This window comes from Hyalangium gracile (genome assembly GCF_020103725.1).
GTDB lineage: Bacteria > Myxococcota > Myxococcia > Myxococcales > Myxococcaceae > Hyalangium > Hyalangium gracile.
In genome coordinates, this window is the sequence record NZ_JAHXBG010000041.1 from 1 (window position 1) to 57,671 (window position 57,671).

The 57,671-nt window shown below is 69.7% G+C and carries 46 protein-coding genes and 1 pseudogene; 31 read left to right on the forward strand and 16 right to left on the reverse strand.

The features are described 5' to 3' along the window. Window positions 1-713 (reverse strand): hypothetical protein (locus KY572_RS44430; protein ID WP_224249861.1); only part of this gene is annotated, 713 nt, incomplete at its 3' end. A 237-nt stretch (window positions 714-950) separates the two neighbouring features. Here KY572_RS44430 and KY572_RS44435 point away from each other — a divergent pair. Further along, window positions 951-2,357 (forward strand): serine/threonine-protein kinase, encoded by a 1,407-nt coding sequence (locus KY572_RS44435; protein ID WP_224249862.1) that lies wholly within the window; start codon window positions 951-953, stop codon window positions 2,355-2,357. A 62-nt stretch (window positions 2,358-2,419) separates the two neighbouring features. Continuing rightward, complete coding sequence (locus KY572_RS44440; protein ID WP_224249863.1) at window positions 2,420-3,085, forward strand: DUF4336 domain-containing protein; 666 nt, start codon at window positions 2,420-2,422, stop codon at window positions 3,083-3,085. 11 nt (window positions 3,086-3,096) lie between these two features. Here KY572_RS44440 and KY572_RS44445 read toward each other — a convergent pair whose 3' ends face one another. Beyond that, window positions 3,097-3,438 (reverse strand): metallophosphoesterase, encoded by a 342-nt coding sequence (locus KY572_RS44445; RefSeq protein ID WP_224249864.1) that lies wholly within the window; start codon window positions 3,436-3,438, stop codon window positions 3,097-3,099. A gap of 134 nt (window positions 3,439-3,572) precedes the next feature. Here KY572_RS44445 and KY572_RS44450 point away from each other — a divergent pair, with 134 nt between their 5' ends. Continuing rightward, window positions 3,573-3,920 carry a hypothetical protein gene (locus KY572_RS44450; protein WP_224249865.1) on the forward strand — a complete coding sequence of 116 codons (348 nt, stop codon included), beginning with the start codon at window positions 3,573-3,575 and terminating at the stop codon, window positions 3,918-3,920. A 114-nt stretch (window positions 3,921-4,034) separates the two neighbouring features. Then, a complete protein-coding gene (locus tag KY572_RS44455; RefSeq protein WP_224249866.1) occupies window positions 4,035-4,367 on the forward strand; it encodes a hypothetical protein in 333 nt (110 codons plus the stop codon). A gap of 2 nt (window positions 4,368-4,369) precedes the next feature. Here the strand turns inward: KY572_RS44455 and KY572_RS44460 are convergent, their stop codons facing one another. Next, window positions 4,370-5,068, reverse strand: coding sequence for a hypothetical protein (locus tag KY572_RS44460; RefSeq protein ID WP_224249867.1), 699 nt, complete (start codon window positions 5,066-5,068; stop codon window positions 4,370-4,372). Between the two features lie 135 nt (window positions 5,069-5,203). On the opposite strand from KY572_RS44460, the gene carB reads away from it, so the two are divergent. From carB to KY572_RS44475, 3 genes are all read left to right on the forward strand, one after another. Beyond that, on the forward strand, window positions 5,204-8,443 hold the full coding sequence (gene carB, locus KY572_RS44465) for a carbamoyl-phosphate synthase large subunit (protein ID WP_224249868.1): 3,240 nt from the start codon (window positions 5,204-5,206) through the stop codon (window positions 8,441-8,443). 75 nt (window positions 8,444-8,518) lie between these two features. Further along, on the forward strand, window positions 8,519-9,418 hold the full coding sequence (locus tag KY572_RS44470; RefSeq protein WP_224249869.1) for a hypothetical protein: 900 nt from the start codon (window positions 8,519-8,521) through the stop codon (window positions 9,416-9,418). Window positions 9,419-9,476: 58 nt separating this feature from the next. Further along, window positions 9,477-10,475 (forward strand): C39 family peptidase, encoded by a 999-nt coding sequence (locus KY572_RS44475; protein ID WP_224249870.1) that lies wholly within the window; start codon window positions 9,477-9,479, stop codon window positions 10,473-10,475. A gap of 15 nt (window positions 10,476-10,490) precedes the next feature. On the opposite strand, the gene KY572_RS44480 is transcribed toward KY572_RS44475, so the two are convergent. Next, on the reverse strand, window positions 10,491-11,663 hold the full coding sequence (locus KY572_RS44480; protein WP_224249871.1) for a glycosyltransferase family 39 protein: 1,173 nt from the start codon (window positions 11,661-11,663) through the stop codon (window positions 10,491-10,493). A 92-nt stretch (window positions 11,664-11,755) separates the two neighbouring features. Between KY572_RS44480 and KY572_RS44485 the strand changes: the two genes are divergently transcribed. Then, entirely contained in the window at window positions 11,756-12,925 is a 1,170-nt protein-coding gene (locus tag KY572_RS44485) for a dipeptidase (RefSeq protein ID WP_224249872.1), read from the forward strand. A gap of 9 nt (window positions 12,926-12,934) precedes the next feature. Here KY572_RS44485 and gspC read toward each other — a convergent pair whose 3' ends face one another. Further along, window positions 12,935-13,828 carry a type II secretion system protein GspC gene (gspC, locus tag KY572_RS44490; protein WP_224249873.1) on the reverse strand — a complete coding sequence of 298 codons (894 nt, stop codon included), beginning with the start codon at window positions 13,826-13,828 and terminating at the stop codon, window positions 12,935-12,937. Between the two features lie 348 nt (window positions 13,829-14,176). On the opposite strand from gspC, the gene KY572_RS44495 reads away from it, so the two are divergent. Next, window positions 14,177-15,097 (forward strand): Uma2 family endonuclease, encoded by a 921-nt coding sequence (locus tag KY572_RS44495; protein ID WP_224249914.1) that lies wholly within the window; start codon window positions 14,177-14,179, stop codon window positions 15,095-15,097. A 21-nt stretch (window positions 15,098-15,118) separates the two neighbouring features. Here KY572_RS44495 and KY572_RS44500 read toward each other — a convergent pair whose 3' ends face one another. Then, entirely contained in the window at window positions 15,119-16,582 is a 1,464-nt protein-coding gene (locus KY572_RS44500) for a glutamate synthase subunit beta (protein WP_224249874.1), read from the reverse strand. 3 nt (window positions 16,583-16,585) lie between these two features. Further along, window positions 16,586-21,142, reverse strand: a complete 4,557-nt coding sequence (gene gltB, locus KY572_RS44505) for a glutamate synthase large subunit (RefSeq protein ID WP_407660117.1) — start codon at window positions 21,140-21,142, stop codon at window positions 16,586-16,588. A gap of 250 nt (window positions 21,143-21,392) precedes the next feature. Here gltB and KY572_RS44510 point away from each other — a divergent pair, with 250 nt between their 5' ends. From KY572_RS44510 to KY572_RS44525, 4 genes and pseudogenes are all read left to right on the forward strand, one after another. After that, the gene (locus KY572_RS44510; RefSeq protein WP_224249875.1) at window positions 21,393-22,595 is read left to right on the forward strand and encodes an alanyl-tRNA editing protein; all 1,203 of its coding nucleotides are present in this window, start codon (window positions 21,393-21,395) and stop codon (window positions 22,593-22,595) included. Between the two features lie 16 nt (window positions 22,596-22,611). Further along, window positions 22,612-23,040, forward strand: a complete 429-nt coding sequence (locus KY572_RS44515) for a ribosomal maturation YjgA family protein (RefSeq protein WP_224249876.1) — start codon at window positions 22,612-22,614, stop codon at window positions 23,038-23,040. Window positions 23,041-23,120: 80 nt separating this feature from the next. Continuing rightward, on the forward strand, window positions 23,121-23,612 hold the full coding sequence (locus KY572_RS44520) for a hypothetical protein (RefSeq protein ID WP_224249877.1): 492 nt from the start codon (window positions 23,121-23,123) through the stop codon (window positions 23,610-23,612). 5 nt (window positions 23,613-23,617) lie between these two features. Next, window positions 23,618-23,809: pseudogene (locus KY572_RS44525) on the forward strand (HD domain-containing protein); the annotation flags it as partial. Between the two features lie 50 nt (window positions 23,810-23,859). Here the strand turns inward: KY572_RS44525 and KY572_RS44530 are convergent. Further along, window positions 23,860-24,714 carry an MBL fold metallo-hydrolase gene (locus KY572_RS44530; protein ID WP_224249916.1) on the reverse strand — a complete coding sequence of 285 codons (855 nt, stop codon included), beginning with the start codon at window positions 24,712-24,714 and terminating at the stop codon, window positions 23,860-23,862. Window positions 24,715-24,847: 133 nt separating this feature from the next. Here KY572_RS44530 and KY572_RS44535 point away from each other — a divergent pair, with 133 nt between their 5' ends. From KY572_RS44535 to KY572_RS44550, 4 genes are all read left to right on the forward strand, one after another. Beyond that, window positions 24,848-25,069: a hypothetical protein gene (locus KY572_RS44535; protein ID WP_224249878.1), complete on the forward strand. Its 222-nt coding sequence runs from the start codon at window positions 24,848-24,850 to the stop codon at window positions 25,067-25,069. An 88-nt stretch (window positions 25,070-25,157) separates the two neighbouring features. After that, window positions 25,158-26,459, forward strand: coding sequence for a phospholipase C/P1 nuclease family protein (locus tag KY572_RS44540; protein WP_224249879.1), 1,302 nt, complete (start codon window positions 25,158-25,160; stop codon window positions 26,457-26,459). Between the two features lie 103 nt (window positions 26,460-26,562). Beyond that, entirely contained in the window at window positions 26,563-28,302 is a 1,740-nt protein-coding gene (locus tag KY572_RS44545) for a bifunctional metallophosphatase/5'-nucleotidase (protein WP_224249880.1), read from the forward strand. A 50-nt stretch (window positions 28,303-28,352) separates the two neighbouring features. Next, a complete protein-coding gene (locus tag KY572_RS44550; protein WP_224249881.1) occupies window positions 28,353-29,888 on the forward strand; it encodes an MBL fold metallo-hydrolase in 1,536 nt (511 codons plus the stop codon). A gap of 3 nt (window positions 29,889-29,891) precedes the next feature. Here KY572_RS44550 and KY572_RS44555 read toward each other — a convergent pair whose 3' ends face one another. Continuing rightward, a complete protein-coding gene (locus KY572_RS44555; RefSeq protein ID WP_224249882.1) occupies window positions 29,892-30,896 on the reverse strand; it encodes a sulfotransferase in 1,005 nt (334 codons plus the stop codon). Continuing rightward, window positions 30,893-31,693, reverse strand: a complete 801-nt coding sequence (locus KY572_RS44560) for an aspartyl/asparaginyl beta-hydroxylase domain-containing protein (protein WP_224249883.1) — start codon at window positions 31,691-31,693, stop codon at window positions 30,893-30,895. The genes KY572_RS44555 and KY572_RS44560 overlap by 4 nt, the downstream gene beginning before the upstream one ends. Window positions 31,694-31,820: 127 nt before the next feature. Here KY572_RS44560 and msrB point away from each other — a divergent pair, with 127 nt between their 5' ends. Continuing rightward, window positions 31,821-32,243 (forward strand): peptide-methionine (R)-S-oxide reductase MsrB, encoded by a 423-nt coding sequence (gene msrB / locus KY572_RS44565; protein WP_224249884.1) that lies wholly within the window; start codon window positions 31,821-31,823, stop codon window positions 32,241-32,243. A gap of 54 nt (window positions 32,244-32,297) precedes the next feature. On the opposite strand, the gene KY572_RS44570 is transcribed toward msrB, so the two are convergent. Continuing rightward, window positions 32,298-34,211, reverse strand: coding sequence for an SH3 domain-containing protein (locus tag KY572_RS44570; RefSeq protein ID WP_224249885.1), 1,914 nt, complete (start codon window positions 34,209-34,211; stop codon window positions 32,298-32,300). A gap of 63 nt (window positions 34,212-34,274) precedes the next feature. Next, window positions 34,275-35,126, reverse strand: a complete 852-nt coding sequence (locus tag KY572_RS44575) for a metallophosphoesterase family protein (RefSeq protein WP_224249886.1) — start codon at window positions 35,124-35,126, stop codon at window positions 34,275-34,277. 75 nt (window positions 35,127-35,201) lie between these two features. Here KY572_RS44575 and KY572_RS44580 point away from each other — a divergent pair, with 75 nt between their 5' ends. Continuing rightward, window positions 35,202-36,353: an FAD-dependent monooxygenase gene (locus KY572_RS44580; protein WP_224249887.1), complete on the forward strand. Its 1,152-nt coding sequence runs from the start codon at window positions 35,202-35,204 to the stop codon at window positions 36,351-36,353. Between the two features lie 125 nt (window positions 36,354-36,478). Next, entirely contained in the window at window positions 36,479-37,072 is a 594-nt protein-coding gene (locus KY572_RS44585; protein WP_224249888.1) for a hypothetical protein, read from the forward strand. Window positions 37,073-37,084: 12 nt separating this feature from the next. Here the strand turns inward: KY572_RS44585 and KY572_RS44590 are convergent, their stop codons facing one another. Together KY572_RS44590 and KY572_RS44595 are read right to left on the reverse strand one after the other, a co-directional pair. Beyond that, window positions 37,085-37,612, reverse strand: coding sequence for an FHA domain-containing protein (locus KY572_RS44590; protein ID WP_224249889.1), 528 nt, complete (start codon window positions 37,610-37,612; stop codon window positions 37,085-37,087). Between the two features lie 7 nt (window positions 37,613-37,619). Further along, window positions 37,620-38,147 (reverse strand): FHA domain-containing protein, encoded by a 528-nt coding sequence (locus KY572_RS44595; RefSeq protein WP_224249890.1) that lies wholly within the window; start codon window positions 38,145-38,147, stop codon window positions 37,620-37,622. Between the two features lie 191 nt (window positions 38,148-38,338). Between KY572_RS44595 and greA the strand changes: the two genes are divergently transcribed. The 8 genes from greA (at window position 38,339) to KY572_RS44635 (ending at window position 46,159) form a co-directional block, all read left to right on the forward strand. Continuing rightward, window positions 38,339-38,848, forward strand: coding sequence for a transcription elongation factor GreA (greA, locus tag KY572_RS44600; RefSeq protein ID WP_224249891.1), 510 nt, complete (start codon window positions 38,339-38,341; stop codon window positions 38,846-38,848). 111 nt (window positions 38,849-38,959) lie between these two features. After that, window positions 38,960-41,650 (forward strand): ATP-dependent DNA helicase RecG, encoded by a 2,691-nt coding sequence (recG, locus tag KY572_RS44605; RefSeq protein WP_224249892.1) that lies wholly within the window; start codon window positions 38,960-38,962, stop codon window positions 41,648-41,650. A 65-nt stretch (window positions 41,651-41,715) separates the two neighbouring features. After that, complete coding sequence (locus KY572_RS44610) at window positions 41,716-42,351, forward strand: protein-L-isoaspartate(D-aspartate) O-methyltransferase (protein ID WP_224249893.1); 636 nt, start codon at window positions 41,716-41,718, stop codon at window positions 42,349-42,351. Window positions 42,352-42,399: 48 nt separating this feature from the next. After that, window positions 42,400-42,981, forward strand: a complete 582-nt coding sequence (locus KY572_RS44615) for a class I tRNA ligase family protein (RefSeq protein ID WP_224249917.1) — start codon at window positions 42,400-42,402, stop codon at window positions 42,979-42,981. Continuing rightward, window positions 42,978-44,315, forward strand: a complete 1,338-nt coding sequence (gene thrC / locus KY572_RS44620; protein ID WP_224249894.1) for a threonine synthase — start codon at window positions 42,978-42,980, stop codon at window positions 44,313-44,315. Before KY572_RS44615 ends, thrC begins: the two co-directional genes overlap by 4 nt. Before the next feature lie 64 nt (window positions 44,316-44,379). Beyond that, window positions 44,380-44,721 carry a hypothetical protein gene (locus tag KY572_RS44625; RefSeq protein ID WP_224249895.1) on the forward strand — a complete coding sequence of 114 codons (342 nt, stop codon included), beginning with the start codon at window positions 44,380-44,382 and terminating at the stop codon, window positions 44,719-44,721. Beyond that, complete coding sequence (tmk, locus tag KY572_RS44630) at window positions 44,718-45,380, forward strand: dTMP kinase (RefSeq protein ID WP_224249896.1); 663 nt, start codon at window positions 44,718-44,720, stop codon at window positions 45,378-45,380. The genes KY572_RS44625 and tmk overlap by 4 nt, the downstream gene beginning before the upstream one ends. A 47-nt stretch (window positions 45,381-45,427) precedes the next feature. Beyond that, window positions 45,428-46,159, forward strand: a complete 732-nt coding sequence (locus tag KY572_RS44635) for a competence/damage-inducible protein A (RefSeq protein WP_224249897.1) — start codon at window positions 45,428-45,430, stop codon at window positions 46,157-46,159. 4 nt (window positions 46,160-46,163) lie between these two features. On the opposite strand, the gene KY572_RS44640 is transcribed toward KY572_RS44635, so the two are convergent. After that, entirely contained in the window at window positions 46,164-51,224 is a 5,061-nt protein-coding gene (locus tag KY572_RS44640) for a tetratricopeptide repeat protein (RefSeq protein ID WP_224249898.1), read from the reverse strand. A 179-nt stretch (window positions 51,225-51,403) separates the two neighbouring features. On the opposite strand from KY572_RS44640, the gene KY572_RS44645 reads away from it, so the two are divergent. The 3 genes from KY572_RS44645 (at window position 51,404) to KY572_RS44655 (ending at window position 55,817) form a co-directional block, all read left to right on the forward strand. Next, complete coding sequence (locus KY572_RS44645; protein WP_224249918.1) at window positions 51,404-52,444, forward strand: oxidoreductase; 1,041 nt, start codon at window positions 51,404-51,406, stop codon at window positions 52,442-52,444. Between the two features lie 58 nt (window positions 52,445-52,502). After that, window positions 52,503-54,302, forward strand: a complete 1,800-nt coding sequence (locus tag KY572_RS44650; protein WP_224249899.1) for a serine hydrolase domain-containing protein — start codon at window positions 52,503-52,505, stop codon at window positions 54,300-54,302. Window positions 54,303-54,377: 75 nt separating this feature from the next. Then, window positions 54,378-55,817, forward strand: coding sequence for a serine hydrolase (locus tag KY572_RS44655; protein WP_224249900.1), 1,440 nt, complete (start codon window positions 54,378-54,380; stop codon window positions 55,815-55,817). 1 nt (window position 55,818) lies between these two features. On the opposite strand, the gene KY572_RS44660 is transcribed toward KY572_RS44655, so the two are convergent. Then, on the reverse strand, window positions 55,819-57,531 hold the full coding sequence (locus KY572_RS44660; protein WP_224249901.1) for a sensor histidine kinase: 1,713 nt from the start codon (window positions 57,529-57,531) through the stop codon (window positions 55,819-55,821). Between the last annotated feature and the right edge of the window lie 140 nt (window positions 57,532-57,671).

Consider the following 57,671-nt stretch of genomic DNA (forward strand, 5'->3'; position numbering starts at 1 on the left):
GCCGGAGTCATCCGCGCCGTGGGCATTGGCCCCGCCTCCGCGCCTCCCTGCACGTACGTCAGCTCCGCGCCCAGCACCGGCTGCTCCGGAGCGCTCCAGCTGCGCAGCCGCGTCTCGAACGTGGAGAGCAGCTCCGAGGCGTCACCCCCTCGGCCAGGCAGCAGGTGCCAGGACAGTCGGTCCGAGAAGGAGTCCCCGCCACCTCGCAGCGCCGTCGCCGTACGCCGCGCCAGCTCTTCCACCTCGGCGCTTCGCTCCTTCAGGCGGGCTCGCTCCCGCTCGAGTCGGGCGAGCAACTCCTCCTGTTGAGGAGCGCCCTTCAGCAGCGTCTCCACCGCGTCGAAGTGGCGCATCGCCGCGTTCTGGCTCTGCGTGAGTGTCGAGGAGAGCTGCTCCGTCCGCTCGGCGGCGCTCCGACAGGCGTTGAGCGTCTCAACCGAGTCTGTCCCTCCTGGCAGCAGCCGTGCCCAGAAGCCCGGCGGCTCCGCGCACAGGGCCCTCGCCGAGCTCAGCACCTCCAGGGTACCCGTCGGTGCCAGATGCTGTTCCGAAGCCTGGTGTCTCGCGCGATGCTCTTCGAAGCGGCGCGTTCGCTCCTGGAGCACCTGCATGTCCACCTGCACTCGAGGAGGCGGTGGAGTGAAGTCCAGCTCGCGTGAGGCGGACGGGGTGGGCGACAGGGCGGCGAGGGCAATGAGCAGGACAGGGACCATGGAGTGCCTCCCAGGCCCCGGAAGTCAGGACAGGGCTTGAGGTGGCTTCCCCCTGTGCAAGCCCCGGACCCTCCCGAATTCCAAGGGGATGCCTGCTCGCCCACGGGGGGGAGTCCAGCTGCGTGGACGGTGCAGTCCACGGAGTGAGACTCCCTTCAGCCTCGGGCTCGCCGGCCGGCTCCACGGGAACCTGTATGCTTGTAGGACAGGTTTGGACGGACCGCGGAGCCCCTCTTGATGAGCCCACACGTGCACACGGCGCACCCGGACGCTCTTCCCCCTGGGACCGAGGTGGGGCCGTGGCGCGTCGAGGCCTGGGCAGGGCAGGGCGTCCATGGTGCCGTCTACCGGGCGGTAAGGGTCGGTCAGGAGCAGGCGGGCCCCGTGGCCCTCAAGCTGGCCTTGACCCCGGATGATCCACGCATGGCTCGCGAGAGGGCTCTCCTCTCGCTCGTGGACCACCCCAGCATTCCGCGCCTGCTGGACTCAGGTGAATGGCGGCATCCCCATGGGACGCGTCACCCCTATCTGATCATGCAGTGGGTGGACGGAGCCCCCCTGTACCTGTGGGCCGAGTTCCACTCCACGAGGGGGCGGCCCGTGCTCCGCATGCTGGCCCAGCTCGCCCGAGCACTCCAGACTCTCCATGCCCAAGGCGCCGTCCACCGCGACGTGAAGGGTGGCAACATCCTCGTGAGACACACGGACGGTCGCGCGGTCCTGACCGACTTCGGCTCGGGCTTCCAGGCGGGGGCCGCCACCCTGACTCCTCCTGGCGTGTTCCCCGGCACCCCCGTCTACCGGCCGCCAGAGGCAATGCTGCACGAACTGCGCTCGGTTCGGGGAGCCCGGACGGGCTACTCCGCTGGGCCCGCGGATGATCTGTACGCGCTGGGAGTCACGGCCTGCCGACTCGTCACCGGTGAGTACCCTGCACCTGGTGAACCCACTCGGGATGAGGCAGGGAACTGGCGGCTGGAGACCGTGGTGCCGCCTGCCGCGCTGTTCCGCGATAGGCATGTGGCTCCACCTCTTCGCGCGTTGATCCTCCGCATGCTTTCTGTACGCCCGGAGGAGCGCGGCACCGCGGCGGAGCTGGCCGACCTCCTGGAGGAGGCAGAGGCGCACCTTCAGGAGGTCGCCACGAGCGCGCACTCCAGAGGCGTTGCAGGGCCCGCCATGGCTCGCGCAGACGCTCGGCCTTGGCGGCGCTGGCTTCCGGCAGTCGCTGCGGGACTGGCCCTGATCTCCGGGATGTGGTGGGCAGGTGAGTGGTGGCCCGTAGAGCAGCTCATCCTGGCAAGGGAAGAGGTCGCGGGGGAAGACAAGGCGGATGCGGGCACCTCGGGGCTCGGTGAGGCGGTAGCGACCGCCTTCGAGGAGGATGCTCCCGAGTCTTCCATGCCAGACACATTGGCCGAGGACTCGCTCCCCAGGCCCTTGCCGGGGCAGACGCGACCTGATTCCAAGGGCCGATGTCCTCGCAAGCGGCAGGTGGCTCTCAACGGAGGATGCTGGTTGGAGGTCCCTCTGGAAGGCGGGGAATGCGCTGAAGTCAACGGGCAGATGTTCAAGGGGCAGTGCTACGTGCCCTTCATCGCGCCTGGGCGCCACCCTGCATCGAGCCCTTCGGATCCGCCGTGACCTGCGCCTCGTGGGCTCGAAACTTCGCGCCGCGTCGGCGGGTTTGTGCGAGCTTCCAGTCCATGTCTCTGCCCAAGACTCGCTTCGTTGAGACCACGCTGCGTTCTCCGCTGATGCACCTGCCCGTGCGTACCGCGATCTTCGAGCTCGAGAATGCGCGCATCCTGTTCTCCCCGGGCTCGATGATGACCGCCGAGCAGCTTCGAGAAGTCGGTGCTGTCACCGACATCGTGGCTCCGACGCTGATGCACACCGGTGGCATGAAGGCCGCCGCGCAGATGTACCCGGACGCAAAGCTCTGGGGCCCGGCTGGCGTCAGGGAGAAACACCCCGATCTCCCCTGGCACGGCATCCTCGGCGTCGACCCCTGGCCTTTCGAGAGCGAGCTCTCGCTCATCCCGCTCCCGGGCATGCCCAAACTGAACGAGTGCGCGTTTCTGCACCATGCCTCGAAGGCGCTCTACCTGACCGACATGGTCTTCAACATCGCCCAACCGAAAGGTCTCGCCGCCTGGCTGTTCTTCCGGATGTTCGGCACCTACCGCCGGTTCGCCGTGAGCAAGCTGTTCCTTCGGTACGCCAAGGACAGGCCCGCGCTCGAGGCGACCGTCGCGAAGATCGCCGGGCTCGATTTCCTGCACGTCGTCCCATCTCACGGCGATGCGGTGATGAACGATGGCAAGCCCAGGCTGCTCGCCGCATTCCGGGAGCGCGGGCTGCTCGCGTAGGCCCAGCCGCCTCACGCCCTGCGCAGGGTGATGACCTTCAGCTCGGGGGGAGCACCCAGCCTCGCCGGAGGACCGGTGGTGCCAACGCTACGGTTCACGTAGAGCCACGAGCGCCCCTGCCGGTACAACCCCGCCGTCCATCGGCTGACGAACCGGGCCAGCGAGAGGCGCCGGACGCCCGGGACCGCGAGCTGGCCGCCGTGGGTGTGTCCCGAGAGCGTCAGCTCGACATCGCGCGCCTGCGCCTCGGGAAACAGGTTCGGGTCGTGTGCAAGCAGCACCGTGGGGACACCCTCGGGGCGGTCCCGGAGTGCTCGCCCCAGGTCATGGCGCGAGGTCCAGGTGTCATCCACACCGGCAACGTACTAACCCGCTCGCGCCGTGCCTGCTTGGGTGCGTCGGGTTCGTCGGGCCTCTAGATTGTGCCTGGCTGCTCGGTTCGCTCTCTGCTACTCCGGCTCTCCAGGTCGCTGACGAGGTGGCACGAATGCTCCCCGGAACCCTGCTGACGCGGGACGCTGCAACGGAGGTCCTCAAGCGGATAGAGGCGGAACTGGGGCAGTCTACCGCCTACGATTGGCAACCTGTCTCAGTGGATACGGCTCTGGCCTGGATCGAGCGTTTGCCCTCCGAGGAGTTCTATCTCTACTACCAACATCCGGTTCACGACTTCATGGACCGATGCTCTCGCGTGGAGAAAGACACGGCGCTGCGATTCGTGGAAGAGCGATTCGCTCTCGAGCAAGGAGAGGGCGTGGACCTCTACCTGACTCCCTTGAACTTCAGCACCGTGTTCGCTGGGAATCACGATGGAAGGCTCTTTCGCGCAAAGTAGCCCGTGCCTCAGTCCATGGTCATGGGGTTCTCGGGGCGAGCAGTGAGGAGAGATCGCGAGGAGGGGCCTCGCCATGGCTTGTGAAACGGATGGCCTCGAGGCCAGGATTCGCACATGCCAGAGCATGAGGACTTCCTGGACCATACCGGACGGACACCCCGCGAGTTTGGTGCCATCCACGTTCATGTCGAGCCCGTGGTCCGTGGCCCCTCTGGTGCCGCGGTCGCAACGGTGTGGCTGCAGAGCGCCTTCGAGCCGCTGCTCCCGTCGGATGGCTTGCACGTCGTCGCCCGTCTGGCGGAAGACAAAGGGGAGCTGAGCCTCGAGCGACTTCCTCTGCCGGCGCTTACCGGAGGGAAGGTCGTTCGTTGGAGTTTGCCGCTCTCGCTACCGCAGAACGTGGAGGAGCTGCAGTTCCGCATCGAATATGGAGCCGGTCGGGCCTGACCTCAGTCCGTGTAGGCGAAGGCCCGCGCGGGAGCGGTCTCCGGGGCGCGGAAGAGCAGGATTGCCGCGTGCCCGGACAGGTTCCCCACGGCCACGAAGATGTCCGGATCCTTCAGGTTGCCATACCCGAGCCTCGCCGGCGCCTTGCCGTACTTCTTCTCCATCTCCGGCAGCGAGAGGATCTCGATGTCGTAGAGCGTGATGAGATCCGTGCGCTTCACGCGCAGCTGCTTCACCCAGGCGGCCACGAGCTCCTCGGGCGTGCCGTACCGCTTGTCCTCCAACTGGAACGGGTAGAGGAACTCCCCGGCAACTCGCCGGGCGTCTCCGTTCAGGAGGCTCTCGAAGATGAACCGGGCCGTCGACTTGACCCGGTCTCGCCGGTCGGCCTCCTCGTCGACCTCCGGCTCCGACCCCGGGGGAGACCCAGGCGGGGGCGGCATGGCCTTCGGGACAGGGGCCGCGGCCGCCGGAGCCGCCTTGGGTGTAGGTGCCGGGGCCGCCGGAGCCGGGGCGGGCGCCTTGGCCTCAGGGGCCGGCGTCGGAGCGGGTTTGGCCTCGGCCGGGGGGGCAGGGGGCGCCTGCTTCTCCTCCGCAGGGGCCGCTGTGGGCGCCGCCGGGGGGGCCGCTGCCGGCTCGGGAGCCTGGGCGAGGGCGGGGGAGGCGAGGGTGACGAGCAGGGCCAGGGACCAGGAACGCATGGGACCTCCAACAACGGGCCCACCGGTTCTACCAGAGCCCCGCCCGGATGGCCCGGCTCACTCCTGGGGCAGGCGACGAGGCAGGTTCACTCCCCGCGTGCATGTGCGGGTGGACGTTGCTATGGGGGCCTCCCGATGCCCAAGCGAACGGATATCCGGAAGGTTCTCGTGATCGGGTCGGGACCGATTGTCATCGGTCAGGCCGTGGAGTTCGACTACTCGGGGACGCAGGCCATCAAGGCGCTCCGAGACGAAGGTGTGGAGGTGGTGCTGCTCAACAGCAACCCCGCCACCGTGATGACGGACCCCGAGTTCGCTCACCGCACCTACATCGAGCCCATCACCGTCGAGGCCGCCGAGAAGATCCTCGCCGCCGAGCGCCCCGACTCGCTGCTACCCACCATGGGCGGTCAAACGGCCCTCAACCTCGCCAAGGCCCTCGCCGAGCAGGGCATCCTCGAGAAGTACGGCGTGCGGCTGATCGGCGCCTCGCTCGAGGCCATCAACAAGGCCGAGGACCGGCAGCTCTTCAAGGCCGCCATGCAGAAGATCGGCGTGGCCCTCCCCAAGAGCGGCTACGCCAGGACGCTCGACGAGGCGCTCGGCCTCATCGCCGAGATCGGCTTCCCCGCCATCATCCGCCCGTCCTTCACCCTGGGCGGTACCGGCGGCGGCATCGCCTACAACCGCGAGGAGTTCGAGACCATCTGCCGCGCCGGCCTCAAGGCCAGCCCCACCTCCACCATTCTCGTCGAGGAGAGCGTGCTCGGCTGGAAGGAGTACGAGCTGGAGGTGGTCCGCGACTCGGCGGACAACGTCATCATCGTCTGCTCCATCGAGAACCTGGACCCCATGGGCGTGCACACCGGTGACTCCATCACCGTGGCCCCCGCCCAGACCCTCACGGATCGCGAGTACCAGCGCCTGCGCGAGGCCTCGCTGCGCATCATCCGCGAGATCGGCGTCGACACCGGCGGCTCCAACATCCAGTTCGGCGTCAACCCGAAGGATGGGCGCATCGTCGTCATCGAGATGAACCCGCGCGTGTCCCGCTCCAGCGCGCTGGCCTCCAAGGCCACCGGGTACCCCATCGCGAAGATCGCCGCGAAGCTGGCGCTCGGCTACACGCTGGACGAGCTGCGCAACGACATCACCCGCGACACGCCCGCCTCCTTCGAGCCCACCATCGACTACGTGGTGGTGAAAATCCCTCGCTTCAACTTCGAGAAGTTCCCCCGCGCCGACCGCACGCTCACCACCAGCATGCGCTCGGTGGGCGAGGTGATGGCCATCGGCCGCACCTTCTCCGAGGCGTACCTGAAGGCCCTGCGCTCCATGGAGGCCTCGCGCCTGGCACTGGAGCCGGTGGACCTGCCCAAGGAGAAGGAGGAGCGCGAGAAGGTGCTCAGCGAGGCGCTCCGGGTGCCGCGCCCCGATCGCCCCTGGTACGTGGCCCAGGCCTTCCGCGAGGGCTTCTCGGTGGAGCGCGTGCACGAGCTGTCCGCCATCGATCCGTGGTTCCTGCGGAAGATCGAGGAGCTGGTGCACCGGGCCCAGTCGCTGCAGGAGTTCGGCCGGCTGGATCAGCTCCCGGACGAGGTGCTGCGCGAGGCCAAGGCTCACGGCTTCTCGGACAAGTACCTGGGCCAGCTGCTGGGCTACCCGGAGGCGGAGGTGCGCGCGCACCGGCAGACCCGAGGCATCCGCCCCGTGTACAAGCGGGTGGACACCTGCGCCGCCGAGTTCGAGGCCTACACCCCGTACCTGTACTCCACCTATGAGGAGGAGGACGAGGCGCCGCCCACGGACCGCAAGAAGGTGCTCATCCTGGGCAGTGGGCCCATCCGCATCGGTCAGGGCATCGAGTTCGACTACTGCTGCGTGCACGCCGCCTTCTCGCTGCGCGAGGCGGGGTACGAGACGGTGATGGTCAACTGCAACCCCGAGACGGTCTCCACGGACTACGACACCTCGGACCGCCTCTACTTCGAGCCGCTCACCATCGAGGACGTGCTCGAGGTGGCCGAGCGCGAGAAGCCGGTGGGCGCCATCGTCCAGTTCGGCGGCCAGACGCCGCTCAAGCTCAGCGTGCCGCTGGAGAAGGCCGGGCTGGCGGTGCTGGGCACCTCGCCGGACGCCATCGACCGGGCCGAGGACCGCGAGCGCTTCGCCAGGCTGATCGAGAAGCTGGGGCTGATGCAGCCGGAGAACGGCGTGGCGCGCAGCCACGAGGAGGCCTTCCGGATCGCCGAGCGCATCGGCTACCCCGTCATGGTGCGCCCCAGCTACGTGCTCGGTGGCCGGGCGATGGAGACGGTCTACGATCAGGCCAGCCTGGAGCGCTACATGCGCGAGGCCGTGAGCGCCTCACCCGAGCACCCGGTGCTCATCGATCGCTTCCTGAAGGAGGCCATCGAGGTGGACCTGGATCTGGTGGCGGACCGGACGGGCGCCGTGCTGGTGGGCGGGGTGCTGGAGCACATCCAGGAGGCGGGAGTGCACTCCGGAGACGCGGCGGCCACGCTGCCTCCGCACTCGCTGTCGCCGGATCTCGTGGAGCGCATGAAGGACCAGGCCATCGCGCTGGCCCGCGAGCTGAAGGTGATCGGGCTGATGAACGTCCAGTTCGCCATCCAGGGGAAGACCATCTACATCCTGGAGGTGAACCCGCGCGCCAGCCGCACCGTGCCGTTCATCTCCAAGGCCACCGGCGTGCCCCTGGCGAAGCTGGCGGCGCTCTGCATGGTGGGCAAGACGCTCGAGGAGCTCGGCGCCACGCAGGAGGTCGAGTTCAAGCACGTCGCCGTGAAGGAGTCCGTCTTCCCGTTCGCTCGGTTCGCGGGTGTGGACGTGATCCTCGGCCCGGAGATGAAGTCCACGGGCGAGGTGATGGGTATCGCGGACGACTACGCCTCCGCCTTCGCCAAGAGCCAGCTCGCCGCCGGCGTGAAGCTGCCGCGCTCGGGCCGGGTGTTCATCTCCGTGAAGGACGAGGACAAGCCCGCCGTGGTGGATCTGGCCCGGCGCCTGCGCACCCTGGGCTTCGAGCTGGTGGCCACCAGCGGCACCCATGCGTACCTGGCCACGAAGGGCATCCAGGCCCAGCAGGTGATGAAGGTGACGGAGGGCCGCCCCAACATCGTCGACAAGATCGTCGACGGGGCGATCATGCTCGTCATCAACACCACGTTCGGCAAGCAGGAGATCGCCGACAGCTTCTCCATCCGGCGCGAGGCCCTGATGCACGGCATCCCGTACTACACGACGGTGCAGCAGGCGCGCATGGCGGTGGGGGCGCTGGAGGCCCTGCGGCGCTCGGAGCTGAGCGTTAAGCCGCTGCAGGACTACCTCAAGCTCACCCAGCGCCCCGGGTAGCCCCTCGAGAGGGGATGCCCTGTTGGAACGCTGCTGACAGGGATGGCAGACTCGCGCGGCTCTGGGAGGTGCTTCATGCACACGCTCACCCGCGCCGCATCGCTTGCGCTGCTATCACTGGTCGTGGCCTGCACCAGCGTTCCGCGGCCCGAGACCGTTCTCGCCTCGGGCCAGACCGGTCCGGCTTCGCTCGTCTCCGACGGGACGTACCTCTACTGGACCAACCGCACGGGCGGAGAGGTGATGCGCCTGCCGCTGGCCGGGGGGACGCCCGAGCAGCGGGCGTCGGGGCAGGTTCAGCCGCAGGGGATTGCCCTCAGCTCGACGCACCTCTACTGGGCCAACCGGGGGAACCACACCGTCATGAAGTTGCCGCTGGCGGGCGGCGAGCCCGTTCCGGTGGCGACAGGCCAGTCGGACCCGGAGGACGTGGCGATCGCCGGAGGCTACGTGTTCTGGTCCAATGGCTCCGCGACGATGATGAAGGCGCCCGAGGCGAGCGGCGCGGCCTCGGCGGTGAGCGACCAGACCAGCAGCCCCAGCGAGCTCGTCACCAACGCCACGCACGTGCTCTGGGCCAACAGTGACGGCACCATCCGCCGTGCCCCGCTGGCTGGTGGGTCGGAGGAGACTTTGGCGCGTGGAGATCTCAACGCCACCAGCCTGGCCCTCGATGACACGCACGTCTACTGGACCACGTTCTGGGGCAGCATCCAGCGTGTTCCGCTGGCCGGGGGGGGCGTGGAGAAGCTGGCGGAAGGAGAGAACCACCCGCGTGCCATCGCCGTGGACGGCTCCTTCCTCTACTGGGCCGCAGGAGGCAAGGACGGAACCATCCGGCGCATGGCCCGCTCTGGGGGAAAACCTGAGACCTTCGCCGGTGACCAGGGCGAGCCCGCGGGAATCCTCCTGCACGCCGGCCACCTGTATTGGGTCAATCAGTCCGCTGGCACTGTAGTGCGTGCACCGCGCTGAGCAACCTACGGCGGGGCATGCCGATAATTTCCGCAAGGTTCACACGGAGATCAATCACATGCCCCGGATCAACGGTTCCATCGTTCCCCCTCGCGCTCGCACCCTCGACGACGCGTTTTCCGCCAAGACTCCCACCGCGAAGGCGACTCAGCCCGCGGCCAAGGTGACAGGCTTCGCGGGCGTGTCGAACTTCCTGGGAGGCGCCTTCAACGGGCTCCCGTCGAAGGCGGGTGGGCCGCACGGGACGGCGCCGAGCGGCGCGCGGAAGCTGTCTCCGAACGATCTGGGCGTGCTGGCGCAGGATCAGGGCAACACCAACGCGTGCGGTACGACGTCCCTGGCCAACGTGCTGACGCACTGGGGCCAGCCCACCACGCACGAGCAGGTGGACAAGGACATCCGCCACTTCGACATGTTCACCGCGCCGGACCGGCTCGTCGACTACGCGCGCGATCACGGGATGCGCGCCGAGCTCAAGGCGGACGCCAGCGTCGATGACATCGCGCGGATGGTGGACCAGGGCGTGCCGCCCATCGTCCTGATGGATCCGGACAGCGGCTCCAACGCCAGCCTGCACTACGTGACGGTGTCCGGCTACAACCGGGACGCGAGCGGCAACATCTCCGAGCTGGTCATCGCGGACAGCGCCGGTGGAGATCGCTACACGATGCCCATCGAGGAGTTCCAGAAGAAGTGGGACAACCTCGAGCTGGGCGGCATCGGCACGGGGCTCAACAACGTGATGATCTCCGTGGTGCCCAACGACGGCCGGAAGATCACCGGCGGCGACGGCGTGACGCGGAGCGCCTCGGAGATCAAGCTGCCGAAGTCCAGCTTCTGGTCCAGCATCAAGAGCAGCCTGGCGCGCGGGGTGGCCAACCTCCTGTCCGACGTAACGTCGTTCGCCGGCAAGGCCTGGAACGGGATCAAGAACGTGTGGAACGGCGTCAAGAACGCCGCTGGCGCCGTGTGGGATGGCGTCAAGAACGCCGGGCAGGCCATTGGCAACGCCGCCAAGAGCGCCTGGGACACGGTGACGGGCTGGCTCGGGTTCTAGCGAGCCCTCGCGGCCTCACATGACCGGGTATTGGTGGGTGAACAGGAAGAAGAAGATGCCCTGCATCACCCCCAGCCCGCTCACCAGCAGCATGCCCACCGTCGGCCGCTTCGCCGCGAAGACGCCCAGGCCCAGGAAGGCGGGCCAGCAGGACGCGGAGTAGCGGCCGAGCCCCCACAGGCCGATGGCCCAGATGACGCCACTGAGCACGAACCCGAACGCCGCCAGCGACCACCACGAGCGCTGACGGGTCGTGAGCACCACGCCCGCGATCACCAGCGCGGCGAAGGGCAGGTACGTGTTGATGAGCTGGAAGTTCTGGTCCGGTGAGCCCATCACCTTGAGCTGATCGGTGATGCCCCAGTAGGCGGCGGGCCCCCAGTTGTCGCGCGCCTTGTAGAAGCTGAGGAAGTCGCCCCAGGCGAGCTGCTGGTACAGCGCGTAGCCCCCGAGCGACAGCCACGGCAGCGCCAGCGCAAGCCACGCCGGGCTCTTGAAGAAGCGTCCCAGCGAGGGGCGCTGCTGGATCTGCGCGACGAGCAGCCCGATCCCCGCGAGCATCGTCAGGTGCCGGGCGAGCACGCCTCCAGCGAGCGCCAGCCCCGCGCGGAAGTGCTGGCCCCGCGTGGCGTAGTCCAAGGAGAGCGCGGAGAGCAGCACCATGAGCGACTCGGGGTGCCCGGCGGCGTGGAAGAAGGCGAAGGGGTAGGCGGCGAACAGCAGCAGGCCCCAGCGCGCGCTCTGCTCGTCCGAGAGCCGCCGGAACATGCGGAACAGCACCCGGTACGCGAGCAGGCACGCGATGTTGGCGACGATGAGCAGGCCCCAGTGCGGCGGGATGCGCGTGACGAACCCCAGCGCCTTCGTCAGCATCGGCAGCAGCGGGAAGAAGTTCGTCATCGGGCCGTTCCAGTACCCGTCCCGCGCGATGTAGTAGTACCAGCCGCAGTCCCAGCGGCAGAAGGGCTCGAAGACGGGCATCAGCCCGTACTCCTTGAGCAGCCCGGACGGCTGCTGGAGCCTGCGCTCGACGGCGATGCCGGCCCACGAGGCCATGGTGAGCGCCACGCGCGAGCCGAGCCAGACCCAGAACGGGAAGGCCCAGGCCTGGAGCCCTCGCGGCTCGGGCTCGGGCGGATGCGTGGGCGCTTCGGTCAGGGCCGGGGCGGTCTCAGGGGGCGCTTGCACAGTCAGAGGGTCCTCTAGCACAGCGCCTCGGGCAAGCCCACGCCCTGTGGGCTCCGCTCACGAGGTAGTCTCCAGAAGAGCAGGAGGGCGCCGTGAAGAAATGGATCATCCTGGGGATCGTGGCCGTCGTGCTGGGCGGCGTGTTCATCGGGCTCGACATCAAGGCCACCCGGGTCGCCGCGCAGATGAACGGCGTCATCCGCAAGAAGCCGTACTCGCCCACCCAGCGAGGCGCCGCGCTGCACTCGGAGCTGCTCATCGCGGATCTGCACGCGGACCCGTTGTTGTGGAACCGGGACCTGAACGAGCGCTCGGCGCAGGGGCACATCGACGTGCCTCGCCTCATCGAGGGCAACGTCGCATTGCAGGTCTTCGGCGTCGTCACCAAGACGCCCAAGAAGATGAATACGGAGCGCAACGACGACACGACGGATGACATCCAGCTCCTGGCCTTCGCCCAGCGGTGGCCGCCGACCACGTGGTTCAGCCTGGAGGCCCGTGCGCTGTACGAGGCCAGGAAGCTCGCGAGGACCGTGGAGGACTCGGACGGGAAGCTGGTGTTCATCCGGACCCGGGCGGAGCTGGACCGGTTCCTGGCGGAGCGGGAGAAGGACAAGGGCCGCGTCGGGGCGCTCCTCGCGCTCGAGGGGATGCACGCGCTGGAGGGGAGCATCGAGGCGGTGGATGCGCTCCATGACGCCGGGTTCCGGATGCTGGGGTTCGCCCACTTCTTCGACAACGAGGTCAGCGGGTCGGCCCACGGAGTGAAGAAGGGCGGCCTCACGGAGCTGGGCCGGGCCGTGGTGAAGCGGATGGAGGAGAAGGGGATGACGCTCGATCTGGCGCACGCGTCCCGGCAGACGATCTCGGAGGTGCTCGCGATCGCCACCCGGCCCGTCGTGGTCTCTCACTCGGGCGTGAGGGGCACGTGCGACAACAACCGGAACCTGAGCGACGAGCAGCTCCGGGCGATCGCTCGCAACGGTGGGGTGGTCGGCATCGGGTACTGGAGCACGGCCACGTGTGGCAAGGACGCGAAGGCCATCGCCCGAGCGGTCCGGCACGCCGTGTCGGTGGCCGGGATCGATCATGTCGGCCTGGGCTCGGACTACGACGGAGCCGTCACGGCGCCGTTCGATGTCGCGGGGCTGGTCGAGCTGACCGACGCGCTGATCGCGGAGGGGCTGAGCGAACGGGAGATCCGCAAGGTGGCGGGAGAGAACGCCGTGCGCGTCCTGCGAGCCAATCTTCCGGCGCAGTGACGCGCTGCCTCAGTTCTCCACGGTGTACGTCATGCGGACGGGCTGTCCGTCGCGCTCGACCTCGAGCTCGATGCGGGAGGTGCCCCGCAGGTGGGTGTAGGCCTCCAACGCGCGCGTCGGGTTGTCCATCGTGAAGCCGTTGATGCGCGTGAGGATGTCTCCGTTCCTCATGCCGAGCCGGGCGTACAGGGAGTCCTGCCGCATGCCGAACACCTTGAAGCCCTGGGGGCTCCCGTTGCGGAAGGTGGGCACGATTCGGGCCTGCGTGGCGATCTGGTTCATGTTGGCGAGCGCGTTGTCCACGTCCTGGCGCTGGATCGTATACGTCCCGGGTCCTGTCTCCCGGATGCTGGAACCGAGCCCCGTGGAGTTCCCGGCCGGGGCGGGAGGAGGTTGGGGTGCAGCGACCATCCCAGAAGAGGCGGGGAGGGAAGCGAGATCGAGGACCTCCATGCGGTCGCCGTTCATGAGCAGCACCCGCGTGCGCTCGATGGCCAGGACCTGGGCGCCCTGAAGCATGCTGCCCGTCCAGACGGTTCGAGTGCGGCGCAGGGCGTCGTCGTAGACGGAGGCCAGCGACATCCCCGAGGAGGAGGACGTCATCGTCCCGAGCAGCTTGAGCGAGAGCTGCGTGGTCTGTGCGTCGGAGGGGAGCTCCGCGGGAGGCTTCGGGGCCTTGTCCAGTGACAGGCCCGTGTGCCGGGCCAGCAGCTCCGCGGAGAGTGGGGTGCTCGTGGAGTGCGGGGCGGTGGAGACTTCCTGTCGCGGCATGCTGGGCGCCGTGGGCACGGAGAAGAGCGAGCCGCTCACCAAGGTGTTGACCGTCTGCGCCACGAGCGTGCACGCGCATGCGAGCATGGCGAGGGTGAACGCATGGAACGAGGAGCGGACGAGCGCGGACATGGGCTGCCTCCCTGAGGTGGGCGTGGATGAGTGCCATCCCAGAGCAAGGCCAGTACCAACGGAGCTACACCGGCTCGCTCCGAGGGGAGCACGGGCAGCTGGCGCGGACCTCACCTGCTTACGCGTGACAAAGTGTCCGAGGCGGCTCCGGGGAGCATGACGACTCGCCAACCCGTCCAGCTTCGTGCGAGGGAGTCCACGGAATGAGACGCGGGAGAAACGAAATCACAGGCTTTCCGGAAGCTCTGCGCTCGGAAGTCCGGAAGATAGACGTCTGGCCCACACCTTGCTCATGGCTCGCGTCGGGGGCGATTGACGCGCGAGCCTGTCCACCGCACGCTGACGGGCATGGGACAGGACGCATCTGAGCGTGGAGGAACCTTCCCCCGGGCCCCCACGCAGGAAGAGTGGGAGGCGATGGGGCCCGAGGAGCAGGCCCGGGTGGTGGAGTCACTGCCCGGAGAGGTGACATGGGACGAGATGGCGATGCCGGAGGGCGACAAGCACTCCGGAGCCAAGTCGAGGGTGAGGGATCTGCTCGAGGGTTACTTCGGTCACCAGCGGCGCAAGGTGTACCTGGGCTCCGAACTTCCCATTTACTATCCAGCAGAGCGGCGGTTCGCGCCCGACCTGCTGGCGGTGCTCGATGCGGAGCAGTACGAGCGCAACAAGTGGGTGGTGAGCCACGAGGGCAAGGGGCTGGACTGGGTGATGGAGGTCCACGTGGGCGGCGACCGCAAGAAGGACGCCGAGTACAACGTGAAGCGCTACGCCCGGCTCGGCATCCCCGAGTACTTCATCTACGACCGCAACAAGGAGAAGCTGGAGTTCTACCGGCTGGCGACTCCGGACGCGCGACAGTACACGCGCGTCGAGCCACGGCGGGGCCGCTACCTCTCCGAAGTGCTGGGGCTGGAGTTCGAGGTGGTGGGCGAGCAGCTCCGAGTCTGGTCCGGCAACGCGCTGCTGCTGGAGTCCAAGGAGCTGCTGGCGCGAGCCATCGAGAGGCTGGAGGAGACGGAGCGCCAGGCTGAAAGCGAGGCGAGACGGCGCGAGGAAGAGGCTCGTCTGAGACAAGAGGAGACGCGCCTGCGTGAAGAGGAGACACGCCTGCGTGAAGAGGAGACGCGCCTGCGTGAAGAGGAGGCGCGCCGACGAGAGGACGCGGAGCGCCGTCTCGCGGAAGAGTCGCGGCGGCGAGAGGAGGCAGAGCGCCGCCTGGCGGAGCTACAGGCCGAGATGGCACGCCTTCAGCCCCATCGAGGCTGAAGGCGCCCCGCTCGAAGCTGCTCAGCCGAAGGAGGCGTCCCGGCCTCGGGTGGGCAGCGCGGAGGCCGTGCCGGAGAGCCATTCATCGCAGGCCCGCGCGGCCTCTCGTCCGTCCGAGATGGCCCAGACGATGAGGCTTGCGCCCCGGTTCGCGTCGCCCGCGCAGAACACGCCCTCCGCCGAGGTCGCGAAGCGCGAATCCACCTGCACCGCGCCTCGAGGCGTGAGCCGGACGCCGAGCTCCTCCTGCAGCTGCGTCGTGTCCGGCCCCGTGAAGCCCATGGCGAGGATCAGCAGATCCACCTCGTGCGTCACCTCGGAGCCGGGCAGCTCCACCAGCCGGGTGGAGCCGTTCGCCTGCCGCTCGAGCCGCACCTTCACCGCGTGGAGCTTCTCGAGCCGTCCGTCGGTCCCGGACAGGTGCTTCGTCATGAGCCCGAAGTCGCGCTCGCCGCCTTCCTCCTGGCTGGACGAGGTGCGGAACACCAGCGGCCAGAGCGGCCAGGGATTGTTCGCGGCTCGCGTCATCGGCGGAGCCGGGAGCAGCTCCACCTGCGTGACACTCCGCGCGCCCTGTCGCAGCGCCGTGCCCAGGCAGTCCGAGCCCGTGTCTCCACCGCCGAGGATCATCACCCGCTTGCCCTCGGCGTTCCACCGAGGCTCCAGCGTGGCCAGCCCCGCGACCACCCGGTTCTGGTGCTCCAGGTACTCCATCGCCTGCACCACGCCCGCGAGCTCACGCCCCGGCACCTCCAGCTCCCGGGCCCTCCGCGCCCCGATGGCCAGCACGACCGCGTCATGTTGTTCACGCAGCGCGCGGTAGCCGGGCGCCTTCGCGACATCCACGCCGGTGCGGAACTCCACTCCCTCCGCCTCCATGATCGCCAGCCGACGATCCAGGATGCCCTTCTCCATCTTGAAGTCCGGGATGCCGTAGCGCAGCAGTCCGCCAAGCCGATCGTCCCGCTCGTACAGCGTGACGGAGTGGCCCGCCCGGTTGAGCTGCACCGCCGCCGCCAGCCCCGCCGGCCCCGAGCCCACCACCGCCACCCGCTTGCCCGTGCGACGCGCTGGCGGCTGAGGCTGGACCCAGCCCTCCGCGAAGGCGCGCTCGGCGATCTCCTTCTCCATCTGCTCGATCGTGACGGGGCTCTGATCGATGGAGAGCACGCACGCGGCCTCGCACGGCGCCGGGCACAGCCGCCCGGTGAACTCCGGGAAGTTGTTGGTGCTGGTCAGCGCGAGGAACGCCGCCTTCCAACGCCCGCGGTAGACCGCCTCGTTGAAGTCCGGGATGGGATTGCCCAGCGGACAGCCCTGCTGACAGAAGGGCACACCGCAGTCCATGCAGCGCCCCGCCTGCCGCTTCGCCTCGTCGGGAGCCAGGGGGAGCACGAACTCGCGCGAGTCGTGGATGCGCTCTTGCTTCTCCCGCTTGGGCGCGGGCACGCGGGACCACTCCATGAATCCGGTCGGCTTACCCATGGCTCAGCCCTCCCCCCCGGCGTGGCGGCGCTGCGGCGCCAGCGTGGGCGTCTTGCGGGCCGCGCGGCGGGCCTGGAGCACGCGCTTGTAGTCAGTGGGCATCACCTTCACGAACTGCGGCACCATCAGCTCCCAGTTGTCGAGCACCCGGCGCGCCAGCGTGCTCCCCGTGTGCTGGAAGTGGCGTTCGATCATCCCGTGCACGAGCCAGATCTCCGACTCGTCCACCAGGGACTCCAGCTCCACCATCTCCAGGTTGCAGCGCTGGCGGAACGAGCGCTCCCGATCGAGCACGAACGCCATGCCGCCGCTCATGCCCGCGGAGAAGTTGCGCCCCGTGCGCCCGAGCACCACCACCACGCCGCCCGTCATGTACTCGCAGCCGTGGTCCCCCACGCCCTCGACGACGGCCTGGGCGCCGCTGTTGCGCACCGCGAAGCGCTCGCCGGCCATGCCGCGCAGGTACACCTCGCCGGCCGTGGCGCCATAGAGGACGGTGTTGCCCACCAGCACGTTCTCCTCGGGCGCGAAGCGGCTGCCCGACGGCGGGTAGACGATGATGCGTCCGCCGGAGAGCCCCTTGCCCAGGTAGTCGTTGGCGTCGCCCTCCAGCTCCAGGGTGACGCCGCCGGTCAGGAACGCGCCGAAGCTCTGGCCGGCCGAGCCCTGCAGCTTGATGCGGATCTGCCCGTCCGCCAGCCCGCGCGAGCCCTGGCTCCGGGCAATCTCGCCCGAGAGCATCGCGCCGACGGCGCGGTGGGTGTTGCTCACCGGGCGCACCAGCATCGTGGGGGCGCCCCCGTCCAGCGTGGCGCGCGCGTGCTTCAGCAGCTCGTGATCCAGGTGGTCCGACACGTCCTTGCGCTGAGGCGTGCGACAGCGCCGAGGCTCGGTCTCCGGAGCACGTGGCGGCTCCAGCAGCGCCGCGAGGCTCACCCGCTGGGCCTTCCAGTGCGTCGAGCCGGGCCGCTGCCGCAGCAGATCCACCCGGCCCACCAGCTCGTCCAGGCGCCGCACGCCCATGGCCGCCATCTGCCGCCGCAGATCCTCGGCCACCAGGAAGAAGAAGTTCACCACGTGCTCGGGCTTGCCCTGGAAGCGCTCGCGCAGCTTGGGATCCTGGGTGGCGATGCCCACCGAGCAGGTGTTGAGGTGGCACTTGCGCAGCATCACGCAGCCCACCGCCACGAGGCTCGCGGTGGCCATGCCGAACTCCTCGCCGCCCAGCAGCGCGGCGATGAGCACGTCCCGCGCGGTGCGCAGGCCGCCGTCCACCTGCACCCGGATGCGCTCGCGCAGGCCGTTGTGCACCAGCACCTGCTGCGTCTCCGCCAGGCCCAGCTCCCACGGCAGGCCCGCGTGCTTGATGCTGGACAGCGGCGAGGCGCCCGTGCCGCCCTCGTACCCGGAGATGACCACGCACCCGGCGCCGGCCTTGGCCACGCCCGCGGCGATGGTGCCCACGCCTACCTCGCTCACCAGCTTCACGCTCACCCGCGCCGCCGGGTTCACCGACTGCAAGTCATAGATGAGCTGCGCCAGATCCTCGATGGAGTAGATGTCGTGGTGCGGGGGAGGGGAGATGAGCGTCACGCCCGGGTTGGACCAGCGCACCCGAGCGATCCGCTCGTCCACCTTGTGGCCCGGCAGCTGGCCGCCCTCGCCGGGCTTGGCGCCCTGGGCGATCTTGATCTGTAGCTCCTCCGCGTTGACGAGGTACTCGGTGGTGACGCCGAAGCGCGCGCTGGCCACCTGCTTGATGGCGCTGCGCCGCGAGTCCCCGTTCTCGTCCGGCGTATAGCGGTGGGCCTCCTCGCCGCCCTCGCCGCTGTTGGAGCGCCCGCCGATGCGGTTCATCGCGATGGCCAGCGTCTCGTGCGCCTCGGCGCTGATGGAGCCGAAGGACATGGCGCCGGTGACGAAGCGCCGGACGATCTCGGTCGCCGACTCCACCTCGTCCAGCGGCACCGGGGCGCGGCCCTCCGTCACCACGTCCAGCAGACCGCGCAGGTTGCACAGCTCGCGCGTCTCGTCATCCGCCAGCCGCGAGTACTCGGCGAACACGGCCGCGTCGTTGGCGCGCACCGCCGCCTGGAGCTTCGCCAGCGTGGCCGGGTTCCACTTGTGCGTCTCGCTGCGGCGGCGCCACTGGTACTGGCCGCCGGAGGGCAGCAGGCCTTCCTCGGAGCCCGTCGCCGGACCGAAGCCGCGCGTGTGGCGCTCCTGCACCTCGCGGCCCAGCTCCCGCAGGCCCACGCCCTGCACCCGCGAGGCCGTGCCGGTGAAGTGCTTCTCGATCAGCGAGCGCTCCAGGCCCACCGCCTCGAAGAGCTGCGCGCCGCGGTAGGACTGCAGCGTGGAGATGCCCATCTTGGACATCACCTTGAGCAGCCCCTCCTCGATGGCGTGGATGAAGTTCTCCTGGGCCTTCTCGTGGTCCACCTGGAGCTCACCCGCCTCGGCCATGGCGCGCAGCGTGTCCAGCGCCAGGTACGGGTTCACCGCGGAGGCGCCGTAGCCGAACAGGCAGGCGAAGTGGTGCACCTCGCGGGCCTCGGCCGTCTCCACCACCAGGCCGGCGTACATGCGGATGCCGTCGCGCACGAGCCGCTGGTGGACCGCCGACAGCGCCAGCAGGGTGGGGATGGGAGCGTTGGTGGCGTCCACGCCGCGATCACTCAGCACGAGGATGCTGGCCCCCGAGTCCACCGCCGCCACGGCGTTGTCGCACAGCCGCTCCACCGCGATCTCCAGCCCTTCCTCGCCCCACTCCAGGGGGTAGGTGAGCGAGAGCACGCGCGTCTCGAAGACGCCCTCGTCGCGGATGGAGGCCAGCTTGGCCAGGTGCCCGTTGGTGAGGATGGGGCCCGGCAGCGACAGGCGGTGGCACTGATCCGGCGTCTCCTCGAAGGTGTTGCCCTCGGGGCCGAGCGCCGTGCTCAGCGTCATCACCAGCGCCTCGCGGATCGGATCGATGGGCGGGTTGGTCACCTGCGCGAAGAGCTGGTGGAAGTACGAGAAGAGGCTCGGCGCCTGATCGCTGAGCACCGCCAGCGGGGTGTCCGTGCCCATGGAGCCCACCGGCTCCTTGCCCGTCTCGCCCATGGGCTGCAGCAGCAGCCGCGCGTCCTCGTCCGTGTAGCCGAAGGCGCGCTGAAGCCGCCACAGCTCGTCGCCGCTCAGCCGCGCGGGCGCGGGCCGGTTCGGCAGATCATCGAAGGTGAAGACGTTGCGCTCCAGCCAGCGGCGGTAGGGCCAGCGGCCGGCGATGTCCTCCTTGACCTCCTCGTCCTCGAGGATGCGGCGCTCGGCGGTGTCCACCAGCAGCATGCGCCCCGGGGTGAGCCGCCCCTTGCGGCGCACCTGCGAGGGGGGCACGTCGATGACGCCCGTCTCCGAGGCCAGGATGAGCCGGTCATCCTCGGTGATGAGGTAGCGCGCCGGGCGCAGGCCGTTGCGGTCCAGCGTGGCGCCGATGAGCTGGCCGTCCGTGAAGGCGATCGCCGCGGGCCCGTCCCACGGCTCCATCAGCGACGAGGAGTACTCGTAGAAGGCGCGCCGCTCGTCGTTCATGGTGGCGTGGCCCTCCCACGCCTCCGGGATCATCATCATCATCGAGTGCGGCAGCGTGCGCCCGCCCAGGTGGAGAAGCTCCACCATGTTGTCGAACTGGGCCGAGTCGCTCTTGCCGGGGACGATGAGCGGGTAGAGCGGCTCCAGGCTGCCGCCGAACCGGGCCGACTGGAGCAGCCCGCGGCGGGCGTTCATCCAGTTCCGGTTGCCGCTCAGCGTGTTGATCTCGCCGTTGTGGGCGATGTAGCGGAACGGCTGCGCCAGCTCCCACGTGGGGAAGGTGTTGGTGGAGAAGCGCGAGTGCACCAGCGCCAGCGCGCTCACGAACTCCGGGTGCCGCAGATCCTCGAAGAAGAGCGGCAGCTGCCGGGGCAGGAGCAGGCCCTTGTAGATGATGGTCTCCGCCGAGAAGCTGGCCACGTGGAAGCGGCCCCACCGGTCCACGCCCAGCTCGCGCACGCGGTTCTCGGCGAGCTTGCGGATGCGGTACAGCTTGCGCTCGAAGGCGCTGGGCACCACGCGGCGCCGGGCCACGAAGAGCTGGCGGATGACGGGCGCTACCTCGCGCGCCAGGGGGCCCAGGTGCTCGGGCGCCACCGGGACGTCTCGCCAGCCGAGGAAGCGCTGGCCTTCCTCGGCCACCACCTCCTCCAGGATCGACTCGCACCGCGAGCGCTCGTACGGCTCCGAGGGCAGGAAGATCTGCGCCACCGCGTACTGGCGGCGGGGCGGCAGATCGATCCGGAGCCGCGCGGCCTCTCGCTCGAAGAAGCGGTGAGGCAGCTGCACGAGGATGCCGGCGCCATCTCCGGTCTCGGGATCGCGCCCGGCCGCGGCGCGATGGCTCAGCCGGTTGAGCAGCTCCAGCGCATCGTCGACGATGCCCCGAGACTTCTCTCCCTTGATATGGACCACGAAGCCGACGCCGCAGGCATCGTGCTCCGTCTCGGGTTCATACAGCCCGTACCGCCCCGGGACGTGCGACATCAGCTGGCTCCCTCCTGCTCTCTCTGTGATGAGGTGTCCAATGGTGTTCACTGGCCGACGCACCATGGTAATGCGTCGCGTCAACCTGGGGAAGGAGCGTTTGAGGCGAAGCTGCTCGGAAAGGTTGTCCTGGAAGCAGGAGAGCAGGCCCCTCGAGCTACTCCTCGGACTTTTGTGGATTTCGCAACGCGTCAGGCTCGTTCGATGACGCGGCGCGTGGCCCATCAGGGGTGTTATCCGTGCGGGTGCCATGGCTTCCACCGAACGTTTGTACTTCTCCGATCCCTTCCTGCACCGCTTCTCCGGGCGCGTGATCTCGCACGCGATGTGGAACGGAGCTCCGTCGCTCGTCCTCGATCGCACGGCCTTCTATCCAGAGGCCGGAGGGCAGATGGCCGATCGCGGAGTACTCGGCGGCTTCGCGGTGAAGGACGTGCAGGCGGATGACGCGGGCGTCGTGCACCACGTGCTGGAGCTCCCCGAGGGGAAGGGGCTCCCCGAGCTGGGCGCGGAGCTGGCGGGGGAGATCGACAAGGCGCGGCGCCGCGTGCACATGGCGCTGCACACCGGCCAGCACATGTTGTCGCGCGCACTCGTGGACGTAGCCAACGCGCACACGGTGTCCGCGCGTCTGGGCGAGACGCTCTGCACCATCGACGTGGACCTGGATGTGCTCGACGAGGCGAAGGTCGCCGAGGCGGAGGAGCTGTGCAACGCCGTCATCGATGACGACGTGAGGATCCGCTCCTTCTTCCCCACGCCGGAGGAGCTGGCGGACCTGCCGCTGCGCCGCAAGCCCAAGGTGACGGAGAACATCCGCGTGGTGCAGATCGGCGACTTCGACGTGTCGCCGTGCGGAGGCACTCACTGCACGGGCTCGGCGCAGGTGGGGATGATCCGGGTGGTGGGGGTGGAGCGCTACAAGGGCAAGGGCCGCGTGGTGTTCTCCGCGGGTCGCCGTGCGCGGGGCGAGCTGTGGCAGGAGGCCGGCACGCTCCGGGGCCTGAGCCGCTCCTTCACCTGCGGCCCGAGCGAGGTGCCAGTGGTCATCGAGAAGCTCCGCCGCGATCTCACCGACGCGCGCGAGGCGCTGGGCGCGGCCCGGGCGAAGCTGGCCGATCAGGCGGCGGTGGAGCTGGTCGCCGCGCTGGAGAAGTCTCCGGACAACCGGGTGGTGGCCGTGCTCGACGGCGCGGGCCCCGAGTCGCTGCGGGCGATCGCGGCGAGGCTCACGTCCCGGCCGGAGTCGGTCGTGCTGCTGGCCGGCCGTGCTCCCGAGGGCCTCGCGGTCCTGATTGCCCGGGGGAGCGGTTCGAGCTTCGGGTGCGGCGCCTTCCTCAAGCGCCTGGCCGAGGCCGCTGGAGGACGCGGAGGCGGTCGACCCGAGCACGCGGAGGGGCGTCTGCCGCCGGGGACGGACTTCCCGGCGCTCGTAGCCTCGCTGCTCGGCTAGCCGAGGCCCACGGAAGATGCGCCTCTCCGCCGCCGTCTTCGCTCCCGTGGAGCCCGCGCGCCAGCGGGGGAAGCTCGTGCCGCTGCTGCTCGTGCTGCCCGTCCTGGGGATGGCCTCGCGCTCGAGCGCCATTGCCCTGCCAGCCTTCGTGGCGGCCTACGCGGGAGACACGCTGTGGACGGCGATGCTGTATGTGACGCTCCTCTTCGCCTGGCCCGGCCTCTCCGTCTCCCGGGCAGTGGGACTGGCGGTGGGGATCTCCTTCCTCGTGGAGCTCAGCCAGCTCTACCAGGCACCCTGGATCGACGCGGTGCGTGCCCACCGGCTCGGCGCGCTGGTCCTGGGAAGGGGGTTCCTCGGGTCGGATTTCGTCTGCTACACCGTGGGAGGGCTCCTGGCTGGGGGAGTGGATGGGCTGCTTGCCTGGCGGAGGAGCGTGGAATGAGCCACACGGGGTGCGGGTTTGCTTGCATTCCCAGGGCTGACAACTGCATGTGAGGCGGCGTGACGACGCCAGAGACCAGCGTGACTCCATCCATCGTGGCCGAGCCGAGGCCTGCCGACGACGGGCTCTTCACGGCCTTCCGTGAGCAGCCGGTCAACCCGCGGCGCTGGCTGTACTTCGCGCTGGTGCCGCTCATCCCGCTCGTGGCCGGAGTGGCGGCCTGGGCGTCGATGCTCGGGCAGCAGGATGCGATGAAGATCATCACCGCCCACGGCATCAAGGTGGTGAACCCGGGCATGTCCCAGAAGGACGTGGTCGGAGTGGTGGGGCGCCCGATCGGCAAGGAGACCCGGGCCGATGGCGCGGAGTGCTTCCTGCACGGCATGTTCTCCATGAACGAGCCGCAGACCACCGTCTACGTGCTCTGCTACGTGGGCGGGCAGCTGCGGGACATGACGACGCGCCGGTACTCGCTCTGGACGGCGGACCCGAACGGGGAGTTCGCCCCCGCCGGAATCCCGATGGGCGAGACGCCCGCGCCCGCCAAGGCCGTGCCCGCCGCCAACCCCTGAGCGATCTGGGGGAGGCCCGTGTCGCAGACATCACCCCGCACGATGGCGTGAACCCCACCCAGCAGCACGCGCTGGAGCGGCAGGCCGTGGAGCAGATCCTCGGCAAGCTGCCGCGAGGCGCCGAGTACCTCGCGCTCTGGGAGGAGTATGAGCGTGGCGCCTCCTTCGAGGCCCGACTGGTACGACACTCGCAGAGCTCCAGGCCCTGCGGCCTCCACGCACCCCGGGCGCGTAGCCGTCCCGCGACTCAGCCGAACCAGTGGCTGGTGCTGGGGGCAAAGACCCGGACCCGCTCCAGCAGCGCCGGCGGCACCCGCTGCCGGATGATGTCGTGCACGCGCTCGGGCCCATACGCCTGGCTGAAGTGCATCAGCACCAGCGCCTCGTTCTGGAACCGATCCGCCCTCGCGATGATCTCGTCCAGGTGCGTGTGCAGGCGCTCCTGCGTCTCCTCCACCGTGAACTTCTGATCCAGGTAGGTGCACTCGAGGATCAGCACCCGGCTCTCCATGATCGAGGGCGCCGACTCCAGCACTCGCGACAGCGTGTCCGTGGCGTACGCCAGCTCGAGTCGCTCGACCTCGTCGAACAGCTCCGGCACGCCCTCGCGCCGCAGGCGGCCGATCTCCTCGCCGGGGAGCGTCTGGTACTCCGGCTTCAGCTTCGTGATGCGGCGGAAGAACTGGTAGCCGAGCGAGGGGCCCGCATGGTGCGTCCGGAAGGCTCGCACCCAGATGTCGCGGTACACCTTGCGCGTCTCTCCCGGGAGCAGCGGGATGGTCTTGAAGGAGACGGCGGACCGGTGCAACCGGCCGAGCGCCTCGAGCGACTCCAGGACCGCTGACTCGATCTCCGCCGGGAGGAACACCTGGGCAGGCGAGTGCTTGCCCATCAGCCCCCGGATGCCCAGGAGCGCGCCCAGCGAGCTGGCGTGATCCGAGTGGCCATGGCTCAGGAAGATGTGGTCGGTCGTCGAGAAGCTCCGCAGGGGCACTCCCGCGTCCAGCACGACGCTCAGCTCGGGGACCTGCAACGACGTGTACACGCCGGCTACCGAGATGCCTCGGATGGTGTACGGCCCGGCCTGCACTTCGGTCAGCATGCGGGGCAAGGCTAACGGCTCTGGTGCTCGAATGGGACCGGAATGCGCCTCTCCAACGGGCAGCAGGCCAGCCTCCGTTCGTTGGCTTGTGGCCGGAACCCCGGATGCCAACGTTCAGGGAGAGAGGATGACCATGCGAAACATTCCGATTCCCGCCGCGGTGGTATGCCTTCTGTCACCCCTGCTCGCGCTCGCCCAGGCCGGGATGGGCCCGACCGACAATCAGGTCGTCGCCCAGAGTCCAGCGACCTGGTACTGGCTCGCGGTCCTGGCCATCGCGGTGGTGGCCTTCATCGTGAGCACCGCCGTCATCTCACGCCGGAACTGGCCGCCTACGCGCCGGCGCGTCGTCTGAGCCCGTCGGCCGTGGCCTGTCCGCCAGCAGGGCAGCCTGGCTCGGCTAGGGCAGGGAGGGGGTGATCCGCTGAGGCGTTGGCTTCATCATGCGTTCCGTGAAGCTCGCCTGCACCGCCACCGTGCTGCTCCTGCTCCTGGGGGCCCCTTCGCGCGCGGAGGCCTTCGCGGTGGAGTGCCACCAGGCCCTCACCGGGGCCGCGCTGGACACGGCGCGAGGCTCGAAGGCGCGAGCCCTGCTCCAGGCCCACCGTGGCGCGGTGGTGCACGGCGCCACGGCCGAGGATCTCAACCTCCACGTGAAGTGGACCGGCTGGCACCACTTCTACTTCCCGGAGGGCTCGCTCGATACGGCGATCCGGCGGGCCTCGGACGCGCGGGTCCGCGAGCTCTGGGAAGAGGCGATGGAGGCCGCCCGTCACGGCGACCTGGAGCGTGCCTTCGATCGTGCGGGGCACCTCGCCCACCACGTGCAGGACATGGCCTCTCCGCCCCACGTGGTGCCGGTGAACCATGGCCTCACCGATCGCTTCGAGCGGTACGGTGTCCGCACCTCCCTGGCCCGAGCCCCGGTTCGCGACGTGGCGCCGCTGCCCGGCGATGAGGCGCAGCGGGCGCTCGCGAGGGAGACCCTGGCCGCGGTGCGCACCGAGTCCGTGAGCACCCCCCACGGGCCCATCCCCTGGAGCGCCTTCTGGGCCGAGCCCGAACGCCACGACGCCGGCACCTTCGGCCACTATGGCGCCGAGGCCGGCAACGCGTTCGGCGCCAACACCGTGCACTGGCACGGGCGCAGGTACCGGATCGCTCCCGCGGACTACTCGGCCTTCATGGACGCCCGGGTCTCGAGCGCCGTCGCCTACACCCGAGCCTTTCTCGAGTGGGCGAGTGAGCGCTTCGCTGAGGCAGCCTCCGCCGAGCCCGTGGCGCTCAGGGGCTTCCGCCCCGCGCCGGAACTGTCCCTGCAGGTGCTGGGGGGTGTCACCCGGGACTCCCGAGGAACCACGCCCACTCTCGGCCTGCGTGCTGCGCTGCCCCTGCCACGCTCGCTGAAGCTGTCGGTCGACTGGACCCGCCGTGTGGGCGGCGCTGGGGCTTCCTCCGGGGCCGGGGGAGGCTCTCTCTCCGTGCTCTCGCCTCCGCTATGGGCGGCCCGGCCGGGGTACCCGCTGGGACTCGATCTGCGCGCCTGCGTGGGCGTCGGACTGTTCCCGTGGGAGGGGCAGCGGCGTGTCGGGCTCCCGCTCGGGCTGCGCGCGAACGCGTCACTGGGGCGCCCGTTCACCGTGAGCGCGGAGGTGCTCTACCAGGGCCTCAAGCCTCCCGACGCGGCCTGGGCGCATGGTGTCGCTTTCACCCTGGGCATGGGTCTGGCCTGGGGCGACCGGTAGTCTCGCCCTTCGCTGATGTGGGGCGCGGTGCGGCAGATCACCGGAACGTCACGGATCAGGTGGTTCCGCGCGGATCCATTTTCAGGTATTTCCCTTCGCGCCCATGACCCACTCCTCCCCCCCTCCTTCTCGCGACCAGGGCCGCCGTGGCGCCCTCGCGCTCGTCGGGGCCCTCTTCGCGGGCTCCCTGCTCGTCTACTCTGGCTGCGGCGATGACAAGCCGGCTGCCACCCAGTCGCCGGTTCGCGTCCAGCTGATCGCCTTCAACGACTTCCACGGCAACCTCGAGCCGCCCTCGGGAAGCAACGGGACGATCCGGGTGCCGACCGGCACCGATGGCGGCACCACGAACGTGAACGCGGGCGGCGCCAGCTTCCTGGCCCACCACATCAACAAGCTGCGTGAGGAGGATCCGGAGCACACGGTGGTCGTGTCGGCCGGAGATCTGATCGGCGCCTCGCCCCTGGTGTCCGGCATCTTCCACGACGAGCCCACCATCGAGCTGATGAACCAGATCGGGCTGGACATCAACTCGGTGGGCAACCACGAGTTCGACGACGGCCGCGACGAGCTGCTGCGCATGCAGAACGGCGGCTGCCACCCGGTGGATGGCTGCCAGGCCAGCGCGACCTTCGAGGGCGCGAAGTTCAAGTTCCTGTCGGCCAACGTCTTCACCAACGTGGGCCAGAAGACGACGCTCCTGCCGGCCTATGACATCCGCGAGTTCGACGGGGTGAAGGTGGGCTTCATCGGGATGACGCTGGAGGGGACCTCGAAGATCGTCAACCCGGCCGGCATCCAGGGCCTGACCTTCCAGGACGAGGCGGACACGGTCAACGATCTGGTGCCGCAGCTCAAGGAGCAGGGTGTGGAGGCCATCGTGGTGATCATCCACGAGGGTGGTTATCCCACGGGCCTGTATGACGAGTGCCCTGGCATCTCGGGTCCCATCGTGGAGCTGGCCGAGCGGTTCGATGACGAGGTGGACGTGGTCGTCTCGGGCCACACGCACCAGGCCTACAACTGCATCATCGACAACAAGCGCGTCACCAGCGCGGCCAGCTTCGGGCGCGCCATCACCGACATCGATCTGGTGCTGGATCCCGTCTCGCACGACGTGATCGAGGCGAACGCGCGCAACATCGTCGTCACCCGCGACAACGCGAACAACACCGTGGACACCATGGTGCGTGGGTACGTCGCCAAGGCCACGCCCCTGGCCAGCCGCGTCATCGGCAATACCTCCATGGCGCTGCAGGCGCCCGTGCGTCCGCTCCCGGCGGGCCAGTCCGGTGAGTTCCTGCTCGGCAACGTCATCGCGGACGCGATGCTGGCGGCCTCGAAGGACGAGGCGAAGGGTGGGGCGGTGATCGCCCTCCAGAACCCGGGTGGCGTGCGCGCGGACATCAACGCCGGGGAGATCTCCTATGGCGAGGTCTTCACCGTGCAGCCCTTCGCCAACAACCTGACGACGCTGACGCTCACCGGCGCGGAGATCGAGGAGGTGCTGGAGCAGCAGTTCCCGCCGCACCAGACGAGCGGCAACACCCTGATCATGCAGGTGTCCGAGGGCTTCTCCTACACCTGGAAGGCTTCGGGCCCGGCCGGTGACAAGATCGACCCGGCCACCATCATGCTCAACGGCGTGCCCCTGGATCCGACGGCGAGCTACCGCGTCACGGTGAACAACTTCATGGCCTCGGGTGGCGACTCCTACACGGCGTTCACCAAGGGGACGAACGTGCTCACCGGCCCGATCGATGTCGACGCGGTCGAGGCCTACCTGCGCGCGAACAACCCTCTGACCCCGCCCGCGCTGGGCCGTATCAAGCGCGAGCCGTAGGCTGATGCCGCTCCTCCGAGCCTGACTCGGAGGAGCGTGCCTTGGGGGCAATGCGGCTCACCCTGCATCGTGGCGTCAGCCTGGCGGTCCTGGCCTCGGCTCGGACCGAGGCGGAGCACCATGAGGACCTGGGGTGCAGCATCCAGGGGCCCGCCTCCAGGCCGGTGCGGCGAGCGCACGTCGCGTTGAAGCGACAGCTCGCGGTGCTGGGAGCGGAGCGCGCGCTGCGGGAGGCGCGCTCGCTGGTTCGCTGGCTGGAGGAGACCCCGCGCTACTCCGCGCTCTGTGAGGGGAAGAAGCGGCGCGCAGGGCGCAGGGTGCTGCGGCGCGAGGTGCTCTTCCCGGACGCGCGGCGCCATCAGCCTCGGGTGCTGCACCTGCGCCAGGAGCAGCTCGGGCTGGACGTCCCCGTGGGGCGGCAAGAGTGGCCGGCGATCGCTGACCTGTTCGCGACGCTCGCGCGGGGGGCCAGTCGGGCCGAGCTCCGAGCCCTCTCCGCGGCTCCCCTGGTGGGCGAGCTGATCTCCGACATGGCGGGGGCAGGGTGGCTGGTTCGCCACGAGGGGCCGATGGCGCTGCCCGTGCCCGGAGCGCTGTTCGTCGGCCACAACACGGTGCTCGTCGCGGGCCGAGAGGGGCGGGTCCTGGTGGATCCGTACTTCCGACCGATGAGCGGGATCGATCCGCCGGGCTATCCGCCGGTGCACCCGCGCGATCTGGGGCGGATCGACGCGGTGCTCATCACCCACTCCCATGGAGACCACTTCCACCTGGGCTCGCTGCTGCAGCTGCCGAGGGACACTCGCGTCTTCGTCCCCGCGGTGGAGCGCGAGAGCCTCTTCTCCACGGACTGCGTGCTGCGGCTGACGCAGCTCGGCTTCACGCGCGTGGAGCCCCTGCGCTGGGGCGAGGAGCGTCAGGTGGCGGATGTCACCGTCCGCGCGCTGCCGTTCCATGGCGAGCAGCCGACCGATGAGCAGGGCCTCTATCCGGACCTCTTCAACGAGGGGAACACCTGGCTGGTGCGCACGCCGGGCTTCTCGGCGGCCTTCTTCGCGGATGCCGGGCACGACGTGCGGGGCGACATGCGCGGCGTCTGCCGCCGCGTTCGCGAGGAAGGCCCCGTGGACGTGCTGTTCTGTGGCGTGCGGGGCTTCAAGCTGAAGCCCCTCTTCTTCGGATTCACCACGCTGGATGCGTTCCTGGTCGACGTGCCGCGCGACGCACTCACCCGACCGCAGCAGCTCATGGCCGGGCCCGAGGAGGCGCTGGAGTTCGGGGAGCGGCTCGGCGCGCGTTGCGTCGTCCCGTGCGCCGACGGTGGAGCCCCGTGGTACTGGCGCGAGGGCATGGGCCCGCGCTACCCGGGCTATCCCGGCGAGCCCGTGAGCGGCGCCAGCACCCTGGACGAGAACCCGGACGCCGACCCCTATCCGGAGCGGCTGGAGCAGATCCACCGGCTGCGGAGGCGAGGCCCTCGGGCGCTGCTGCTCAGACCGGGAGAAGGCCTGCTTTGGCGAGGGAGGAAGGCGCCTGCGGTCGTGCGTCAGCCGGGGTTCATCTGGCCGTTCGGTGGGCCTCCGTGAGCTTCATGACGCATCGGGGGGCCTCGCGGCCTCCAGCGCCTCGTAGGGTGGGCGCACCCACCGCTCCACCTGCTCGCGGGCGGCGGGCTTGAGCGTCTGCTGCTTGACGGCGGTGTCGTCCTGGAAGGGCAGCACGGGGTTCTTGGCATCCAAGAGCGCGGCCTCGCGCATGCGCTCGAGCTCCTCCGGCGTGAAGTCCACGCCCCAGTGCGCGGGCAGGCTGTTCAGCACGGCTCCCGGGAGCTGGCGATAGTGCACCAGGAGCGCCGGGCTGAGCCGCTCTCGCCAGGCGCTCAGGGCGGCCTCGCACAGGCGGCCGAGCACCCGCGCGCCGTACTCCTCGAGCGTCATCGTCTTCAGGGGCTCGGGCCCCAGTCCCAGCAGGCCCGGCTCGAGCACCCCAGGCAGCATGTGGGCGCCCTTGTGCCCCTGGTGCGAGGCCATGATCTCCACGGGATCCCGATAGAGGAAGATCCAGGGCACTCCGGGGAAGGCTCGCTGGAGGAGCGGAAGCTCCAGCACGTGCCAGGCGTCGAACTTGATGAACAGGTGCTGCTCCTCCGCCTGTCGCTGGCGCCCGAGCGCCGCCACGATGCCCCTCAGCCAGTCGATGCGCTGGGCCTCCGTGACGCCGGGCACGCGCAGGTGCGCGCGCAGCACCGAGTCGATGGGGCCAGCCTCGGAGAGGACCACGTTGCGCGGGAGCGCGGCCAGCATCTGAGAGACCAGCGTCGACCCACAGCGCGACAGGTGGAAGATGAAGCCACGAGGCCGCAGCGATGGCTCGAGGCCGCTCGGCTCGAGCAGCGACTCGACGGGTGTCTGGGGGCGGAACAGCAGGGAGAACGGGTGGCGCAGGCAGCGCTCGATGGTCTCATCGAAGAAGGGCTCGGTGAGGCGCAGCCCTCGCAGGTGGCACCAGTCCACGAAGAAGCGGGAGTCCCTCGGGTAGAGCCGGATGGGAATCCACTCGGCGGAAGGGAGGGAGGTCTGCTCCAGCCCGCTCATACCCACCTCTCCCGCCAGCTGCTTCGAGCCTCCTGGAGGACCGCCTGGAGCTCCTCGGCGGTGAAGGCGTGGCCCAGCTCCGCGCCCAGGCGCTGGGCGAGCTCGGCGAAGGCCTGGGGCTGCGGCGTCTCCAGGAGCTGACGCTGGAGCGCGGGCTCGGCCAGGACGCGCTGGATGAAGCGCTCCAGCTCCGCGCGGGCCACGGCGCGTGCGAAGAGCGCTCGCAGCCAGTCGTTCAGCACGCAGTCCACCACCAGGTGGACGCGGTCGGTGCTCCCCAGGTTCTCCACGCGGTGGGGCAGGTTGAAGTCGAGGTACCAGCACTCTCCCGTCCCGAAGGGGACGCGCTGGCCCGAGAGGTGGAACTCCACCTTCGGGTTGGTGGTGATGGGGATGTGGAGACGGACCTCTCCATCCTCGTAGCCCAGGTTGTAGTCGCGGTGCTCCTTGATCCGGGCGCCCGCGGCCAGCTTCAGCAGCCGCGCCGAGAGCAGGGGACACCCGAAGACGCTCAAGGCCTCGCGGACCGCGGGGCAGCGGTCGAGCATCGGAGTGTCGGCGAACGCGTCTCCCGCCGTGGGATCGGGGTAGAGCGCATTCGCCTTGCCGCCGACGGCGCGCAGGGCCACGCCGCTCCACTCGCCCTGGTAGTAGCCCTTGTTGAAGTGCGGCACCCAGTCCTCTGGAGCCAGCCGGTCAAGATCCTCTCGCAGGCGCGCCGTATCGAAGCGCAGCGGCAGCCGGAGCCGATCCGGGATGGAGGGGCCGGGCGCCCCCTCGTTCCGTGGAGTAAGCATTGAGCGAGGAAGCATACACTCCAGCGCCCGGGAAGGCCGGCCTTACGGCCAAGAGAGCAGTCGTGCGTTATAGAGACGCCACCGCCGCTCCGAGGCGGCCGTGGAGCAAGGAGAGGAGCGAGACCCCATGGTGGACAAGCTGACGCTGAGCGATGCCGAGTGGCGCAAGCGCCTGACGCCCGAGGAGTACGACGTGCTGCGCAAGCACGGCACCGAGCGCCCGGGCTCCGGATGCTTCCTGGGCACGAAGGACCCGGGCACCTACGTCTGCGCGGGCTGTGGCAATCCGCTGTTCAAGTCGGGGGTGAAGTTCGAGTCCGGCACGGGCTGGCCCTCCTTCACCCAGCCCATCACCCCGGACGCGGTGACGGAGTACCGGGACACCTCGTACGGGATGGTGCGGATCGAGGTGCGCTGCGGCCGCTGCGACGGCCACCTGGGGCACGTCTTCCCGGATGGCCCGCCGCCCACGGGGCTGCGCTACTGCATGAACTCGGTGGCGATGAAGCACGTGAAGGAAGGCCAGCCCATCGAGCTGGTGAAGGCCTAGGCCGTCCTCTCCCGCGCCTGACGGCCGTGGGGGCCGGAGCGTTCCTGCTCCGGCTCACCTCTTCCGGTTCGGGCACCTGCCACAGTGCTGCGAGAGGTGGAGCGAGTACACCACCCCCGCCTCCTGATTGCGGGCGAGCAGCTCCTTGGGCTTCGTCTGGAGGGAGCGCGCGAAGGCCTGGACCGCCTTCCAGGCGGACTTCGGATCCGAGGAGAAGACCGCGCCGTGGGCCGAGTCCTCCCACTGCAGCGTGCTCATCCAGTACTCCCAGCGGCCCTCGGTGGCGGACTCGGGCAGGCCCACCTCCGACACCCGGGCCTCCCTGAAGAGCGGCTTGACGGCCAGCTGGGCCTCGTAGCGCTCCACCTCGAGCGGCAGCTCGAACACGAAGAGGCGTCCGGGAGGAGAGCCGGAGGCCGTGCGCAGGCTCACCTTCATGCGAGCGGGCCGCGGGTAGGCATCCTCCAGGCGGGAGGTGGCCTTCAGGTAGTTCGTGATCACGTCCTCGTGATCGGTGAGCGCCGTGTCGACGGCGACCTTGTCGCGCAGCACGTGCTGGCGCTCCTCGGCGTCGAACTCGGAGAAGTCCGACAGGCACACGTCACAGGGGGACGAGAACCCCGTCACCAGGGCGCAGACGCTGCCCGATGGCTTCGGGAACTCCCCGGTGGGCTCGAAGTCCACCTGCTCGATCTGGGCCTCCAGGGGAGAGCCTGAGCAGCCGTAGATGCTGGTGACCGTCTCGATCTTCCACTCCTTGCCCGAGGCGTCCTTGGAATCTCCCTGGGTCGCCTCGCGGAGGCGGACGGCCGCGGCGACGGCCAGTCGGTAGCGCTCGCCCTCGAAGGCCTCGTCCATGAGCGCCGAGGCGACCGTGGGCACCTCCTTGGGCTCGGCGACGACCAGGGCCCGCTTGAGCAGGTCCAGGCGCTGATCGCCGTGCTCCTCGCGTGAGAGGGTGTTGACCTTGGCGAGGTGTTCGGTGGCGCTCGGGCGCTTCGACTGGAGCGTGGCGAGCTGCATGTACCCGCGCGCGCGCCCGCTGCGCTGCGCCGGGGAGAGCGCAGCGGTCTCTCCCGCGGCGACCTTCGCGAGGTCTCCGAGCTCCACGGCCATCCACGGCGTCGCCTTCGCCACCAGCGCCACGTGGGCCCACGTCCCCTTGATGTCGAGCACCTCCACGGCCGCGTTCGTGGGGAGCACGGTGACGATGTCATCCCGCTCGTCCGCTCCGTCGCGGACCGGGGCGCGGTAGGGGACGACATAGCCCAGGCTGCCCTTGGCGGGAGGCGACGCGCTGGCCGCCTTCTCTCCGAACCCGAGCAGCTCCTCCTTCAGCGCGCCGGGCTCCGTCTCCGCCTGGCTGATGGCCTCCACGAGCGCGCCGCTCCTCCCGGTTCCCTCGGCCATCGCCAGGGCGGCCTGGGCGAGCTGCTTCGCCCGGGCCAGGTCTCCCTTCTTGAGGAGCTCGCTGGAGCTCGCCAGGAGGTTGCGCGTCAGGGGCTTCTCCGCGCTGAGGCCGAACTCGTCCACGTAGCCGCGCAGCGCGCCACTCCGGATGACGCCGTGGTACGTTGCCGCGCCCGGTGGATCCTGGGCCAGCAGCTGCACCTCGTCGCCCAGCTTCAGGGTCTCGACGACACGCCCCGCCGGGTCGCGCGTCACGTGGACGGGCAGCTGCTCCAGGCGGACGAACCGCGTCTCACCTCGCAGCGGGTAGGGCACCAGCCCTTCGAGCTTCGTCCACCGCGTGCCGCCCTTCGTGACGATGCGGTACCAGTCCGAGCTCTCCCAGAAGCGGGCGTTGTGGACCCGGACGCGCGTGCCCATCGGCAGCTTCTCCACCACGGTCGCGTCGTCGCGGGCTTCCGCCCGGAGCTCCAGGCCGTCCAGGGTGACGGTCATGTCCTGGGCGGTGTTGCAGGCGGAGGCAAGGAGGAGCGTGAGGACGAGGATCCGGGAGCGCATGCCCCTGGAGGAAACCCCATCGGGCCCTCAGCGACAATGGTGCTCGCTCGAATCGTGCCGCGCTCAGCCCCGGTAGATGTGCGTCGCGGAGGGGGTGGTGGTGGCCGGGAGAATCTGCCGGAGGCACTGATCGATGGTGCGGCGGCCCTGCCACTGCCGGGGGTAGCCGACCGACACCTCCTCGAAGCGCACCCCGTCATCCCAGAAGGTGAGGGGGATGTGCAGGTGGCCGGTGACGACGACCTCGGCTCGGAAGCGCTGGTGCCAGTCCTCGGTCCTCCGCGTGCCGCACCAGATGGAGAAGCGGGGGATGCGCGGGAGCCGGGCGTGGTGTCGCCGCAGCGGGAAGTGGTTCACGAGGATCGTCGAGCAGTCCGCGGGGATGGCCTCCAGGCGCTTCAGCGTCTGCTCGCAGCGGGCGGCGCACCACGCGGCGCGAGAGGGGTACGGATCGGGGAAGAGCAGCGCCTCGTCCGTGCACAGCACACCGGAGTCCATGGCCCACTGCACCGCGTCCTCCTCGCGGACCTCGTCGGGCCGGAACGAGTAGTCATAGAGCAGGAAGAGCGGCGCGATGACCCGCGGCGGCCCCTCGCCCGGCCACCGGGGGTACGGGTGCTCCGGCGTGAGGACGCCGTACTTCTCGCAGAGGGAGACGAACTGGAGGTAGCGGGCCTCTCCTCGAAGGGAGGTGGGATCCTGGGTGTGGGTCCACAGCTCGTGGTTGCCTGGGACCCAGATGAGCTGACGGAAGCGCGGGGTGAGGGTGCGGAGCGTGAACTCCAGGTGCTGCAGCGTCTCGCCCACGTCTCCGGCGACGATGAGCCAGTCCTCGGGATGGGGGGAGAGCTCCTCGAGGGCTTCGCGGTTCTCACGGGCACCGACATGGAGATCACTGATGGCGTAGAGCTTCATGTCCGGCGGAGGGTCCCGTCTCGAGTCGCGAATGCGGAGTTGTATGCGCGGGGCTCAGAGTCTACACCTTGGGGAATGGATACGAATCGGACGGTCATCATCGCCGGCGGCGGCATCGGGGGGCTGACTCTCGGCGTGGCGCTGCGCCGGGCGGGGATCTCCGTCCGCATCTTCGAGCGCGCCGCCGCCCTGCGTCCCGTGGGGGCTGGCATCACCATGCAGACCAACGCGATGCTGGCGTTCCGGGCGATCGGGCTCGATGCGGCCGTCGCGGCGGCGGGCCATGCGATGCAGCGAGGCTCCATCCTCGACCAGCGGGGCCGTCCCCTGGGGACGATGATGGTGGGCGAGATGGCGCAGGAGCTGGGGGCGCCGATGATCGCCATCCATCGGGCCCGGCTTCAGGAGGTGCTCCAGGAGGCGCTGGGGTCCGAATCCCTCACGCTCGGTCTCAAGGTGGTGGGCTTCCGAGAGGAGCCCGAGGGCATCGTCGTCCGGATCTCCGATGGCTCGGAGGTTCGGGGGGCGCTGCTGGTAGGCGCGGATGGTCTGCGCTCCACGGTGCGCTCGCAGCTGCTGAACGATGGGGAGCCCCGGTTCGCGGGCTATACGAGCTGGCGCGGCGTGTGCGAGGTTCCGGGGCTGGCGGAGCCGTCCATCACCTCCGAGAGCTGGGGACACGGCCTGCGCTTCGGAGTCGTCCCCCTGGGGGAGGGGCGCACCTACTGGTTCGCCACGGCCAACGTTCCGGCCGGGGGCATCGATGCGCCGGATGCGCATGGGGAGCTGCTGTCCCGCTTCTCCGGCTGGCATGAGCCGATTCGCGCACTCATCGAGAACACGCCGGCGGCGGCGATCGTGCGTACGGACATCCACGATCGAGCGCCGGTCCAGCACTGGGCGCGCGGGCGCGTGGTGCTGATCGGAGACGCGGCGCATCCGATGACGCCGAACATGGGGCAGGGGGGAGGGCAGGCCGTGGAGGACGCGGTGGTGCTCGCCCGGTGCCTGGCGACGGAGAAGGATCTGCCCGCGGCGCTGTCCCGCTATGAGGCGCTTCGGATCCCGCGAGCGAATGACTTCGTGAGCCGGTCTCGCAAGCTCGGCGCGATCGGGCAGTGGGAGAACGCGGTGGCCTGCTGGATCCGGGATCGGCTCTTCCGGCTCGTTCCCGAGAGCAGCATGCGCACGAACCTCCGCCGTGCCCTCACGTTCACTCCGATCTGAACTAAAGTGGGGGAGTGATCACCCATCGCCTCGTGCTGTGCCTCGCTCTGCTGATGGCGAGCGTTGGATTCGCCCAGTCTCCTGTAGACGCTCCGGTACAGGGACAGGAACAGGAGCAGGAGCCCGTGGCCTCCGAGCCAGTCCCCGCCGAGCCGACAGTGCCTGCCGGCGAGCTGATTCCCTACCACTACAAGCCCGAGCACGAGGCACCTCCCGATCTCGTCCTTCCGCGCGTCCTGGCCGAGGCCTTCGGAGGAGTCCTGGGAGGCGTGGGCATGGGCATCGTGGGCCTGCTGGCGGGAGCCTCCGCGCTCGAGTCCGTGGACTGCTCCGACGGAGAGACGGTGTGCGCGGCCACCGTTCTCGTGGTGACCGTTCCCGCGATCCTGGTGGGAATTCCCCTGGGCGTGCAGATGGCCGGCGAGAACTTCGGAGGCCAGGGCCGGTTCCTTCCCGCGCTGGCGGGCACGGTGCTCGGGGCGGGGCTCGGGCTCATGTATGGCCTGACCTCCGATGGCTCGGGGGATCTGGCGCTGGGCCTCATCGTGGGCCCGGTGCTCGGCTCCATCCTCTTCTACGAGATCTCCCACGCGGTCGTTCGTAACGGTGGATTCCCCGTGGGGGGCGTGTCCTCCGCCAAGAAGGGCCCTCGGGTGGTGCCCGTGGTCGGCGCTACCCCGCGCGGCGGCCTGCTCGGGGGACTGTCGGGGACGTTCTAGGCCTCACCGCGCTCACCCGCTGCGTGAGCCCATTCCCGGCGTACCGCTGCGCAGCCGCGTGTACAGCGTGTCCGTGAGCAGGTACCAGAACTGCACGTAGCCCACGCTCAGGATGTCGCCGTCCCGCAGCGCCACCTCGCGATTTCCTGTCGTGGTCCCGTTCAGGAACGTGCCGTTGCGCGAGCCCAGATCCTTCACCGTGCACCGGCGCTCGGCCTCGTTCCAGCGCAGCACCGCGTGCTGCTTGGACACCGACCCGTCATCCAGCACCACGTCACAGTCCGGCAGCCGCCCGATCGTCAGCGAGTCCGTCTCCCCCAGCGGCGGCAGCGTCGCCACCAGCAGGTTCTCGAACTCGAAGAGCAGCGACAGCATCCCCAGCTCGATCGTCCCCGGGTCCGCCAGCCGCGTGGGCTCCAGCACCGCCGTCGAGGCCTCGCTCGGCGGACGCTGGATCAGCGCGAATGGCCCCAGCTGACGACGGAAGCTCCCCGCCGGGAGTGAGGCGCCGAGGGCTCGCAGTTCCTTGACCGAAATCACGTGGGCCTCAGTGGGTGGTGGCGACGCGCAGCATCGCCAGCAGGCTCGGTGTCTCCAGGAAGCAGAACTCCGCGTCCCCGAAGGTCAGCATGTCCCCGTCCTTCAACGGAGTGTTCACGTCCCGGATGAAGTCGGTGTTGAGCAGCGTCCCGTTGCGAGAGCCCAGGTCCGTCACCGTGCACTGCCGCGCCACGCGGCTCCACCGCAGCACGGCATGGCGCTTGGAAACGGACGGATCCTCGATCACCAGATCGTTGTCCGGCAGCCGGCCGACCTGCATCTCTTCGCTCCCATGAATGGGGGGAAGGGTGGCGACCTCCAGATCATCGAACTGCTGGAGCAGCTCCGCCATCACGATCTTCGATTGGGCCGGCGTGCGCGACAGCCGCGTGCGCTGATTGCCCATGCTCAGCGCCTTTCTTGCCACCTTCGGATCTGGAGGACGCCGGACCAGCACGAACGGACCGACCTGTTTCTGGAAGTCTTCTTGGGAGAGGTCCCCCGCCAGGGCTTGGACCTCACGGACCAGGAGCATTCCGTTAGCCTAACGGGTTCTCGGGCCGCCACACAGCGCCCTCTTTGTCAGCCCTTTCGTCTGCTTTCGTTTGCCCGCTTGCCGATCGTCTCCTACATTCAGAGTTTCCCTGTAGGGTGCCTCGAACCCCCTCATCCGAGGGGACAGGCAGGCAGACACACACTCACTGGGTCGTGGAAGGAGCCGTAGAGATGAGCGGGAACATCCCGATGACCCCTTATGGTCTTCGCAAGCTCAAGGAGGAGCTCAAGCAGCTCCAGACCGTGGAGCGCTCGAAGATCTCCAAGGAGATCGAGGTCGCGCGCGCCCATGGCGACCTGCGGGAGAACGCCGAGTACCACGCGGCCAAGGAGAAGCAGTCCCACATCGAGGGCCGCATCCTGGACCTCAATGACTGGATTGCTCGCGCCGAGGTCATCGACACCAGCAAGCTCAAGGGCGACGCCGTCGTCTTTGGCGCCACCGTCGTGCTGCTCGACGCGGAGACCGACAAGACGGTCACCTACCGGATCGTCGGCGAGCTGGAGGCCGACATCAAGAAGCGCTGGCTGGCCGTCACCTCGCCCGTGGCCCGGGCCCTCATTGGCAAGAAGGTGGGCGACACCGCCATCGTCCGCAGCCCGGGCGGCGAGCGGGAGTATGAGATCGAGGAGGTCCGCTTCGAGGACCCGCCGGACGAGGACGCTCCGTCCACTCCTTGACGTCTCTCCGCGCAGGTTGCTGCCGGGGGAGTGGGCCTCTGCTCGCTCCCCCGCTTTCATTTGGTGCGGGACGTCACCCCGGCTCTTTACGATGAGCGCTCGGACCCGCCTGTGAACCACCCCCTCGCCAGCCTCGTTGGACCGCTGCGCTATGCGTGTCAGCGGGACTTCGCCCAGCTCTCCACCGTGAGGGATCTGCGCGGCGTCATCGAGCGTGCCCTGGCCGGGGCCTCGGGCATGGAGCCTCGCGCGCTGTCGCTGCTGCGGGCCGCGCTGCCCCATGTGGACCACCCCGCCATCGAGCGGCGCAAGGCCGCGCTCCGGCGCGTCGTCGCCGCGCTGAAGATGAGCGGCGTGGCGCTCCCCTCGGAGCTGGAGCAGGTGATTCGGGGCGGCCCGACCAGCTTCGAACCCGAGGTGGCGGCGGAGCCGGAGGCGAGGATGGAGGCCGGCGGGGCTCCGCGCGTGGTGGGGGCTCCAGCCCCGAGCGCCGGTGTGCCGCCCTGGAAGTCGGCCGAGCCCGTGGCGAAGCCCGCTGCGTCGCTGGTGCTGGCGCCTCCGCCAGCGGCCCGGCCCGCTCCCGCGCGCACGCCTCCTCCCGTGGTGGAGAAGGCGGAGAAGAAGGAGGCCCCCAAGAAGCGCAAGCGCGCCACCGGGGCAGAGGAGTCTCGCGCCGAGGCGAAGCTCCTCTCCATCGCGCCGCGCTCGGGGCCGCTGTCCGTTCCGCTCAAGACGCTGGGCAAGCGGCTCGGCCCGCGCCTGCTGAACGCCCTCGACAAGAAGGGCCTGCGGCGGGTGGGCGACATCCTCTTCCTCCTGCCTCGCTGCTACGAGGACCGGCGCCAGCTGAAGACCATCGCCGAGCTGGATCCGGGCATGCGCGGCGTCACCGTGGGCATCGTCAAGCAGGCGGACTACGTCTCCGGCCGCAACGGCAAGCGCTACTTCCGGGCGGTCATCGCGGACCGCTCCGGCAGCATCGCCTGCACCTACTTCCACGCGGGGCCCTGGCTCAAGGCCCGCTTCACCGTGGGCAAGCGCATCGTCCTCTCCGGCGAGGTCCGCGCCACCACGACGGGCCGGGAGATGGCCCACCCGGAGCTCGAGCCCGCCGAGGACCTCGAGTCCTCCTCCGTCCACTTCAGCCGCATCGTCCCCATCTACCCGGGCTTCGAGCGCGGGGATCAGCGCTCCTTCCGCGAGCTGGCCGCCCGCGTCGCCGAGTCCTACGCCCAGCACCTCGAGGAGCCCCTGCCCGAGTCCCTGCGCAAGCGCCTCAAGCTGGTGGCGCTCCCGGAGGCCCTGCGCAGCATCCACTTCCCGCCGGACGACTCGGACCTGGCGCAGCTCGACGCCCACCTCAGTCCCGCCCACCGGCGGCTGGCGTTCGATGAGCTGTTCTTCCTCCAGCTCGGCGTGGGCCTCAAGCGCCAGGGCGTGAAGACGGAGCAGGGCATCGCCTTCAATGTCTCCCCGGAGCGCATGGAGCGGGCCCGGGGGGCGCTCCCGTTCCAGCTCACCGGGGCCCAGCGCCGCGTCATCGAGGAGATCTCCGCCGACATGGCCCGCGCCGAGCCCATGAACCGGCTCGTCCAGGGCGACGTGGGCTCCGGCAAGACGGCCGTGGCGCTCGTGTCCGCGATGCTCGCGCTGGAGGACGGCTACCAGGTGGCCGTCATGGCCCCCACCGAGATCCTCGCCGAGCAGCACGATCGCAACTTCCGCCGGCTGCTGGAGCCGCTCGGCTTCCGCGTGGGGCTCATCAGCGCCGCCGGCACGCCCAAGCAGAAGCGCGAGGTGCGCGAGGCCGTCGCCCGAGGGGAGATCCGCCTCGCTGTGGGCACCCATGCCCTCATCCAGGGCGATGTCTCCTTCGAGCGCCTGGGGCTCGCCGTCATCGACGAGCAGCACCGCTTCGGCGTGCTCCAGCGCCACATGCTCATGAGCAAGGGCCCCAAGCCCGACGTGCTCGTGATGACCGCCACGCCCATTCCCCGCACCCTGGCGATGACCATCTATGGAGATCTGGACGTCTCCATCATCGACGAGCTGCCCCCGGGCCGCACGCCCGTGAGCACCCGCGTCTTCAGCGAGCAGCACCGCGCCCGCGTCTACGAGGGCGTGGCCGCCGAGATCGCCAAGGGCCACCAGGCCTACGTCGTCTATCCGCTCGTGGAGGAGTCCGAGAAGCTGGACCTGGAGGACGCCACGCGCGGCGCGGAGAAGCTCCAGCAGGTGTTCCCCCAGGCTCGCGTGGGCCTGCTCCACGGGCGCATGAAGCCCGAGGAGAAGGACGCCGTGATGGAGGCGTTCCGCGAGAAGCAGATCCACATCCTCGTGTGCACCACCGTGGTGGAGGTGGGCGTGGACGTGCCCAACGCCTCCGTCATGGTCATCGAGGCGGCCGAGCGCTTCGGCCTCTCCCAGCTGCACCAGCTCCGCGGGCGGGTGGGGCGTGGCGCCGCCATCAGCCACTGCTACCTGGTGGCCAGTCCCGCCCGCTCCTGGGAGTCCACCGAGCGGCTCGCCGTGATGGAGCACAGCAACGACGGCTTCGTCATCGCCGAGAAGGATCTGGAGATCCGCGGGCCCGGCGAGTTCCTCGGGACGCGGCAGAGCGGCCTGCCCGAGCTGGCCGTGGCCAACCTGGCGCGGGATGGAGATCTCCTCTCCATCGCCCAGATCGAGGCCCGGCGCATCCTCGCCCAGGATCCCCTCCTGCGAGAGCCCGAGCACCAGGGCCTGGTGAAGGCGCTGGAGGAGCGCTGGGAAGGCCGCCTGGCGCTGGCTCGGGTGGGATAGGGCGGCGGGTGCCCGCCTTGCCGTCCTCGGGCGATGTGTAACGTTGATCTGAAGGAGGGTGGGCCATGGGAGATCGCGAGCTGGCGGACTTTCTCGAGCGGCAGGGCATCCGGGAGCGGCGGGTGCTCGACGCGATCGCACGCCTGAACCGCGCGGACTTCATTCCCGAGCATGCGCGCCATGCCGCCACCCAGGACTCGCCGCTGCCCATTGGCCATGGGCAGACCATCAGCCAGCCCTTCGTCGTCGCGCTCATGTCCCAGGCCCTGGAGCTCCAAGGGCACGAGCGGGTGCTGGAGATCGGCACCGGCTCCGGCTACCAGACGGCCGTCCTGGCCCAGCTATGTGGGGAGGTGTACTCCGTGGAGATCGTCCCCTCGCTCGCGGAGTCGGCGAGGGTGCTCCTGGGGCGCCTGGGTTTTCCGAACGTCCACCTGCGAGTGGGGGACGGCTCGCTCGGCTGGCCGGAGGAGGCTCCGTTCGACGCCATCATCGGCACGGCGGCCCCAGAGTCCGTGCCTCCCAAGCTGCTGGGGCAGCTCAAGCCGGGCGGGCGGATGCTCATGCCGGTGGGCCCCCAGGGGGGAAACCAGGAGCTGCTGCGCATCACTCGCTCCCCGCTCGGAGGGCTGCCGAGGGTCGAGCACCTGCTCCCCGTGCGGTTCGTCCCCATGACGGGCGAGGCCCAGCACCTGGGCTGAGGTGACAGTGCGTTGCCCGGGGCCCCCCGGACCGATAACGTGCACCCCATGATCATCTGCCCGGTGTGTGAACACCAGCAGGCACAAGGGGACGAGTGCGACAACTGCGGCAAGAAGCTCCAGGTGCCGAAGGTTGCTGCCGCTGTCGCCGTGCCGACCCTGCCTGAGCTGGAGCAGACCCACCACGCTGGCGGTCGCGTGGCGGTGGACGCTCCGACATTGCCCGAGCTGGCCCACACCCGACAGGAGGCTGGCCCGGACCTGCCGCCCCAGGTCGTGCCGGACATGGAGACCACGCGGACCGCGCCCATCGACAAGGTTGCCGTCGAGGCCGTGCCAGAGCTGGACACCGGCCGCGCGGCCGATGACGGCGTGCGCACCGCGGCGCCCTCGGGCGCGGCGGTGTGCCGCTACTGCCGCAACGTCCAGGCCGAGGGCATGGTGTGCGATCGCTGCGGCATGCGCCTGCCTCGGGTGAAGCCGGCGGCGGGGGCGGCCCCGGCGGGAGCCAAGGGGGCCGCGAACGCGGAGGATGTGACGTGGCTGCCGTGCCAGAAGTGCCGTACGCCCACCCGGCCGAACAAGATCTGCACGGTCTGCGGCACTCGCGTCGTGGCGGTCCAGGCATGAGCGCGCCCGCCTCTGGTTTCCGCGCGGAGTTCGCCTGCAGCGAGGGGTGCGGTTTCCGCTCGTCGCTGTGGGAGGTCATCTACCGCTGTCCGAAGTGCGACGCGCTGCTGGAGGTGTCGCACGACATGGAGGCGCTGCGCTCGGTGCCCGCCGCCGAGTGGAAGCGCCGCTTCGAGTCCCGCTTCGGCTCCTCGCGCCTGCCCCACGCCTCGGGCGTCTGGGGCAAGCACGAGTGGGTGTGCCCGGAGCTGCCCGCCGGGGACATCGTCTCGCTGGGCGAGGGCCGGGTGCCCCTCATGCCGCTGCCGCGCATGGCGGCAGAGCTGGGGCTGGCCAGCCTGGAGCTCAAGGAGTGTGGCGTCTCGCCGACGGGGAGCTTCAAGGACTGGGGCATGACGGTGCTCGTGTCCGCGGTGAAGCACCTGCGCGCGCGGGGCGTGCCCATCCGCGCCGTGGCGTGCGCCTCCACCGGCGACACCTCCGCGGCGCTGTCGGCCTACGCGGCCGCGGCGGGGATTCCCTCCGTGGTGTTCCTGCCCAAGGACAAGGTGTCGCTGGCGCAGCTCGTCCAGCCCATCGCCAACGGGGCGCGCGTGCTGTCGCTGGACACGGACTTCGACGGCTGCATGCGGCTGGTGCAGCAGGTGACGGAGGACCGCGGGCTGTACCTGGCCAACTCGATGAACTCGCTGCGCATCGAGGGCCAGAAGGTGGTGGCCATCGAGCTGTGCCAGGACCTGGGCTGGGAGCCGCCCGACTGGGTGGTCATCCCCGGCGGCAACCTGGGCAACGCCAGCGCCCTGGGCAAGGGCTTCCAGATGATGCACGCCATGGGGCTCATCTCCCGGCTGCCGCGCATCGCGGTGGCGCAGGCCCAGCGCGCCAACCCGCTGTTCCGCGCCTTCCGTGGGGGCTTCAAGGAGCTGCTGCCCATGAAGGCCGAGCGCACGCTGGCCTCGGCGATCCAGATCGGCAATCCGGTGTCCTTCCGGCGCGCGGTGCGCACGCTCCAGGCGTTCGACGGCGTGGTGGAGGAGGCCACCGAGTCCGAGCTGGCCAACGCCGCGGCCCGGGCCGACCGGGAGGGCACCTTCACCTGCCCGCACACCGGCGTGGCGCTGGCGGCCGTGGAGAAGCTGACGGCCCGGAAGGTGATCGCGCCGGGCTCGCGGGTGGCGGTGGTGTCCACCGCGCACGGGCTCAAGTTCGCGGACTTCAAGGTGGGGTACCACCGGAGCGCCCTGGCGGACGTGGAGAGCCGTCGGGCCAATCCGCCCCTGGAGCTGCCGGCGGAGCTGGGGGCCGTCCGAGAGGCCCTGGCCAGCCTGGGGTGAGAAGAGGGCAGAGAAGCGCTGCCGGCTCGACGGCGGGCCGGCGCTGCGCTATGTCCCCGGCCCCGTGAACGCCGAAACCCAAGAGGACCTGCGCTCGCAGCTCGAGCGCCTTCAGGAGAGCGTGGCCACGCGCCAGAGCATCCTGCACTTCGCCCACAGCAGCGTCTCGTTCCTGGCCGCCCTGATCTTCTCGGGCGCGGCGGCCAAGCTGTTCTGGGACTCCGCGAAGGTGCCGTACGTGGCCTTTGGCGCCGTCGCGCTGGTGGTGCTGCTGCTGGGCTACTGCCTGGCGCACTACCTCAAGGGCCGCCGCGCGCTCGCCGAGGAGCTGAAGCGCTACGGCGACATGCTGGAGCTGCGGCGCCGGCTGCACCTGGACAACCCCTCGGCGCTGCTGCCCCGGTGAGCACGCTCCGTCGAAAGCCGGGGCGCGGTCGCTTCATCGTCCTCGAAGGCCTGGACGGGGCGGGGACCACCACGCAGGCCGAGCGGCTCGCCGCCGCCCTGCGGGCCGAGGGCCACGCCGTGCTCACCACGCGCGAGCCCTCGGATGGGCCCATCGGGACGCTGATCCGCCAGGCACTCACGGGGCGGCTGGTGCTGCCCGGGGGCGCGGGCCCGCTGGCGCAGGAGACGCTGGCGCTGCTGTATGCCGCGGACCGGACGGACCACCTGAAGGCCCGGGTGCTCCCGGCGCTGGAGGCGGGGCAGATCGTCCTCAGCGACCGGTACGTGCTGTCCTCGCTGGCCTACCAGGGCGCCAGCCTCTCCATGGCCTGGGTGGAGGCGGCGAACGGGTACGCGGTGCCGCCGGACCTCACGCTGTTCGTCCACGTGTCGCCCTCGGTGGCGGCGCAGCGGCGCGCGGCGCGGGGTGGGGCGAAGGAGCTCTTCGAGGAGGATGCGCTCCAGCGGCGGATTGCCCGGCAGTACGAGGAGGCCATCCGCCGGCGCGAGGCGCAGGAGCGGATCGTCCGCATCGACGGCGAGCAGTCCGTCGAGGCCGTGACGGACGCGGCGCTCAAGGAGATCCACGCGATCCTGGGGCGCAAGCGGGCGCGCTGAGCGGCTGTGCGCCTTCCCTGGAAGTGTAGGCTAGAGTCCAGGCCCGTATGGAGCGCACCGGAGCAGCGGCGGTCATCATCGGCAACGAAGTCCTCACGGCGAAGGTGGTGGATGCCAACGGCCCCTACCTCATCCGCCGCCTGCGCGAGATCGGCATCCCGCTGCGCTCGGTGGAGATCGTCACGGATGACGTGGATGCCATCGTCGACGCGGTAGCGCGGGCGCGCTCCAAGGCCGCCTACGTCTTCACCAGCGGCGGCATCGGCCCCACCCACGATGACGTCACCGTGCGCGCGGTGGCGCTCGCCATGGGCCGCCAGGTGGTGCGCCTGCCCGAGATGGTGGCGCTCATCCGCCAGCGCTCCGATCACCTCTCGGAGGAGGCGCTGCGCCTGGCGGACGCACCGGAGGGCGCGGTGCTGCTCCAGCAGGAGGGGAGCTGGTTCCCGGTGCTGACGGTGGACAACACCTTCCTGCTGCCCGGAGTGCCGCAGCTCTTCAGGCTCCAGCTGGAGACGGTGCTCAAGCGCCTGCGTGGAGCGCCGGTGCACCTGCGCTGCCTGTACCTGCGGCTGGGCGAGAGCACCATCGCCGCGGTGCTGGACCGGGTGGCCCTGGACATGCCGCACGTGGCCATCGGCTCCTACCCGGTGTTCGACGCGGAGCTGGACTACCGCGTCAAGGTGACGGTCGAGTCCGCCGAATTGGCGCCCGTGGAGGACGCCCTGGCGCGCATCCGCGGCGGGCTGCCCGCGGATGCCATCGTGCGCCAGGAGTAGCCGACTACAGCGCCAGGCCCAGGCGCTGCCGCAGCCGGAAGAAGTCATCCGACAGCGAGAAGGACAGCAGATCCCTCAGGTCGTCGCGCGCCTTGAGCGCCTGCATCACCGGATCCGCCGTGTCCACCTTCGAGTTGGACATGGATGGATCCTCGCGCAGCACCAGCCCCAGGCCCACGGCGATGTCGCCGCACATGAGCATGCCGGCCCGGTCCGCGGACAGCGAGAGCCCGTCGCTCAGCTTCTTCAGATCCGTCTTCGGATCGGTCGTGAGCGCCATGGCGGGCACCTCCAGCGCCTTGAGCGCCTTGCGCGAGTACAGCTTGCGCAGCTGCTTCACCATGTCCTCGTTCTTCCGGCCCAGCCCGGCGAACTGCGACGCGTGGATGCGGACGGAGTTGCCGAACAGGTCCGCCGTCTCGCCCTGGGAGAGCTTCGAGAGCACGGCCGTCTTGTTGAGCAGCCCCAGCACCGCGCGGCCGATGAGGAACTTCTGCTCGCGGGCGTTGAACTTGCGCACCACGTCCTGGCCCACGCACACCGACAGCGGCTCGGTCGTCTCCAGCGTCATCAGCCCGCGGCGGGACATGTAGACCTCGAACTCCTCCACGCCGAACACCTGGGCGACGGAGCGGATGGCCTTGAACACCGCCGAGTCCGGCTTGAGCTTGTCCGCCTTCTTGTCCACCCCGAGCATCTCGAACTGGGGCGGGTGCAGCTTGCCCAGCTGATCGCCGATGGCGCGCAGCACCTCGAGCAGCGGCCCGCGCGTGGCCGGGTGCAGCAGCATGCCGTCCAGGTCCGCCGCCGCCAGCTTGTCCTGGGCGTCCGTGGCCAGCCGCGCCTTGGCCTCGTTGTAGAAGACGACCTCCACCTCGTTGGCCGAGCGCAGGAACTGCAGCACCGATGCCGCGGCGAAGGCCTTGTCGTGCTGCTTGAGGCCCTCCCACAGCTTGAAGAGGGCGTGGAGGCTGTCCACCCGGGTGGGATCCAGCTTGAGCAGCTGGCGGTGCTCCTCGATGGCCATCGCCGTGGACGCGGAGTCGCGCGTGTACAGCTCCGCGAGCGCCGCGCGGGCCGGGATGTTCGTCGGCTCGTGCTCCAGCACCTGACGGAAGACGGCGGTGGCGCGCACCGGCTGATCCAGCTGACGGGCATACAGCTCCGCCAGCCGCATGCGCACGGACTGGGCCCGCTTCGGGTCCACCGAGGCCAGGGTGCCCACCTGCGCCTCCAGCATCTGCGCCAGCTCCGGCAGGTTGTGGGCGCGCTCGTACAGGGTGACGAGCCGGTCCACCAGCTCCGAGTCCCCGGGGATCAGCTCCAGCGCCTTGCGGTACAGCGCGGAGGCGCCCGCCGTGTCGCCCAGGCCCTCGTCATGGATGCGTGCCAGCTCCACGGTGTGGCGCGCCCGGTCCGCCGTCGTGAGGTCCAGCTCCAGCAGGCGCTTGAGGCAGTCCACCGCGCCGGACCAGTTGCGGCCCTGCGCGTGCAGGGTGGCGAGCCGATCCAGGGCCTCCTCGTTCCTCGGCATCGCGGCGAGCGCCGTCTGCAGGTGCGCGGAGGCGCGGCTCGGCTCGTTGAGGTGCGTCTGGTACAGGCCACCCAGGGTGAGGTGGTGCTGCGCGAGCAGGCGCGGATCGCCGCCCTGCTGCACGCGCTGGGCGAGCACCGCGGCGGCCTCGGCGTACTGCTGGCCCTCCAGCAGCAGCCGGCCCTTCAGCTCCAGGGCATCCGGGAAGTGGGGGATGGCGGCCAGCGCGCGCTCCACCAGCGACATGGCCTTGGCGCGATCGTTCAGCGCGGTGAGGCACAGCTTCGCGCCGCTGATGAAGGAGGCGGCGGCCGCGTTGAGATCCCGCTGGGCCAGCTTGGCCTCGCCTCGCCGCTCGTGCAGCGCGGCGAGATCCGAGGTGCCGCCGCGCTGGGCCAGCAGATCCTCCAGGCCCGAGGTGGCCACCGGGTTGAGGGGCTCCTTCTCCAGCGCCAGCCGGTAGAGGGCGGCGGCGCCGTCCAGATCGTTCAGGCGCGCGGAGGCGAGCTTCGCGGCGGCGATGAAGGCCTCCACGGCGCTGCGCGGATCGCGGCTGGCGCGGGCCTCGGCCTCCAGCGTGGCGCGGGCGCCCGCGGCGTTGCCCTGCTTGAGCTGCACGCGCCGCGAGCCCATGAGGGCGGGCAGGCACTGTGGCTGGCCCTCCAGGGCGGCCCGGTACAGCTGGCCTGCGCGCTCCAGGTCTCCCAGCTTGTGCTCGGCCAGATCGGCGCTGCGCAGCAGCAGCTCCACGCGCTCGATGGGCTCGGTCACCACCTCCAGGCGGCGGGTGTAGAGCCACGACAGGCCGGCGAAGTCCCCGGCCTGGCGCAGCGCGCGCTCCAGCGCGAAGGCCACGCGCACGTCCGAGGGGTCCTCCTGGAAGGCGAGCCGGTACTCATCCAGCGCGGCCTCGGCGGAGCCCTTGTCCTGATCGGCGGCGGCGGACAGGCGCAGCGCGGTGCGCAGGCGCGTCTCCGGCACGCGCTCGGAGAGGCGGAAGCGCAGCTCGGCGCGGCGCGGCTTGTCGCCGGCGCGGATGCGCTCGAGCATCTTCAGCGCGGTGAACTGGCCGGCATCCAGCTGGAGCACGGCCTCGCAGCACTGGGCGGCGCGGGCCGGCTCCTGGAAGCGATCCAGGTACAGGCGCGCCAGCTTGAGGTAGGCGGCCACCTTGGCGCCCGGCGTCTGGCCCACCTGCGTCTCGCGATCCAGGATGGCCACCAGCTCCTTGGTCTTGTCCTGGGTGGTGTAGAGCCGCTCCAGGGCGCGCAGCGAGGCGGCGTGGCCCGGCGTCACCTTGAGCACCTCCTGGTAGCCCTCGATGGCCAGCTCGGAGCGCTGCAGCTGGTCCTCCCAGATGGCGGCGGACTGGTAGAGGGCGTTGGCGCGCTCCACCGGATCGATGCGGTTGGCGGCCTCGGCGCGCAGCACCTCGATGAGCTTCTCCCAGTGGCCGTTGGCCCGGTAGATGCGGGCCAGCGCGCGCAGGGCGGGGAAGTAGCTGGGCGCCAGCGTCAGCGCCTCCTCGTAGGCGGCGATGGCCTCGTTCTGGCCCTTGAGGCGGTGCTCGTACAGCTCGCCGATCTTGAACTGCAGCGTGGCGGCCTGCTCGGTGGACGGAGAGATCTCCGCCTCCGCCCGGTACATCTTGATGAGCTCGGCCCAGCGGCCCTCCTGCGAGTACAGGCGGCCCAGCGCCTTGAGCGCGGGCAGGTACGAGGGGGACAGGGCCAGCACGCGCTCGTACACGGAGATGGCGCCCGGGCGATCCTTGAGGTTCTCGTCGAGGATCTCCGCGTTGCGGTGGTAGAGCGACAGCACCTGCTTGGTGTCACCCGCGAACGAGGCCTCCAGCTCCTGGGACTCGATGAGCTCGCGGTAGCGCCCGGCGCGCTCGTACAGCCGCGACAGGTTGCGGATGGTGGGCAGGTGGTCCGAGGCCAGATCGAGGATGCGCTTCATGCACTCGATGGCGTGCTCGAGATCGCCCAGGCGGTCCTCGTAGATGACCGCCATCTTGTTGAGCGTGGAGATGAGCTGATCGCGGTCGGCGGTCTGCAGCAGATCCTGCTCGTACATGCCCACCAGCTCGGCGAAGCGGCCCTGGCGCTCGTAGAGGCGGGAGAGGGCCTTCTGGGCGGGCAGGTAGCCCGGCTGGAGCTGGAGGCAGGCGTTGTAGCGGGAGATGGCGTCCTCCTGCCGGGCCAGCCGCTCCTCGAGCACCTCGGCCGCCTTGTACATGCGGGCGGCCTTCTGCCGGGCGTCCTCGGCGGCGGCGATCTCCGCGTCGAACACGGAGACCAGCCCCTCCCAGTTCTGCAGGCGGTGGTAGAGCTTGCCCAGGCCGGCCAGCGCGGGGCCGTGGCCGGGGATGCGCGAGAGGATGGCCTGGTAGCGGGAGACGGCGTCCTGCTCGCGCTTGAGGTCCTCCTCGTAGAGCGCGGCCAGGCGCAGGTTGATGGCCACCAGCTCGCTCTCGTCGGTGATGGAGCCCACCCACGCCAGGAGCACGTCCGACAGCTCCTCGTAGCGGCCCTGCGTCTCGTAGATGCCGGCCAGCTCGGACAGGACGAGCGGCTCGTTGGGGGTGACGCGGCGCGCGGCCAGCAGCGCGGCCAGGGCGTCATCCTTGCGGCCCATGCGCTCGTAGACCTTGGCGATCTGGAGGTACGCGGGCGTGGCCTGGGTGCCCAGCACGTGGGCCTCGGCGGCCAGGGCGGCCAGCAGCTCGTCGGCGCGGTTCTCGCGCTCGGCCAGGCGCTTCATGGCCGACAGCAGCAGCAGGTCCGAGCGGTCCAGCGCGAAGGCCTGGCGGAAGAAGGCGGCGGCGGCCTCGTGCTGCTTGAGGCGCTCCTCGAGCACCAGGCCCGCGGAGGTGAGGTAGTGGGCGCGCAGGGAGGGGTTCTCCAGCGTGCTGGCCAGCAGCCGATAGACTTCGATGAGGGACTCGTAGTCGTTGCGGGCCGCGTAGTGCGCCTCGAGCTGGGTGAGCAGCGCCACCTCGGTGGGCTTCAGCTCCAGGCACAGCTTCCAGGTGGCCTTGGCGTCCGCCTCGCGAGACAGGCGCTCCTCGAGGATGGTGGCCTTCTCGAAGAGGAGCGTGGCCTTCTGGCGGGTGTCCTCGGTGCCCCCCAGCTCCGCGTCCAGCAGCTGGATGACCATCTGCCAGTTGCCCACGTCCGCGAAGAGGCGGCGGGCGGCGCGGATGTTCACCAGGAACTTCGGCGCCAGCTTGTAGGCGTTCTGGAAGGCGACGGCCGCGTTGCGCGGGTTCTTGAGCGTCTCCTCCCAGACGAGGCCCAGCTCGTGGAAGAGGAGGGCGGCGGCCTGGGGATCGGTGGAGCTCACGGCGCGAGCTTCACGCTCGAGGGCGGCGATGCGCTCGCGGGCCTCATCCTCGGGAGTGCTGGCTGCGGGCAGGGCGCTCATGTTCTGGGCGAGGACCTCCGTCGCCGGCTTCGCGGGAACGGCTCCCGGCGCGGGGATGGAGAGAGAGGACGTGGTCCTCTTGAGATCGTTCTGCTCGCTCATGGGGAAGCAGGCTCCGGCAGAGGGGAAGTCGCGGGTGCGGCTCTGGCCGTCGGGTCGTAACACGTGCCTGCCCGGCCTCTCAAGTCCCCGACTTCCTTGGTAAAAACGGGGGTTGCTTCCTGAGGAGGCAGGGGGGCTCCGGGCTTGGGGTGGGCGCCGCGGCGCGCTACGGTCCCCGAGTGCCCGCTCCGCTCTCACGACGAGACGTTTTCCGCGTTGGCCTGATTGGCTACGGCCTGTCTGGAGCCAGCTTCCATGCCCCACTGCTGGCCATGGAACCGGCCCTCTGCCTGAGTGGTATTGCCACCCGTAGCGCCGAGGCGGTGGCCCGGGACTGGCCGGGGGCGCGCGTCCTGTCCGTGGATGCGCTGCTGGCGGACCCGACGCTCGACCTGGTCATCGTCGCCTCGCCCAACGACAGCCACGCGGCGCTGGCGGAGCGGGCGCTGCTGGGGGGCAAGCACGTCGTCGTGGAGAAGCCCTTCACGCTGGACTCGGCGGAGGCGGTGAGGCTGGGGGCGCTGGCCCGGGAGCGAGGCCGCTGTCTGGCCGTCTTCCACAACCGGCGCTGGGACGGGGACTTCCTGACGGTGCGCCAGCTGATCGAGCAGGGCCGCCTGGGGCGCCTCTACAGCTTCGAGAGCCACTTCGATCGCTTCCGGCCGCAGGTGAAGAAGCGCTGGAAGGAGGAGGACGTGCCGGGCGGAGGGACGCTGTGGGATCTGGGCGCCCACCTGGTGGATCAGGCGCTGCAGCTCTTCGGAATGCCCGAGTCCATCAGCGCCGATCTCGGCCGGCAGCGGCCCGAGGCGCGGGCGGTGGACTGGTTCCACCTGCTGCTGCGCTACGGCGAGCTGCGCGTCATCCTGCGCTCGGGCTCGGTGGTGCATGAGCCGTGGCCGCGCTTCGTGCTGCAGGGCGAGGCGGACGCCTATCTCAAGCACGGGCTGGATCCGCAGGAGGAGCAGCTCAAGGCCGGCCTGAGACCGGGCATGGCGGGGTGGGGCGCCGAGCCGGCGGAGCGGCACGGACGGCTGAGCCGCGGCGTGAGCGTGCCGACGGTGCCGGGCCGCTACGAGGAGTTCTACCGCCAGCTCGTCGCCGCCATGTCGGGAGAGGGGCCGGTACCGGTGACGGCCGAGAGCGCGGGTCAGGTGATCCGAGTGCTGGAGGCGGCGCGGCGCAGCGCCTCCGAGGGGCGGAGCATTTCATTCGCTTGAGGTGACAGCCGCGCGGAGCGGCGGTGTTCCAGGGTGTGCTCGAACACAGGAGCTGCCCATGCACCGCGGACATACCCTCTCACGCAGGCGGACGGTCTACTGCTGCACATTGCTGCTCGGCGTCGGCCTGCTGGTCTCGGGTTGCGATGGCGACAAGCCCGCCTCCGAGCCACCCAAGGATCCCTACGCCGAGCTGAAGACGGAGGTCAGCCAGCTCATCGAGTCTGGCATGGCGAGGGACCAGATCCGCGGGCTGAGCATCGCGCTCGTGGATGACCAGGAGGTGGTGTGGGCCCAGGGCTTCGGCCTGGCCGATCAGGGCGCGCAGCGTCCCGCCACCTCCGAGACCGCCTATGAGATTGGCTCGGTCAGCAAGGTCTTCACCGCCACGGCGGTGATGCAGCAGGTGGAGCGAGGCCGGCTCGCGCTGGACAGGCCCATCCAGGAGTTCATCCCGGGCTTCACCCTCCAGTCGCGCTTCCAGGACAGCGGCCCCATCACCCTGCGCCATCTGCTGACGCACCACGCGGGGATTCCCGAGCAGTACGTCGGGGCATTCACGCCGAGGGCGTTGTCGCTGCCGGAGCGGATGGAGCTGCTCCGGGAGGAGCACCAGGCCTATCCGGTGGGCAAGCTGTGGGCCTACTCCAACACCGGCATCGTGATCGCTGGCCGGGCGCTGGAGACGGCCTCGGGCATGGAGTTCACCGCCGCGATGAAGCAGCACGTGCTGGGCCCGCTGGGCATGAGCCAGTCCTCGTTCCGACTGGAGCCCCACATGATGCCAGCCATGTCGGTGGGCTATGGGGCTCTGGCTCCCAGCGATGCTCCGCCGCACTGGCTGGATGGGGAAGGCCCCGCGGGCAGCCTGCGCGGCTCGGTGCTGGACGTGAGCCGCTTCATCCAGATGCTGCTGGCGGACGGCAGGGCGGGGGAGACGACGATCCTGCAGCCAGCGACTCTGCGGGAGATGTGGAGGCAGCAGAACGTCGGCGTTCCGCTGGACCTGGACACTCGCGTCGGCATCACCTGGTTCCTGGCCGACATGCCGCTGACCAACGGCCAGTCCGCGCGGCTCGTGCATCACGGTGGCGCGACGCTGTACTTCCGCTCCATGCTGGCGCTGCTGCCCGAGCACAAGCTGGGTGTGGTGGTGCTCGGGAACACCGACACCTCCGCCGAGCTCGTGCCCTTCATTGCCCAGGAGGTGCTCGCTCGGGCCCTGAAGGCGAAGACGGGGCTGGAGGTGGCTGCCCCGGCGCAGGAGCCCCAGGTGCAGCCAGTCTCCCGGCCGGTGGAGGAGCTCCGGGCACTGGAGGGCGTGTACGCCACGGACCTGGGCCCGATGAAGGTGGCCGTGGAGAACGGAGAGCTGGCCGGCCACCTCGCGGGTCTCCGGGTCGTCCTGGTGCCTCACCAGCAGGGCCTCTTCAAGACCGAGCTCCTGGGCACGCCCATGTGGCTCGTGTTCGATCGCATCGACGGCCATGACGTCGTCCTGCTCCCCCAGGGCCCCGAACCCATGTGGAGCGGCCGCCAGTTCCTGGGCGAGCGCGTCACCTCCTCCGAGGTGCCGGAGTCCTGGAAGAGCCGGTTGGGCCAGTACAGCCTGCCGCGGGACGCCCCCCGGGAGTTCTTCGAGAGTGCCGAGCTGAGCCTGTCCGAGGGCTTCCTCGTCCTGGAGATCTACAGCGGGATGCTGGGGGCCAGCCTCTCCATGCTGCTGAGGCCAGACGGCGAGGATCGCGCCATCGTGCTCGGGCTGGGCCGCGGCAAGGGTGAGGTCGTGCGCTTCGAGCGAGAGGGAGACGCGCGGTTCGTGATCACCAAGGGCGTCCGCATGCAACTGAAGCCGTAGATGCAGAGGGTTTCCAGTCCTGACTCCATTTGCTTTCACCCCTATCCGCGCAGCGCGGAGAGGAGAGGTCCTGCCATGATGAATCGTTCCCTGGGTGTCTTGCTTCTCGGTTCCCTGCTGGCTCTTGGATGCGACGGAACGGATGGCCCGCCTGCATCCGCGGATCCGTGCGCCGCCCTGTCCACCGAGATGCGAGAGCGGATTGATCCGTTCGTCACCGAGCGCATGGAGAAAGGACACATCGCTGGGCTCTCGCTCGTCATCCACCAGGGCGGCCAGCCTGTGTGCATCAAGAGCTACGGCCTGGCCAGCGTGGAGAAGAACCAGGCGATGACTCCGAGGACGCGGATATCCATCGGCTCCACGACCAAGGCGATGACGGCCCTGGCGCTCATGCAGCAGGTGGAGGCGGGGGCCGTGGAGCTGACTGCTCCCGTGACGCGCTACCTGCCCTGGTTCCGCACCGCGGACGGACTCCAGGATCAGATCCGCGTCGAGCACCTGCTGTCACACACCTCGGGTCTGCCCAACAGCATGGTCTGGGATGGCGACCATGATGAGACGGCCCTCGAGCGCTCGGTGCGCGCTCTCGCCGATGTGAAGCTCCGCTTCGCGCCAGGCGAGAGCGAGGCGTACTCCAACGAGGGCTTCGCGGTGGCCGGGCTCATCGTCCAGACGGTGGCGAACAAGCCCTTCGAGCAATACATGGCCGACGCCCTCTTCGAGCCGATGGGCATGAGCCGCACCCTCATGGGGGCGGCCCCCGCGCAGGATGAAGACGTGGCCCAGGGCTACACGTGGACGCGGAGCCAGCGGCGCGCGATGGCCCCGCCCTGGTCGAGGGCGCAGGTGCCCGCGGGCGCGTCGACCTTCACCACCGCCGAGGATCTGTCCCGCTACTTCTCGGTCCTGCTCGCCCGGGGCGACGCGCCCGGCGGCCGGGTGCTCTCCGCGCAGGGCCTGGAGCGGATGTGGCAGCCCGTGGTGGTTCCCACCAGCGGGATGGGCTGGGTCCTCTCCTCGGAGTTCGGCCGCCAGGTGGTGTCCCATGGAGGCAACACCATCATCAGCAGCTCCCACTTCCGGCTGTTTCCCTCCGAGGGAATGGCCGTGGGGGTGATGAGCAACCTCAACACGGTGGTCACGGAGGAGGTGTCCCTGGGCGTCGCCGCGCTGCTGTTCGGACAGGAGCCCGCGCCGGCCTCTCCGTCGAGGGACCGGGCGCCCAGCACCTTCGTGCCGGACACCTCCGTGTGGAAGGACTACGTGGGCACCTACGAAACGTCGCTGGTCGGCGCGGTGACCGTCTCCGCGGGGGAGGGCCGTCTGTGGATGACCGTCCAGATGGCCAGGCCCGCCGTGCGTGGAGAGCTGGAGGCCTACGGTGACAACGAGTTCGTCGAGCGGGATGACCTGGGCCTGCTCGAGGGCATGAACGTGAGCTTCCAGCGCGAGTCGGACGGCGGGATGCTCCTGCTCCTCGACGGCTACCCCATCGGCAAGCGCGTGCCCTGAGTCAGGTTCCGGGCTCCTGGGGGGCTGTCGGAGCCGTCTGGTCTCCACCGGTGGGCAGGGTGATGCGGAAGGTGGAGCCACGGCCTACCTCGCTCTCCACCTCGAGGGTGCCCCCCAGGGAGAGGATGATGGTGCGGCACACCGACAGCCCCAGTCCGGTGCCCATGCCCACGGGCTTCGTCGTGAAGAACGGCTCGAAGATGCGCTCCAGGTTCTCCGGAGGAATGCCGCTCCCCGTGTCGCTCACCACCACGATGACGCTCTTGCTGCCGCTGGCGCGCACCAGCACCCGCACCTCGTTCTCTTCCGCCCGTCCCGGTTCGATGGCATGCGCGGCATTGATCAGCAGGTTGAGCACCACCTGTCCCAGTCGTGGACCGTTGCCCTGGATCGTGGGCACCTCCTGGAAGTCCTCCACCACTCGCGCGCGACCCCGCAGCTCCTGCGAGGCAATCCGGAGCGAGCCCTGGACCACGGTTCTCAGATCGACCGGGCCCAGCGTCAGCTCGTCCGGTCGGGACAGGGTCTTCAGCTCCTGCACGATGTCGCGGACACGCTCGGCACCATCGCGCGCGTCGTTCACGGCCGTCAGCATCTCCTCCCGCTCTGGCAGGCGGGCCGCCTCCTCCCGGCCGAGCTCTCGCTGGATGAAGCGGAGGTTGCTGAGGATGTAGGAGAGCGGGTTGTTGATTTCGTGGCCCACGCCCGCCGCGAGCCGGCCCACGGCGGCCATCCGGTCCGCGAACAGGAGCTGGGATTGGGTCAGGCGCAGCTGCTGCAGGCTCTCCTCGAGCTGGTGGTTGGCTGTCTCCAGCTCGGCGGTGCGCGCACGCACCGTCTCCTCCAGCATGGCGCTGTAGCGGCGGGCCTCCCGCTCGGAGGCCTCGGCCTCGGCTTCGAGCAGGCGCTGCTTCTCCTGAAGGGTGCCACGCAGCTCGCTGGCCATGCGATTCATGGCCTGCGCCAGCAGCCCCAGCTCGTCATTACCCCTGGCCGGCAAGGCCACCTCGAAGTCGCCCCGGCCGACGCCCTCCGCCGTGGTTCGGAGGGTTCGCAGCGAGCTCCGCAGAGGCAGGAGGATGAAGAGTGCCAGTGCGATGTTGAGCACGATGGAGCCCAGGGCCACGACCTTCGTGAGGAGCACCAGGCGGGCCATGTTCAGGTCCCATCGGCGCTGCATCCACTCCAGCTCTTCTCGCTCCGCCGCCTCGATGGAGGTCATTCGCTGGCCGACCTCCTTCTCGTAGTCCTGGTAGAACCCCCACTCCTCCTCGGGCGGGAGGGGCTTCCTCCCGGAGTCCTGGCGCACCTTCTCCTCGGTGCGCTCCATCCAGCGCAGCAGCGCCTGGATGATCTGATTGAACTCTTCGTCTTCCCGGGCGCGGGGCTTGAACTCTCCCATGCCGTTGATCTCTTCCTCCTCCTGCTCCAGGTTCAGGCTGAGCTGCGTCTGCTCCGCGAGCACCCGCGTCGCGCGCTCCTGCAAGAGCGCGGTCGTGTCCTGCCCTTGCTCTCGCAAGCGGCTCAGCGCGTTGAGGAAGGGCCAGATGCCAGCCTTCAGTCGGGACAGGCTCTCGAGCTGATTCTGAGAGGCAATCACTCGCTCGCGGATCTGCCGATCCATCCGCGTGGTGTAGAGAGCGGTGCCCGCCAGGATGGCGGTGATGCCAATCGCTACCACCGCGAACAGCAGAATCCTTCCGTTGACAGACATGCCCCCTCCGGCTGCCGATTATCCATCTCCAAGGGAAAATCGATTCCCAGACAAGCTGACAGGGAGCTGCAGGGATGGAGGTCGGACTCTTCCCGACCTGTGGGGTTACCTACGTCAGGTCCCCGGCATGTGACGCGGCA

Excerpts from the sequence above, each read along its gene's own strand:
- KY572_RS44435 (WP_224249862.1), top strand. The coding sequence starts at position 951 with ATGAGCCCACACGTGCACACGGCGCACCCGGACGCTCTTCCCCCTGGG.
- KY572_RS44440 (WP_224249863.1), top strand. The coding sequence starts at position 2,420 with ATGTCTCTGCCCAAGACTCGCTTCGTTGAGACCACGCTGCGTTCTCCG.
- KY572_RS44450 (WP_224249865.1), top strand. The coding sequence starts at position 3,573 with ATGCTCCCCGGAACCCTGCTGACGCGGGACGCTGCAACGGAGGTCCTC.
- KY572_RS44455 (WP_224249866.1), top strand. The coding sequence starts at position 4,035 with ATGCCAGAGCATGAGGACTTCCTGGACCATACCGGACGGACACCCCGC.
- KY572_RS44460 (WP_224249867.1), bottom strand. The coding sequence starts at position 5,068 with ATGCGTTCCTGGTCCCTGGCCCTGCTCGTCACCCTCGCCTCCCCCGCC.
- carB (WP_224249868.1), top strand. The coding sequence starts at position 5,204 with ATGCCCAAGCGAACGGATATCCGGAAGGTTCTCGTGATCGGGTCGGGA.
- KY572_RS44470 (WP_224249869.1), top strand. The coding sequence starts at position 8,519 with ATGCACACGCTCACCCGCGCCGCATCGCTTGCGCTGCTATCACTGGTC.
- KY572_RS44475 (WP_224249870.1), top strand. The coding sequence starts at position 9,477 with ATGCCCCGGATCAACGGTTCCATCGTTCCCCCTCGCGCTCGCACCCTC.
- gspC (WP_224249873.1), bottom strand. The coding sequence starts at position 13,828 with ATGTCCGCGCTCGTCCGCTCCTCGTTCCATGCGTTCACCCTCGCCATG.
- KY572_RS44495 (WP_224249914.1), top strand. The coding sequence starts at position 14,177 with ATGGGACAGGACGCATCTGAGCGTGGAGGAACCTTCCCCCGGGCCCCC.
- KY572_RS44500 (WP_224249874.1), bottom strand. The coding sequence starts at position 16,582 with ATGGGTAAGCCGACCGGATTCATGGAGTGGTCCCGCGTGCCCGCGCCC.
- gltB (WP_407660117.1), bottom strand. The coding sequence starts at position 21,142 with ATGTCGCACGTCCCGGGGCGGTACGGGCTGTATGAACCCGAGACGGAG.
- KY572_RS44510 (WP_224249875.1), top strand. The coding sequence starts at position 21,393 with ATGGCTTCCACCGAACGTTTGTACTTCTCCGATCCCTTCCTGCACCGC.
- KY572_RS44515 (WP_224249876.1), top strand. The coding sequence starts at position 22,612 with ATGCGCCTCTCCGCCGCCGTCTTCGCTCCCGTGGAGCCCGCGCGCCAG.
- KY572_RS44530 (WP_224249916.1), bottom strand. The coding sequence starts at position 24,714 with ATGCTGACCGAAGTGCAGGCCGGGCCGTACACCATCCGAGGCATCTCG.
- KY572_RS44535 (WP_224249878.1), top strand. The coding sequence starts at position 24,848 with ATGCGAAACATTCCGATTCCCGCCGCGGTGGTATGCCTTCTGTCACCC.
- KY572_RS44540 (WP_224249879.1), top strand. The coding sequence starts at position 25,158 with ATGCGTTCCGTGAAGCTCGCCTGCACCGCCACCGTGCTGCTCCTGCTC.
- KY572_RS44545 (WP_224249880.1), top strand. The coding sequence starts at position 26,563 with ATGACCCACTCCTCCCCCCCTCCTTCTCGCGACCAGGGCCGCCGTGGC.
- KY572_RS44550 (WP_224249881.1), top strand. The coding sequence starts at position 28,353 with ATGCGGCTCACCCTGCATCGTGGCGTCAGCCTGGCGGTCCTGGCCTCG.
- KY572_RS44555 (WP_224249882.1), bottom strand. The coding sequence starts at position 30,896 with ATGAGCGGGCTGGAGCAGACCTCCCTCCCTTCCGCCGAGTGGATTCCC.
- KY572_RS44560 (WP_224249883.1), bottom strand. The coding sequence starts at position 31,693 with ATGCTTACTCCACGGAACGAGGGGGCGCCCGGCCCCTCCATCCCGGAT.
- msrB (WP_224249884.1), top strand. The coding sequence starts at position 31,821 with ATGGTGGACAAGCTGACGCTGAGCGATGCCGAGTGGCGCAAGCGCCTG.
- KY572_RS44570 (WP_224249885.1), bottom strand. The coding sequence starts at position 34,211 with ATGCGCTCCCGGATCCTCGTCCTCACGCTCCTCCTTGCCTCCGCCTGC.
- KY572_RS44575 (WP_224249886.1), bottom strand. The coding sequence starts at position 35,126 with ATGAAGCTCTACGCCATCAGTGATCTCCATGTCGGTGCCCGTGAGAAC.
- KY572_RS44580 (WP_224249887.1), top strand. The coding sequence starts at position 35,202 with ATGGATACGAATCGGACGGTCATCATCGCCGGCGGCGGCATCGGGGGG.
- KY572_RS44595 (WP_224249890.1), bottom strand. The coding sequence starts at position 38,147 with ATGCTCCTGGTCCGTGAGGTCCAAGCCCTGGCGGGGGACCTCTCCCAA.
- greA (WP_224249891.1), top strand. The coding sequence starts at position 38,339 with ATGAGCGGGAACATCCCGATGACCCCTTATGGTCTTCGCAAGCTCAAG.
- KY572_RS44610 (WP_224249893.1), top strand. The coding sequence starts at position 41,716 with ATGGGAGATCGCGAGCTGGCGGACTTTCTCGAGCGGCAGGGCATCCGG.
- KY572_RS44615 (WP_224249917.1), top strand. The coding sequence starts at position 42,400 with ATGATCATCTGCCCGGTGTGTGAACACCAGCAGGCACAAGGGGACGAG.
- thrC (WP_224249894.1), top strand. The coding sequence starts at position 42,978 with ATGAGCGCGCCCGCCTCTGGTTTCCGCGCGGAGTTCGCCTGCAGCGAG.
- KY572_RS44635 (WP_224249897.1), top strand. The coding sequence starts at position 45,428 with ATGGAGCGCACCGGAGCAGCGGCGGTCATCATCGGCAACGAAGTCCTC.
- KY572_RS44640 (WP_224249898.1), bottom strand. The coding sequence starts at position 51,224 with ATGAGCGAGCAGAACGATCTCAAGAGGACCACGTCCTCTCTCTCCATC.
- KY572_RS44650 (WP_224249899.1), top strand. The coding sequence starts at position 52,503 with ATGCACCGCGGACATACCCTCTCACGCAGGCGGACGGTCTACTGCTGC.
- KY572_RS44655 (WP_224249900.1), top strand. The coding sequence starts at position 54,378 with ATGATGAATCGTTCCCTGGGTGTCTTGCTTCTCGGTTCCCTGCTGGCT.
- KY572_RS44660 (WP_224249901.1), bottom strand. The coding sequence starts at position 57,531 with ATGTCTGTCAACGGAAGGATTCTGCTGTTCGCGGTGGTAGCGATTGGC.